Raw genomic sequence first — 57,671 nt, 5'->3', positions numbered from 1 at the left:
AACCGTAGTTCCAGACGTCCCCACACGTCCACACAGACCGTGATGCGTCCACTACACACCGCGGTTACCTGCTGAGTGTTCGGACACTGTCCGGCTCCCCACTCTCCAGGAGGCTGAACCATGAGTCACACGCATACGGGCGGCCGTCGTCGGGTCGTGCTGCCCGAACCCCCGTCAGGCCCGAGCCCGCGCCTGCTCGCTGCTGCCGCACGCGGTTGGGCGCGGTTCCCCCCAGCGGCGGACACCCGTTCGCGCAGCGCGCAGGAGGCCCGGTGAACAGTCCCGATTCGTTCGGGCACGAGCCTCACCCGTGGCTCGGCCGAGCCGTGCAGGACATCCCGTCCAAGGGGACGGGCCGGTTGATGGCCGTCGTTCACGAGAAAGTACGCAACCACGAAGGGCAGGAGCGCTGGGTGCGGCTCGCCTACATCCGGCCCGCCTCTGGAATCGAGTGGTCCACGGCCGTCTGCAACATCTCGCTCCTCCCGTAGCCGGAGCGAACGCGAAAGCCCGTGCGGCGGCGTCTGCCCAGGCGGACCGACGGACGGAGTCCGGCGCAGCGACGCGAAGCCGGAGAGGCGCCCCGGCGCCGAGCCGCGCGAGTGGCGCGTCGAGGAGCGGTCGAGGGCGAGCGGGCGGCGGTGCTGGCCCGGATCGCCGAACTGGGCCTGGCGGACCGCTTCACCGTCCCCGGCGCCCTGTCGGCCGAGGGGGTGCAGGAGGAACTGCGGCGGGCGCACGTGTACGTGCTGCCCTCGGTGGACGAGCCGTTCCCCATGTCCGTGCTGGAGGCCCTCGCGGTCGGCGTGCCGTCGGTGGTGACGCACTCCAACGGCCTGGCCGGCGACATCACCGCCGCCGGGGCCGGCCGGGCCGTCGAACCGGGGCCGACCGGAGTCGCCGCGGCCGTCCTGGAGCTCCTGGCCCCCGCGGCCAACGCGACCGCGTCCGCAGCGGCCCGCCGCCTGGCCGCGGAGTCCTTCTCGATGGACACCGTCCTCGACACCCTGCTGCCGGTGTACGAGGCGGCGCTGAGCCGCCGCTGAACCGGGCGTTGTCGGTGGGGCGCCGTAGCCTCGGTCCATGGGGATCTACGTGGTCGACGTGGCGGCCGAGGACTGGGCCGCCGGCGAGGTCCGCGGGCCGCTCGCGGCCGCGCTCGACGAGGAGTTGGCGCGGCGGGGGCTCGGCGGGTTCACGCCGCCGGCGCGAGGGGCGCGGGGTGCGGACCGGCCGCCGGTCCGGCCGCGGTGGTCGGCGCCGCGGGCGCGGCGCCGTGCCGGGGGCGGCGGGGCTGATGTTGCCCCTTCGCGCTTCGAGGAGAAGGTGAACCGGCCGTACGACGCCTTCGAGGCGCTGTGCCGGGAGCGGCCCGACGGGCAGCGGTGCCACGACGCGCTGCTCGACTGGGAGGTGTTGATACCCGTCGACTTCGACGGCGTGCTCGTCCTGCCCGTCTCCGCCGAGCTCGGCGGGGGCCCGGCCCGGGTCCGCAGCGCGCACCGCGCCGCCGAGGCGGGCCGGCGGCTGGCCGCCGCGATCGGCCTGCCGGATGCGGTGCCGCGGGACGGCGGCAGCCTGGCCCTCACGAACTGGTTCTCCGGGCCGGCCGTGCGGGAGGCCGCGGAGCGGTGGCCGGGGCCGTGGGCCGAGCAGCGGGACGCGGCGTACTTCACCGCCCTCTACCTGGGTGCTGCCGAGCACGGCCTGCGCCGCGGCTGCCCCATCGCCTACGGCTGACGCCGCGGTTGTGGTCGCGGGCGTGGTGTGGGGTGCGGCCTGCCCCGGCTCCTCCGGGACTGGCGGCGGGTCGGCCGTGCCCGCTGCGCGGAGCGTTCCCCCGCCCCGGCCCTGCCCGAAACCGGGGCCTGCGCCCCGGCCCCGCCGGTGCCCGGGCTCCGGGTGCCGTTCCGGGCGCTCCGCGCCCGGCGCGCTCAAACGCCGCGCGGACCCGCGCACCCAGCCACTCCGGCGATTGAGGCGCGGGGGCTGCGGCGGAGCCCCGGGAGAACCGGTTGGCCGCTCGGCAGAATGGGCGGCATGACCAGTGACAGCAGTGGCGACGCGGCGACGCGGCAGGCCTGGGTGGCCTTGGGCGGGGCGGCCGCAGCGGTCGAGCGGGTGGCGTACGCGGGGAGCGGGGTGCTCGGCGGGGGGCGGCTGCCCGTGCGGGAGTTGGCCCGGGCGACGGTCGGGGTGTGCTCTCTGGCCGCCGCCGAGCTGGCGGCCGTACGGGCCGGCCGGTCCGCGGAGGACCTGCCCCGGCTGGTGGTCGACGAGGGGGCCGTGTCGACGGCGTTCGTCAGCGAGCGGCACCTTCGGGTGCAGGGGCGGGCCCCGGTGAGCTTCGCGCCGCTGTCGGGGTTCTGGCGCACCCGCGACGGCTGGCTGCGTACGCATGCCAACTATCCGCATCACCGGGCCGCGCTGGAGCGGGCGCTCGGCGCGGCCGGCGGGGAGCTGACCCCTGACGTTCTGCGGGCGGAGCTCGCCGGGCGGGCCGCGGTCGAGGTGCAGGAGGCGGTGTACGCGGCGGGCGGACTGGCCGTGGCGGTGGCGGACGGGTTCGGGGCGCCGCAACCGCTGGTGGAGGCCCGGGAGACCGGCGGGCGCGGACGGGCGCTGGGCGCGGGCTCACTGCCCGCCTCGGGGGTGCGGGTGCTCGACCTGACCCGCGTCATCGCCGGCCCGGTGGCCACGCGGACGCTCGGGCTGCTCGGCGCCGACGTCCTGCGGGTGGATCCGCCCCGGCTGCCGGAGGCGGACGACGCGCACGCGGACACCGGCTTCGGGAAGCGCTCGGCGCGGCTGGACCTCGCCGCGCGGGCGGACCGGGAGGTGTTCCGGGAACTGCTGGCCGGGGCCGACGTCGTGGTCTCGGGCTACCGGCCGGGGGCGCTGGACCGGTTCGGGCTGGCCGCCGAGGAGATGGTCGCGGAGCGGCCGGGTCTGGTCGTGGCGCAGGTCTGCGCCTGGGGGTGGCACGGTCCGTGGGCGGGGCGGCGCGGCTTCGACTCGCTGGTGCAGGCCGGGTACGGGATCGCGGCCGCCGAGGCCGGGCCCGACGGTGCACCCGGGGTGCTGCCCGCGCAGGCGCTGGACCACGGCACCGGCTATCTGCTGGCCGGCGGGGTGCTGCGGGCGCTGGCGGAGGGGGGTGGGCGAGTGCTCCGGTTTTCGCTGGCGGGGACGGCCTCCTGGCTGGTTCGCGACATCCCGCCGGGGGAGGGCGGCGAGGGGGCTGCGACCGCCGGGGCTTCCGGTGCGCATGACGCCGAGCGGTGGCTGCGGGAGGCGGACTCGGGGTACGGGAGGCTGCGCCATGCCGTCCCGCCGCTGGCGGTGGGCCCGGCCACGTGGCCGACCGGGCCATCCCGCTGGGGCACGGACCCGGCCCGCTGGCTCCCGGCCTGACGGCCGGGCGTTCCGGTCCCCCACCCCGCCCCTTCTCCCCCAGCTGCCGCTGGGAGGTGCCCCCAGAAACCGGGGCTCCGCCTCCGCACCCCGTCCGCCTCAAGGGCCGGCGGGGCTGCAAGATCGAGGCTCCGCCCCGGGCCCCGCGCCTCAAACGCCGGCGAGGCTGGAGGACCCGGGGGGCTGGAGGGCCGGCGGGGCTGGATTGCCGGAAGGCCGTCGGGGGCGTTCGGGGTGGGGCTTACGCCGGGAGCCAGGCGTAGCAGCCCGTCGAGGTGAATTCCGTGGCGCCCGACGGGATCACGGCCGTGATCCGGTCTCCCGGCTTCGGGGTGGTTTCCGGGCCCGCGGCCAGGACCGCGCCGTCCTTGCCCTTGGCCTCCCACGTGCAGGCGGTGCTCTGGGTCAGGGCCCGGTAGCTGCCGGGCGCGGGGGCCGGGCGGCTGCCGTCGGGGAAGCCCTTGGCGGCCGCGTCCAGGATCGGCTTCTGCTCCGGGCACAGGTACGGGATGGCGTCCTTCGCGCCCGGGATCTCCCCGGCGATGACGGCTCCGGTCGCCGCGTCCTTGTCCCGCTTGGCCGTGCGCTCCACCCGCTGGCAGGACTCCTGCCCGGCCTGCAGGACCGCCGCCGGGTCCGTCTTCTCCGGGACGCGCCCGCTGAGGTACTGCTTCTCGTTCGGCTTGAAGCTGCCCGTCTTCGGGGTGAGCTTCGCGTCCGGGAGCACGGGCTGCGTCGGCTTGGCCCCGGGCTGTGCGGGCGCCGCGGAGGCGTCCGCCGGGTCGGGGACGGAGGAGGCGGCCGGCGGCTTCGGCTTGGCCGCGGAGTCGTCGGACGGGCCGCCGCCCGAGCTGCAGGCGGTGAGGGTCAGGGCGGCGGCCAGCAGGACGGCGGCCGCGGTGGGGCGTCGGTACATCAGTGGGGCTCCCGTACGGGCCGGTGGGGGTGACGACCTGCGGGGCCCGGCCGGGAAACGAGCGGCCGGGCCCCGCAAGCGGTCGTCGGGCGGTTACTTCGGGCCGAAGGTGAGGACGAGCTGCGGAGCCGCGTCCGCCGCCGTCGCCTCCGAGGACCAGATCCACAGCGGGTCGGTGCCCGCGGCGGTCAGGGCCATGCTGTAGCTGCCGCCGAGGACCGCGGTGAGCGCGGCGGTGTCGAGCTGGGCGCTCTGGACCGCCGAGCCGTCCGGGATGGCCGCGAACGTGCCGAGCGGCGCGGTGCCCACCGTCGGCCTGGTGTTGAAGGACGTGCCCGTGCCGCTCCAAGTGCCGGTGACCGGGACCACGGAGACGGTGTCGGCGGTGCCGGCGCCCGTCTGGGTGGTGGTCTTGACCTGGAGGGAGGCGGACTTCAGGACCTGGCCGGCCGGAGCGGCCGGCAGGTCGAAGCGCAGGTACGTCTCGTACACCGGGTTGCCGCGCACGGCGAGCGAGGTGGCGGCGCCGTTGGCGGTGCTCGGGGCGCCCTGGTTGACGTAGGTGTCCTCGGTCGGGGTGAGCTTGGAGACCGTGTCGGCGGGTGCCTTGGCCAGGTCGAAGTGGTTCTTGACCTGGGCGGCGGTCAGCGCCTTGCCGTAGACGGCGGTCTCGTCGATCTGCCCGGCGAAGAAGTTGCTGGTGGGCCTGGTCGGCCAGTTGCTGAGGTTGTCGCCGCCGACGTGCCAGTAGCCCGCGTACGAGGCGGAGTCGGTGTAGGCGGCCGTGCCCTTGCTCTGGCCGTCGACGTAGAGCGCCATGCCGGCCGGGCCCTGGGTGGCGACGACGTGGTGCCACTTGTTGTCGTTGTACGTGTCGAGCAGGCCCGTGGAGACGGTCCGGGTCGAGCCGCTGTACACGCCGAACACCAGGCGCCCGGTGTTGGTCATGTAGATCTGCTTGTCGTACGTGGTGCTGTTGCGCGAGGTGTTGTTGCCGAAGCCGACGAGCTTGCCGCCGCGCGTGGTGTTCGTCTTGAACCAGGTCTCGATGGTGTAGCTGCTGCCCACCGTCTGGCGGTGGTCGCTGTACACCTGCTGGCTGGTGCCGTTGAAGCCCATGGCCGTGCTCGCGCCGGTGACCGCGCCGGGCGTCTGGCGCAGGGCCGGGGCGTTCACCTGGACGCCGCTGGTGTTGCCGCCGTCCGAGGAGTCGGCCACGTACGGGCTGGAGGTGTCGTCGTAGCGCCAGTACAGCTGGGCGCCGTCGGCGCGGACCTGGTTCGGGTACGCCTGCGCCGAGGCCGGCACCGTCACGGAGGCGGTGGCCGACAGGGCGCTGGTGTTGCCCGCGCCGTCGGTGGCGGTCACCCGGTAGGTGTAGGTCTGGCCGGCCTTGACGGTGGTGTCGGTCCAGGAGGCCTGCGGCCGCTCGAACTCCAGGGAGTCGGCGGTCATCGTCTGGATCGGCGTGGAGGAGCCGTTGCGGTAGATGCGGTACGTCAGCTTGCTGTCGTCCGCGTCGTAGCTGGTGCGCCAGCGGACCTGGACCTCGCCGGGCTTGACGCTGGCGGCGCTGGCGACCGGGGTGGTCGGGGCGCCGACGTCGCCGGTGGAGGCGAAGCGGGTCAGGGACTGCTGCTCGGCGCCGTTGACGGTGGTGAACTCACCGCCGACCCACATGTACTTCGTGTCGCCCTTCTCCGCGACGGCCATGACGCGCGGGCCGATGCCTTCGCCGAGGCCGTCGTTGGTGTCGGGGAACCAGCCGAGCTTGCGCGGGCCCCGCACGAAGCCGTCCACCGGGGCGGGGGCGGCGCCGGTGTGGTCGGTGGGCTGGGCCAGCAGGTGGTGGCGCTTGCCGTCGGGGTACTCCAGCTCGGTGGAGCAGTCGTGCGCGTGCGAGGAGCTGTAGAGCACCCCGTCGTAGGGCAGGACGAACTGGGTGGCGCCGAGGCAGCGGTCGCGCCACTTCTCGCCGAAGTCGCTCAGGCGCAGGCCGATGCGGCCGTCGAAGACGCCGCCGCCGGAGCCCTCGTTGCCGGTGTAGAAGCCGGTGTCGTCGGTGGCGATGGACTTCACGACCGAGTTCGAGGGGATGGTGGAGTAGGTCTTGGCGACCTTGCCGGTGGCGGCGTCCACCACGGCGAGCGCGTGGGTGTTGGAGCCGTTGACGGAGAAGAAGTCGCCTCCGAGCAGGACGTTCTTGCCGTCCGGGGTGAGCGTGACCGCGCGGCCCGGCTCGTCGGCGTTGGCGGTGAAGGGCTTGACCGCCCCGGTGGCGGCGTCGACGGCGGCGAACCGCTCGCGGGTCTGGCCCTCGACGGTGCCGAAGTCGCCGGCCGCGTACAGGGTGTCGTCGGAGACGGCGAGCGCCCGCACGGTGGCGGGGAAGGCCGGGTGGAAGGAGGCCTTGGGGGTGCAGCTGTCGATGTCGATCGCCGCGACGCTGGAGACCGGGGTGCCGTTGACGGCGCCGAAGTAGCCGCCTGCGTAGAGGGTCTTCTTGTCCTTCGACACGGCGAGCGCGCGCACCGTGGCGGTGCCGTCGCCGATGGTGAAGGCCAGTCGGCAGGAGGCCGGGTTGCCCGTCGCGGCGTCGAGCGCGACGAAGTTGACCGCTTCCTGCTCGGTGCCGGAGCCGCCGGCCGGCGGGCGGACCGCGGAGAAGGTGCCGCCCGCGAAGACGGTCCCGTTCGCCTGGGCCATCGCCCAGACGGTCCCGTTGGGCTGCCACGTGGGCAGGCTGTCGGCGGTGAACGCCACGGGCGGGGTGATGGCGGAGGCCTCGGGCATCAGCACCAGGCCGAGCCCGGTGCCCGCACCGGCCAGTGACAGGACGAGGGCAGCTGTCAGCCCTCTGGATCTACGCATGAACCCCCCAGGGCTGTCGCCCGGTTCTGATGGCTGGAACTGTCCGAACAGCCATATGTACTGGCGCGACCAGGGCTCACGCGAAGCCCGGTCACCTCCCCCGTCCCCGGCAGGGAGGGCGCACTGCGGACATACGGCAGGTTTGCCCCGGTCACACACGTGGAGACCTGTGACGATGACCGGGGCAGGCAAATCGTAGGCGAAATATAAGGCCTCAGCGGTCGATACGGACGGTTGCACCGGCCAGTTGGTCCTCGACCTGGCGGATGTCGGCGTCGACCATGATCCGGGCCAGCTCGGCCACCAGGACCGTCGGCTTCCAGCCAAGCAGCTCCTGCGCCTTGGAGGCGTCGCCGATGAGGGCGTCGACCTCGCTGGGGCGCTCGTACTTGGCGTCGTAGCGCACGTGCTCGGTCCAGTCCAGGCCGGCGTGGGCGAAGGAGGACTCGACGAACTCGCGCACGGTGGCGGCGACTCCGGTGGCGACGACGTAGTCGGTCGGCTCGTCCTGCTGGAGCATCCGCCACATGGCGTCCACGTACTCGGGCGCGTAGCCCCAGTCGCGGACGGCGTCGAGGTTGCCGAGGTAGAGGTGCTCCTGGAGTCCGGCCTTGATCCGGGCGACCGCACGGGTGATCTTGCGGGTCACGAAGGTCTCGCCGCGGCGCGGGGACTCGTGGTTGAACAGGATCCCGTTGACGGCGAACATGTCGTACGCCTCGCGGTAGTTCACCGTGGTCCAGTACGCGAAGACCTTCGCGGCGCCGTACGGGCTGCGCGGGTGGAACGGGGTGTTCTCGTTCTGCGGGGGCGGGGTGGAGCCGAACATCTCCGAGGACGAGGCCTGGTAGATGCGGGTGTCCACGCCGCTCGCACGGATGGCCTCCAGCAGCCGCAGCGCGCCGAGTCCGGTCACGTCGCCCGTGTAGAGGGGGGCGTCGAAGGAGACGCGGACGTGCGACTGGGCACCGAGGTTGTACACCTCGTCGGGCTGGATCTCGCGCAGGAGGTTCACGAGGGCGACGCCGTCGGACAGGTCGGCGTGGTGCAGGACGAAGGACCGGTTGGCCGTCTGCGGGTCCTGGTAGATGTGGTCGATGCGCTCGGTGTTGAAGCTGGAGGACCGCCGCACGAGCCCGTGCACCGTGTAGCCCTTGGACAGCAGGAGCTCGGAGAGGTAGGAGCCGTCCTGCCCGGTGACGCCGGTGATCAGTGCGGTCTTGCCCATGTGGGTCCCCCCTTGGGATCGTTGCGATGTGTGGTTCTGAGGCTGCGGCGCCTCGGGGCCGGCGGGTTCCGGTCCGGCAGGCCGCCCCCGGGCGGCGGGACCGCCGTACCGCCTGGTCTCGCGGTCGGGCACAAGGCCGTTGGCCCGGCCCCGTGGGCTGGATGCGTACCGTACACGTCCCCGCGCCACGGCCTTCGGCCGGTGCCGCTGCGCGGGGCCGCCTCCCCTCCCCGCCCCTTCTCCCCAGCTACCGCTGGGAGGTGCCCCCAGAAACCGCGGGGCTCCGTCCCCGGTCCCCCCGTTCCGGGCGCTTCGAGCCCGGTGCGCTCCAACGCCGCGCGGGCTTGAACCAGCCGCGGCGGCGGGCTGGCATCATCGGCGGTATGACAAGTTCGCTGCCGCTGCTGCCCCCGAACGCCCGCGTCTTCGTCGCGGGCCACCGCGGCCTCGTGGGGTCCGCGGTCGCCCGCCGCCTGACCGCCGACGGGCACGAGGTGCTCACCCGGGGCCGTGCCGACCTCGACCTGCGCGACGCCGCCGCGACAGGGGCGTACCTGCGCGACGTCCGCCCCGACGCCGTGGTGCTGGCCGCCGCCAAGGTCGGCGGGATCATGGCCAACAGCACCTACCCCGTGCAGTTCCTGGAGGACAACCTCAAAATCCAGCTGAGCGTCATCGGCGGCGCGCACGCCGCCGGGGTGCGCCGGCTGCTGTTCCTCGGCTCGTCCTGCATCTACCCCAAGCTCGCCCCGCAGCCCATCGGCGAGGACGCCCTGCTGACCGGCCCGCTGGAGCCGACCAACGAGGCGTACGCCCTGGCGAAGATCGCCGGCATCGTCCAGGTGCAGTCGTACCGCAAGCAGTACGGGGCCTCGTACATCTCGGCCATGCCCACGAACCTCTACGGCCCGGGCGACAACTTCGACCTCGAGTCCTCGCACGTGCTGCCCGCGCTGATCCGGCGCTTCCACGAGGCGGCGGCCGAGGGGCGCGAGGAGGTCACCCTGTGGGGCAGCGGCACCCCGCGCCGCGAGTTCCTGCACGTGGACGACCTCGCGGACGCCTGCGCGGTGCTGCTGAACACCTACGACGGCGACGAGCCGGTCAACGTCGGCTGCGGTGAGGACCTGACGATCCGGGAGCTGGCCGAGACCGTCGCCGAGGTGACCGGCTTCGCGGGGCGCCTGGCCTGGGACACCTCCAAGCCCGACGGCACCCCGCGCAAGCTCCTGGACGTCGGCCGCCTGACCGCGCTGGGCTGGAAGCCGCGGATCGCACTGCGGGACGGCATCGCCGCCACCTACCGGTGGTGGCGCGAGCAGGGCTGAGCGCGGGGCGTGCCGACGCACCGGGCGGCGGCCCTCAGTACGCTCCGCGGCCGTCGACGACGGCGCGGAGCGTACGGCCCATGACGTCCATGTCGCTGGTGAAGGACCAGTTGTCGACGTACTGCAGGTCGAGCTGGATCGTCTCGTCCCAGGACAGGTCGGAGCGGCCGCTGATCTGCCAGAGCCCGGTCATGCCCGGCCGGACGGTGAGTCGGCGCAGCTCGACCTCGTCGTACCGCTCCACCTCCTCCGGCAGGGGCGGACGCGGCCCCACCAGCGACATGTGCCCCGTCAGCACGTTGAGCAGCTGGGGCAGTTCGTCCAGGGAGGTGCGGCGCAGGAGCCGGCCGACCCGGGTCACCCGGGGATCGCGCCGGATCTTGAACATCAGCCCGTCGTTCTCGTTGGCCCCGGTGAGCTCGTCCTTGAGCCGGTCCGCGTCGACGACCATGGTGCGGAACTTCCACATGGTGAAGGGGATGCCGTCGCGGCCGATGCGCTGCTGGCGGTAGAACGCCGGGCCGCGGGAGCCGAAGCGGATCGCGAGCACGATCGCGAGGAAGAGCGGGGAGAGCAGCAGCAGTCCGAGTGCGGCTCCCGCGCGGTCCAGGGCGGACTTGAGCACGGTCTGGATGCCGCGGCTGACCGGCGGTGCCACGCGCAGGACGGCGAGCCCGCCCGCGGAGAGGGTCTCCAGGCGCTTGACGGAGACCTCCACGAGGCCGGGGAAGACGGCGAGGTCCAGCCCCGCGTCGTGCAGCGCCCACGCCACCCGGCGCAGCCGCTCCCCCGCGATCCGTGCGCCGGGGGCCACGAGGACGAGGTCGGCGTGGTGGCTGCGGACGGCGCCGAGCACGGCGTCGGCGTCGGCGGCGGGGGCTTCGGGCGCCTCGGCGTCGAGCCGGGCCGCGACGGGCACGCCGCTGTCGAGGGGTCCGGGGCCGACCGGGACGACGCCGACGACGACGTACGGGTGGTCGGTGCGGGCGGCGAGGTGGGAGATGACGGATCCTGCGGCGGCGGGCTCGCCTATCACCAGCACCCGGCTGACGGCCTGGGCCTCGCGGCGGGCGGCGGACAGGTGGCGGTAGGTCAGTTTGCGGCAGGCCACGGTGAGCAGGAGGGCGGGCACGAGGGCGCCGAGGGCGGCCAGCCGCGGCGTGCTCTCACCGGTGAGCACGCGGGCGACGGCCAGGACACCGATCAGAATCAGCCAGTCGTGGAGGACCGGCAGCACTCCGCGGGACTCGCCGAGCGCCCGGTTCGCGTAGCGGCGGCGCAGGGCCTGCACGCCGGTCCACGCCAGGGCGGCGCCGAGGGCGCAGTACAGCGGCCGGACCTGCTGCGCCGCCTGGAAGACGAGCCCCACGGGCACGGCGGCGCCGAGGACGTCGGCGGCTACGGCGGCGGGCAGGTACCAGCGGGCTTTGTCGCCGATTCGCCGCACCGGGGCAGCAGCATGCTCAGCCGCTGCTCCGGCCACTCTTTGCGCAGGAAAATGGACATGCCTCATGGGCCCCCCTGGCACGTGGTCATGTGACGGTGGCGCATGCCCGCGGCTTCCCCTGGCCCGGGCGGATGGCGCACCGGCAAACAGTACGACAAACAGACTTACGCCATGTACCGATTGCCCGAACGGGTACCCCTGGTGCTCGAGCGTCGGCAATCGGTATGAGCTGCTCCGGATCGGGCGGCGGAGCCTCCCACGCGAAGGTGAATGGTTCGGATACCGGATACGTCTGCACGGTCAACGAACCCTTTCCGGCCAATCTTTTGACGCGCCCCTGACATTGCAACCGGCAGCTGGCACTCTTCGATCCGTTCTTCGCACCAGCCCTGCTCTGCCCGGAGGCCCACCCAGCCGTCCGGACCCCCCTTGCAGAAGGAGTCTGCGTTGAGTCCCACCCCCCACAGGCGTGCCCAGGCTGCCGGAGCGCTCGTCGCCGCGGCCGCACTGCTCGCCGTCGGCATCCAGGCCGGCACCGCCTCCGCCGACGCCACCGCGTCGCAGGGCCTGACCTCCGCCAAGTCCAACCCGGGCGCGGCACCGTACCAGCTGAGCCCCTCGGAGCGTGCGACGCTCATCAGCGAGGCCAACTCGACGACCGCCGCGGCGGCCAAGGCGCTCGGCCTCGGCGGCCAGGAGAAGCTCGTCGTGCGCGACGTGGTCAAGGACGCGGACGGCACCACCCACACCACGTACGAGCGGACCTACGCCGGCCTGCCCGTACTCGGCGGCGACCTGACGGTCCACGCCAAGGGCGGCGTGACCAAGAGCGTCACCAAGGCCACCCAGCACGAGATCAAGGTCCCGGACACCGACGCCTCCGTCACCGCGTCCGCGGCCGAGGGCCAGGCGGTCTCCGCGGCGAACTCCGCCGGCTCCAAGCAGTCCAAGCCCGCCAAGGGCGCCCGCAAGGTGATCTGGGCGGCCGAGGGCGCGCCCGTCCTCGCCTACGAGACCGTCGTCAGCGGCCTCCAGGACGACGGCACCCCGAGCGAGCTGCACGTGGTCACCGACGCCAAGACCGGCGCGAAGATCACCCAGTGGCAGGCCATCGAGACCGGCACCGGCAACACCATGTACAGCGGCCAGGTCCAGATGGGCACCTCCGGCTCGGGCAGCAGCTTCACGCTGACCGACGCCGGCCGCGGCGGCCACAAGACCTACAACCTCAACGGCGGCTCCTCCGGCACCGGCACGCTGTTCACCAACAGCACCGACGTCTGGGGCAACGGCAGCGCCTCCAACAAGGAGACCGCCGGCGCGGACGCCCACTACGGCGCCCAGCTGACGTGGGACTACTACAAGAACGTCCACGGCCGCAACGGCCTGCGCAACGACGGCGTGGCCCCCTACAGCCGGGTCCACTACGGCAACGCCTACGTCAACGCGTTCTGGGACGACTCCTGCTTCTGCATGACGTACGGCGACGGCACGAGCAACACGCACCCGCTGACGTCCATCGACGTGGCCGCGCACGAGATGACCCACGGCCTGACCTCGGTCACCGGCAACATGACCTACAGCGGTGAGCCCGGCGGCCTGAACGAGGCGACCTCCGACATCATGGCGGCGGCCGTCGAGTTCTACGCCAACAACCCGCAGGACGTCGGCGACTACCTCGTCGGCGAGAAGATCGACATCAACGGCGACGGCACCCCGCTGCGCTACATGGACAAGCCGAGCAAGGACGGCGGGTCGAAGGACTCGTGGTACTCCGGCATCGGCAGCATCGACGTCCACTACTCCTCGGGCCCGGCCAACCACTGGTTCTACCTGGCCTCCGAGGGCTCCGGCGCCAAGGTCATCAACGGCGTGAGCTACAACTCGCCGACCTCCGACGGCCTGCCCGTCACCGGCATAGGCCGCGACGCCGCCGCCAAGATCTGGTTCCGCGCGCTGACGGTGGGCTACTTCAAGTCCAACACGAACTACGCGGCCGCCCGCACGGCGACCCTCCAGGCCGCCGCCGACCTGTACGGCGCCGGCTCGGCCACGTACAACAACGCGGCGAACGCGTGGGCGGCCATCGCCGTCGGCCCGCGCATCAACGACGGCGTCACGGTCACCCAGATCGCCAACCAGACCACCAAGGTCAACACCGCGGTGAGCCTGCAGGTCCAGGCGACCAGCACCAACCCGGGCGCCCTGAGCTACGCGGCGAGCGGACTGCCGGCCGGCCTGTCCATCAACTCCTCGACGGGCCTGATCTCGGGCACGCCGACCACCACGGGCACGTCCAACGTGACGGTGACGGTGACCGACTCCGCCGGCAAGTCCGGTACGTCGTCCTTCACCTGGACGGTCAGCACCAACGAGCAGAACGTGTTCGAGAACACGAACGACTACACGATCAACGACAACTCCACCGTGGAGTCGCCGATCACCGTGTCGCGTTCGGGCAACGCCCCGAGCACCCTCAAGGTGGACGTGAACATCGTCCACACCTACGTCGGTGACCTCCGGGTCGACCTCGTCGCCCCCGACGGCACCGTCTACAACCTGCGCAACCGCACCGGCGGCAGCGCGGACAACATCGTCCAGAGCTTCACCGTGGACGCCTCCTCCGAGGTCGCGAGCGGCGTCTGGAAGCTGCGGGTGGCGGACCTCGCCAGCCTCGACACCGGCTACATCAACAGCTGGAAGCTCACCTTCTGACCCTTCGGGGCAGGTGCGCCTGACGGCTGACACGACACGGGGCCGTCCGGGAGAGACCCTCCCGGACGGCCCTGTTCCATGCGTGCGGCGACCGTCAGGGGATCGCCTTGAAGATCGCGTCGTACATGTCGGGCTCGTGCTGCTCCTCCGGGCCCTGCTGCTCCGGGCCCTGCTGCTCCGGGCCCTGCTGCTCGTCCCGGCCCATCTGCTCGTCCTCGGGGGCCTGCTCGTCCGCGGGAGCCTGCTGCTGGTCCTCACCCTGCTGCTGGTCGGGGCCCTGCTGCTGGTCCTCGCCCTGCTGCTGGTCGAGGCCCTGCTGCTGGTCCTGGTTCTGCTGCTCCTCCGGGGCCATCTGCTCGTCCCGGCCCTGCTGCTCCTCCGGGGCCATCTGCTCGTCCCGGCCCTGCTGCTCCTCGGAGGCCTGCTGCTCGTCCCGCGGCTGGTCCTGGAGCTGCTCCTGGCCCTGCGGCTCGTCGCGCGGCTGGTCGTCGTCGTCCGCGGCGATGACCTTGGTCGCCTGGCCCGCGGGGCGGTGGTCGCCGTTCGCCCCGTCGCGGCGGCTGCGGTAGTCGTCGTAGTAGTAGTCGTCGTAGCGGTCTTCGTCGACGTGCCTGGGCTTGAAGTACACCGAGCGCACCGACACGTTGTGGACCTCGTCACCCGGCTCCAGCGTCCGCGTCGCGCGCTCGTTGCAGCCGCGGTCCCGGAAGAGCACCGCGATCGAGTTCGTCTCGTTGCGCACGGCCGAGGCGGTTTCGTTGCGGGAGGTACCGGTCAGCTCGTAGCAGGTGTCGTTGTCCGCCGGACGGATCTCCCGGTACTCCCGGAGCCCGTCTTCGACGATGTACTGCAGTCTTCCCCGGATCCGGCCGTCGTCGCCGCCGTGTTCGGCGGCCAGCGAGCTGCCGGCCGTGGGAAGGGCGAGGCTGAGTGCTCCGAGGAACGCAAGGGCAGTGGGGCGAAGGCGCATGGGGGGGCGATCCGTTCTGTGGGTACGGGATGCCGGTCCGGTGGCATCCAGCGGGCAGCGTAGGAGCGCGGCCCACCGGTGAATCGGTTCGGCATGCGCAGGCGTTCGCAGGTTCACCCGCCCGGCAGGTCCCATGGGCCATACGGCAGCCCGGGGTGGCGCCGTACGGCCCTACCGCCCCTCAGACGGGGGTGCGTTCGCCCGCCGGGGCCGCTCCCCGTGCCCCGGCCGCGGCGTCCCCGCCCCCCTGTGGCGCCCCGGCACCGGCCGCGGGCCGCGGGCGCACGAGCAGGACCACGGCCACCGCGCCGAGCAGCCCCATCACGCCCGAGGCCGCGAAGGTCTCGCGCAGCCCGGACGCGAACGCCTCCTCGACCCAGGCCCGGGCGGCGGGCGCGGCCGCCAGCAGCCGGGCCGCCCCGCCGGACGCCAGCACCTCGGCGGTGCCCTCGGGCCGGCCGGAGCCGGCGAGCCCGTCGGCCAGCCCGGCGCGGAACAGCGTGCCGAGGACCGCGACGCCGAAGGCCATGCCGAGCTGGCGCGCGGCGTTCAGCGCACCGCCGGCCATGCCCGCCCGGTCCGGGGCCACGGCGCCCATCACCGTGGCGGCCAGCGGCGGGAGCGCCGCCCCGACTCCCGCACCGGTCACCAGCAGCCCCGGGACCAGGGCCGGCCAGCCGTCGCCCGCGTCCAGCATCCAGGCCTGGAGCAGCGCGCCCGCGACGATGAGGAGCAGCCCGCCGCCGATCGTCAGCCGGGCCGGGACCCCCTGCAGCAGCCGCCCGGCCGCGGCGGAGACGAGGAAGGCGGCCAGGCTCAGCGGCACCAGCACCAGCCCGGCGCCGACGGGGCCCATGCCCTCGACGGTCTGCAGCCACAGGGACACGTACATGAGGTACGAGAACGCGGCGCCGGACAGCAGCAGGGCCGCGGCCATGACGCCGGTGAAGGTCCGGTCGCGGAACAGCGACAGGTCCAGCATCGGGTGGGCGCTGCGCAGTTCGGCGACGGCGAAGACGGCGAAGGCGGCGGCGCCCAGCCCGAACAGGACGAGCGGGGCGGTCGCGCCCCAGCCGTCCTCCCCGGCCCGGATCAGTGCGTAGGTGACCAGGCCCGCGCCCGCGGTGAAGGCGGCCATGCCGGGCAGGTCCAGGCCCCGGGTGTGCGGGGCGCGGGACTCGGCCACCGCCCTGAGGGTGACGTACACGGCGAGCGCGCAGACGGGGAGGTTGACGAAGAAGATCCAGCGCCAGCCGAAGTGCTCGGTGATCAGACCGCCGAGGATCGGCCCGGCCGCGGCGGCCGCGCCGCTGACCGCACCCCAGACGCCGAAGGCGACGCCCCGGTCGCGGCCCTGGTAGGCCTGGCTGAGCAGGGCCATGGTGGTGGCGAACATCGCGGCGGCGCCGACGCCCTGCACGGCGCGGAAGGCGATCAGCGCGCCGGGCCCGTCGGCCAGCCCGCAGGCGAGCGAGGAGGCGGCGAAGAGGGCGAGTCCGCCGAGGTAGACGGCGCGCCGGCCGATCCGGTCGGCGAGGGAGCCCGCGCCGAGCAGGAGGGCGGCGAGGGCCAGGGCGTATCCGTCCATGACCCATTGCAGGGCGGCGAAGCCGGTGTCCATGTCGGAGGCCATGTCGGGCAGGGCGACGGTGACGATGGTGACGTCGACCAGGAGCATGAACGCTCCGAGGCACACCGCCGCCAGGGGCAGCCATTTGCGCATGCGGAATCTCCTCGGTAGGGCGGGAAGGACTCCAGCCTCGGGGCGCCGCCCCGCACGGCCCACCCGCAGGCCGCCCGGTGCCGGATTTCGCCCGGGAATCGCCCTGCGATGATGGAAACCATGATTCCCGTGCCGTACGACGCCCTCGACCAGGCCCTGATCCAGGCGCTGATGGTCGACGGCCGGGCCTCCTTCCGCCGGATCGCACAGGTGCTGGAGGTCTCCGACCAGACGGTGGTGCGCCGGTACCGCCGGCTGCGGACCTCCGGCCTGATCCGGGTGGTGGGGCTCCCGGTGGGCCCCCGCGTCGGGCTGTTCGAGTCCTGGCTGCGGGTGCAGTGCGCGCCCGACGCCGCGGTCGCCGTCGCCGAGGCGCTGGCCCGGCGGCCCGACAGCGCCTGGGTGAAGCTCACCTCCGGGGGCACCGAGATCCACTGCCTCACCAAGGCGCGGACCAGCCAGGACCGCGACCTGCTGCTGCTGGAGAAGCTGCCGCGCACCCGGCGGGTGACCGCGGTCAGCGCCCAGACCATCCTGCGGGTGTTCCGCGGCGGCCCGTCGCGCTGGAAGGGCCTGGACGTGCTGCGGCCCGACCAGGTCGCGGCGCTGGAGCCGCCCGCTGCGCAGCCCTCGCCCGAGCGGTACGCCCTGGATGCGCAGGAGCTGGCGCTGCTGGCGGTCCTGGGCCGGGACGGCCGGTCGAGCAGCGCCGAACTGGCCCGTGCCACCGGCCTGTCGGAGTCCACCGCGCGGCGCCGGGTGGAGCGGCTGCGGGAGGAGGGGGCGCTGTACCTGGACGTGGAGCTGGTCCCGGCGCTGTTCGGGTACGAGACGGAGGCCTCGCTGATGATGACCGCGGCCCCGGGCCGGCTGGCGCAGGTGGGCGAGGCCCTGGCCGGGCATCCCGAGGTGGCGTTCGCCGCCGCCGTGACGGGGGCGACGAACCTGAAGGTGTCGCTGGTGTGCCGGGACACCGACGCGCTGTACACGTACCTGACCGAGCGGATCGGCTCGGTGCCCGGCATCCAGCAGGTGGAGGCGATACCGACCCTGCGGACGGTCAAGCGGGCCGGGATGCTGGTGGAGGGCGGGCGGCTGGTGGACCCGCCGCCCGCCCCCTGACACCGCGCGCCGCGGCTGCAAAGCTGCGACCGCAGCCGCAGCCGCAGCCGGCTAGCGCAGCAGCACGCCGTCCTGCGCGCCCGCGTCACCGGCCGCGCCGGCGTCCGCCGGGGCGGCGACCAGCCCCAGTTCGGCCGGGGAGGCCAGCAGCGGGTGCGCCGGCAGGATCCGGACGGTGTAGCCGAAGGGCCCGGTGCGGTCGAGGGCGAGCGGGCCCTCGTACGTCCAGCGGCCCTCCAGGTCCGGTCCGGCGGCCGGCTTCAGCGGGAACGTCCGCCCGCCCTGGATCACGTCCTGCGCATCGACCCGGCCGGCGACGGCCTGCACCTCCACGTCCTCGGGCGCCAGCGCGTCGAGCGCCACGCGCACCCGCAGCGTGAGGGTGGCGCCGAGTTCGGCGGTGCCGTTCACCGGAGCCGCGGCCAGCGCCTCCACGTGCTCGACGGCGACCTGCGGCCAGGCCGCCCGGACCCGCCCCTTCCACCAGGCCAGGTCCCGGGCCGCCGCCGGTTTCAGCGCCCGGTGGGCGCGCGCGGCCGGCGCGTACAGCCGCTCCACGTACTCGCGCACCATCCGCCCGGCGAGCACCTTGGGTCCCAGGGAGACCAGGGTGCGCCGGACCATCTCGATCCAGCGCACGGGCAGCCCGCTGCGGCCGGTGCGGTCGTAGAACCGGGGTGCGACCCGGTCCTCGATCAGCTCGTAGAGGGCGGCCGCCTCCAGGTCGTCGCGCCGGTCCTCGTCCCGGCCGAGCCCGTCGGCGGTGGGGATGGCCCAGCCGAAGTCGGGCTCGAACCACTCGTCCCACCAGCCGTCGAGGACCGACAGGTTGAGACAGCCGTTGAGGGCGGCCTTCATCCCGCTGGTGCCGCAGGCCTCCAGCGGGCGCAGGGGGTTGTTGAGCCAGACGTCGCAGCCCGGGTAGAGCTTCTGCGCCATGGCCATGCCGTAGTCGGGCAGGAAGACGATGCGGTGGCGCACCCGCGGGTCGTCGGCGAAGCGGACCAGCTCCTGCACCAGCCGCTTGCCGCCGTCGTCGGCCGGGTGGGCCTTGCCCGCGACGACGATCTGCACGGGCCGGTCGGGGTGCAGCAGCAGGCCGCGCAGCCGCTCGGGGTCGCGCAGCATCAGCGTGAGCCGCTTGTAGGAGGGCACGCGGCGGGCGAAGCCGATGGTGAGGACGTCGGGGTCGAGGACGTCGTCCACCCAGCCGAGTTCCGCCTCGGCGGCCCCGCGCTGGCGCCAGGAGGCCCGCAGCCGCTCCCGTACCTCCAGCACCAGCTGTTCGCGCAGGCCGCGGCGCAGGTCCCAGATGTCCTGGTCGGCGATGTCCGCGACCGCGTCCCAGCGCTGGGAGCCGCCCACCGAGAGGGCGTCCTCGGTCCGGCCGGCGCCGATCTGGCGCGCCCCGAGCCGGACGACCTCGGGGGCCACCCAGGTCGGCGCGTGCACGCCGTTGGTGATGGAGGTGATGGGGACGTCGGCGGGGTCGAATCCCGGCCACAGCCCCGCGAACATGCCGCGGCTGACGGCGCCGTGCAGGGTGGAGACGCCGTTGGCGCGCTGGGCCAGGCGCAGCCCCATCACGGCCATGTTGAACACGCCCGGGTCGCCTCCGGGGTAGGTCTCGGCGCCCAGTTCGAGGATCCGGTCGACGGGTACGCCGGCCAGCTCGGCGCCGGTGCCGAAGTGGCGGGCGACCAGGGCGCGGTCGAAGCGGTCGATGCCGGCGGGGACGGGGGTGTGGGTGGTGAAGACGGTGCCGGCCCGGACCGCCTCGACGGCCGCGTCGAAGCCGAGGCCGTGCTCCCCGTCGAGTTCCCTTATGCGCTCCAGCCCGAGGAAGCCCGCGTGTCCCTCGTTGGTGTGGAACACCTCGGGGGCGGGGTGCCCCGTGAGGGTGCAGTACGTGCGCACCGCGCGCACGCCGCCGATGCCGAGCAGCATCTCCTGGAGCAGGCGGTGGTCGCTGCCGCCGCCGTAGAGCCGGTCGGTCACCTCGCGGGCGGCGGCGTCGTTGTCCTCGACGTCCGAGTCGAGCAGGAGCAGCGGGACCCGGCCGACGCGGGCCTGCCAGACGTGGGCGTGCAGGGCCCGGCCGCCGGGCAGGCTCAGCGAGACCCGGGCCGGGGTGCCCTCGGCGTCCCGCAGCAGGGACAGGGGGAGCTCGTTGGGGTCGAGGACGGGGTAGTGCTCCTGCTGCCAGCCGTCGCGGGAGAGGGACTGGCGGAAGTACCCGTGCCGGTACAGCAGTCCGACGCCGATGAGCGGGGCGCCGAGGTCGCTGGCGGCCTTGAGGTGGTCCCCGGCCAGGATGCCGAGGCCGCCGGAGTACTGGGGCAGGGCGGCGGTGATGCCGAATTCCGGCGAGAAGTAGGCGATGGCGGCGGGCAGGTCGGCGGCGTCCCGGTGGGTCTGGTACCAGCGGGCGCCGTGCACGTAGTCGTCGAGGTCGGCGGCGGCGACGGCGAGGCGGCGCAGGAACCGCCGGTCGCCGGCCAGCTCGTCGAGCCGCGCGGCGGATGCGGAGCCGAGCAGCCGGACGGGATCGCCGCCCGCCGCGTGCCAGCCCTCGGGGTCGACGGATTGGAAGAGTTCGCGGGTCTCCGTGTGCCACGACCAGCGCAGGTTGCGTGCGAGGTCGGCCAGCGGCAGCAGGGGGTCGGGGAGTACGGGGCGTACGGTGAATCGACGGATAGCCTTCACGCGTTCCACCTTCGCAGGCAAGGGCGGACAGGAGCGGCCGCACCACGCTGTGCGCCCGCGCAACAACACCCCCGGAAGGCTAGCCGCGGCGCCGCCCGCGCTGCCACGGCGCCTCGGTCGGCCCTCCACCGCCTTGCGAGACTCGCTCCTTCGTGTGGTTCCGGTGACCCCTGGGACGGGGGGTTTCCGGCCCCGCGCGGGCGGGTCCGGCGCTCGTACCTCCGGTAGTCCCGACGGACTTGACGGAGCATGGCCGGAAGTCGGCCAAGGGCTTGGTGGAGGCCGCAGGACTACGTACGAGTAGTTAACCAAGTGCGCGGATTGGGCGCGTCAGGAGTGGGAAGGGCTCCCCGCGTACCTGCACGGCACACCTCGCCCAACCCTCTCCCGCCACCCGAGTGAACGCGGACAGGAGCGGCCATGCCCGCAGCCGAGCCGTCTTCCGAGCGGCTAGAAACAGAGCGAACAGAGCGTGCACTACCGGTCGGCATCGTCCCGGCCGGCCTGTTGACACCGAGCCCTGCGAACTGCCCCCAGGTGATCCCATCATGATCGGTCGCATTCCCGTGCTGGACGTCCGCCCCGCCGTCGACTGCGGTGCCAGACCCGCCAAGGCGGTGGTGGACGAGGTCTTCGAGATCTCCGCCACCGTGTTCCGCGAGGGCCACGACGCCGTCGCCGCCCACGTCGTGCTGCGGGACCCGAGCGGCAAGCTGCGGCCGCCCGTGCCGATGCGCGAGCTCGCCCCCGGCACCGACCGGTGGGGGGCCCGGGTGTCCGCCGACACCGAGGGGAGGTGGACGTACACCGTCGAGGCCTGGAGCGATCCGCTGGCCACCTGGCGGGCGCACGCCGCGGTGAAGATCCCGGCCGGGATCGACCCGGGGCTGACGCTGCTGGAGGGGGCCGAACTCTACGAGCAGGCCGCCGCGAAGATCCCCAAGCGGGACGGGCGGGCGCACGTCCTGGCCGCCGCCGAGGCGATGCGCGACGAGGACAGGCCGGTCGCCGAGCGGTACGCGGCGGCCCTGGAGCCCGAGGCGGAGGCCGCGCTCGCCCGGCGCCCTTACCGGGAGCTGGTGTCGGCGGCCAAGGGCCTGCCGCTGCTGGTGGAGCGCAAGCGGGCGCTGTTCGGCTCCTGGTACGAGATGTTCCCCCGGTCCGAGGGGGCCGTGGTCGAGCCCGGCGCCGCACCGGTCAGCGGCACCTTCCGCACCGCCGCCGAGCGCCTTCCGGCCATCGCCGCGATGGGCTTCGACGTGGTGTACCTGCCGCCGATCCACCCCATCGGGAGCACCTTCCGCAAGGGGCCCAACAACACGTTGTCGGCCGGGAGTTGGGACCCCGGTGTGCCGTGGGCCATCGGCTCCACCGAGGGCGGCCACGACGCCGTCCACCCGGAGCTGGGCACCCTGGAGGACTTCGACGCCTTCGTCGCCCGGGCCCGCGAGCTCCAGCTGGAGGTCGCGCTGGACTTCGCACTGCAGTGCTCGCCCGACCACCCGTGGGTGGAGAAGCACCCCGAGTGGTTCCGCCACCGCGCCGACGGCACGATCGCGTACGCCGAGAACCCGCCGAAGAAGTACCAGGACATCTACCCGATCCACTTCGACACCGACATGGCCGGCATCGTCGAGGAGACCGTCCGCATCCTGCGGCACTGGATGGACCACGGCGTCCGCATCTTCCGGGTGGACAATCCGCACACCAAGCCGGTCGTCTTCTGGCAGAAGGTGATCGCGGACATCAACAGGACCGACCCGGACGTGATCTTCCTGGCCGAGGCCTTCACCCGGCCGGCCATGATGCGGGCGCTCGCCGCGATCGGCTTCCAGCAGTCCTACACGTACTTCACCTGGCGCAACACGAAGGCGGAGCTGACCGAGTACCTGACCGAGCTCTCGGACGACCGTTCGGCCTCGGTGATGCGGCCGAACTTCTTCGTCAACACCCCGGACATCCTCCACGCCTACCTGCAGCGCGGCGGCCGCCCCGCCTTCGAGGTCCGCGCCGTCCTGGCCGCCACCCTCTCCCCCACCTGGGGCATCTACGCCGGCTACGAGCTGTGCGAGAACACCCCGGTCCGCGAGGGCAGCGAGGAGTACCTGCACTCCGAGAAGTACGAGCTGCGGCCGCGCGACTGGGCGGCCGCCGAGCGCGACGGAACGACCATCGCCCCGCTGATCACCACGCTGAACCGGGTGCGCCGGCGCAACCCCGCCCTGCAGCAGCTGCGCGACATCCATTTCCACACGACCGACAACGACCAGGTGATCGCCTATTCGAAGCGCGCGGGCGCCAATTCCGTACTGGTGGTCGTCAACCTCGATCCGCACCACACCCAGGAGGCGACCGTCTCGTTGGACATGCCGGTACTCGGCCTCGACTGGCACGGGTCCCTCGCGGTGCGCGACGAGCTCACCGGCGAGACCTATCACTGGGGCAGGGCGAACTACGTGCGCCTCGAGCCGGGCCGCACACCCGCGCACGTACTGACCGCTCTGCGACCGTCCCCGCCCACCGGAGGGTCACCCACCACATGATGATCAACGATCCCGTCCACGACACCTTCGAGGACACCCCCGCCAAGGACCGCGACCCCGACTGGTTCAAGCGGGCCGTCTTCTACGAGGTCCTGGTCCGTTCCTTCCACGACAGCAACGGCGACGGCGTGGGGGACCTCAAGGGGCTCACGCAGAAGCTGGACTACCTCCAGTGGCTGGGCGTCGACTGCCTCTGGCTGCCGCCGTTCTTCGCCTCACCGCTGCGGGACGGGGGCTACGACGTCTCCGACTACACCTCGGTGCTGCCCGAGTTCGGCGACCTCGCCGACTTCGTGGAGTTCGTCGACGCCGCGCACCAGCGGGGCATGCGCGTGATCATCGACTTCGTCATGAACCACACGAGCGACCAGCACGAGTGGTTCCAGCAGTCCCGCAAGGACCCGGACGGGCCCTACGGCGACTACTACGTGTGGGCGGACAACGACAAGCAGTACCAGGACGCCCGGATCATCTTCATCGACACCGAGACGTCGAACTGGACCTACGACCCGGTCCGCAAGCAGTACTACTGGCACCGGTTCTTCTCGCACCAGCCCGACCTCAACTACGAGAACCCGGCCGTGCAGGAGGAGATCATCTCCGCCCTGCGCTTCTGGCTGGACCTCGGCATCGACGGCTTCCGGCTCGACGCCGTGCCGTACCTCTTCGCCGAGGAGGGCACCAACTGCGAGAACCTGCCCCGCACCCACTCGTTCCTGAAGAGGGTGCGCGCCGAGATCGACGCGCACTACCCCGACACCGTCCTGCTCGCCGAGGCCAACCAGTGGCCGGAGGACGTCGTCGACTACTTCGGGAACTACGCCGCCGGGGGGGACGAGTGCCACATGGCGTTCCACTTCCCCGTCATGCCGCGCATCTTCATGGCGGTGCGAAGAGAGTCCCGCTACCCGGTCTCCGAGATCCTGGCCAAGACCCCGCAGATCCCGGACCGCTGCCAGTGGGGCATCTTCCTGCGCAACCACGACGAGCTCACCCTCGAAATGGTCACGGACGAAGAGCGCGACTACATGTACGCCGAGTACGCCAAGGACCCGCGCATGCGGGCCAACATCGGCATCCGGCGCCGGCTCGCCCCGCTCCTCGACAACGACCGGCACCAGATCGAGCTGTTCACCGCCCTGCTGCTGTCCCTGCCCGGCTCGCCGATCCTCTACTACGGCGACGAGATCGGCATGGGCGACAACATCTGGCTCGGCGACCGCGACGGGGTACGCACCCCGATGCAGTGGACCCCCGACCGCAACGCCGGTTTCTCCTCCTGCGATCCGGGCAGGCTGAACCTGCCCGTCATCATGGACCCGGTCTACGGGTACCAGGTCACCAACGTCGAGGCGGCGATGTCCTCGCCGTCCTCGCTGCTGCACTGGACCCGCAGGCTCATCGAGGTCCGCAAGGCGAACCCGGCCTTCGGCCTCGGCTCGTACACCGAACTGCCGTCGTCCAACCCGGCGGTGCTGGCGTTCCTGCGCGAGTACGGCGACGACCTCGTGCTGTGCGTGCACAACTTCTCCCGCTTCGCCCAGCCCACCGAGCTGGACCTGCAGTCGTTCAACGGGCGGGTCCCGGTGGAGCTCACCGGCGACGTGCGCTTCCCGCCGATCGGCGAGTGGCCGTACCTGCTCACCCTCGCGGGGCACGGCTTCTACTGGTTCCGCCTGCGCACCGAGTAGGCGGGGCCGGCGGGCCGGCACGTGCATGCCGGCCCGGCAGGCGGGCAACCGCAGGAGGCGCACCGCCGCAGGCACGAACCGGCTCCGCACGCCACAGGGGGCGGGCCACACGAACGGGTCAACGGCCCGCCCCTGTACGGATCATCCTGACCCGACACACATCCACCACCGGACAGCAACCCTCGCCATCCGGGACACTCTGCGCATTCTGTGACGGCCCGGGGAAAGGACGCGACGCCATGTCGGAGGCTGCATCCGCCCGGAGCCGCCAGGGCAGTCTGGCCGCCGTCCCGCTCAAACCGCTGGAGGCGATGCTGCGGGCCTGGCTGCCAGGGCAGCGCTGGTTCGCCGGCAAGGGACGCGCGATCACCCGGCTGCGCCTGGTCAGCGCCGTCGAGCTGCTGCCGCCCGGGACCACCCCCGGGCTGCTGCACCTGCTCGTCGGCGTGGACTGCGCCGACGGGGCCGCGGACTGCTACCAGCTGCTGCTCGGGGTGCGCCCCGCGCCGCTCCCGCCGCCCCTCGCACCCGCCCTCATCGGCCACGCCGCGCAGGGCCCGTACGCCGGCCACGCCGTCTACGAGGCCCTGGGCGACCCGCGGCTCGCCGCGCTGCTGCTGGAACGGTTGCGCACCCCCGGCAGCCACGGCCCGCTCCGCTTCGACCGCGACCCGGCCGCACTGATCCCCGACGGGGCCGCCCCGCGGCCGCTGTCGGGGGAGCAGACCAACTCCTCGCTGATCTACGGGGATTCGTACATCCTGAAGGTCTTCCGCCGGGTCGGGCCCGGGGTCAACCCGGACCTGGAGCTGCCCAGAGCGCTCGCCGCCGCCGGCTGCACCCGCGTGCCCGCGCCGGTCGCCTGGTACGAGGCCGAGCTGGCCGGCGCCGAGCCGCTGACCCTGGGGGTGCTCCAGCCCTACCTGCGCGGTTCCGACGACGGCTGGCAGCTCGCGCTGCGCCGGCTCGGAGCGGGCGCCGACTTCACCGCCGAGGCGCACGCCCTGGGGCGGGCCACCGCCGAGGTGCACAGCGCGCTCGCCACCGCCCTGCCCACCCTCGCGCTGGGCCCGGAGCAGACCGCCCGGCTCGCCGCCGGGATGACGGCGCGGCTCGCGGCCACCGTCCGCGAGGTGCCGGCGCTCCAGCCCTACGAGGACGGGCTGCGCGGCGCCTTCGACGCCCTGGCCGCCTCCCGCGGGAGCGGGGTGCCCGCCCAGCGCATCCACGGCGACCTGCACCTGGGGCAGACCCTGCGCACCGCCGACGGCAGCTGGGCCCTGATCGACTTCGAGGGAGAGCCGGCCCGGCCGCTCGCCGACCGCCGCCGGCCCGAACCCGCGGTGCGCGACATCGCCGGGATACTGCGCTCGTTCGACTACGCGGCGCGCTCCCACCGCCCCTTCGCCCCGGCCTGGGCGGACGCCTGCCGGGCCGCCTTCTGCGAGGGCTACGCCCGCACCACCGGCCGCGATCCGCGCGAGGACCCGGTCCTGCTGCGCGCGTACGAGACCGACAAGGCGGTGTACGAGGCCCGCTACGAGTCCCGGCACCGCCCCGACTGGCTGCACGTCCCGATGGCGGCCATCCGCCGCCTCGCCGAACGCGAGCGCCCGGCCCACCGCGTGCCGCCGCCCCCGCCGCCCGGCAGTCCCGCCCCCCACCCCCATCCGAAGCCCCCGAGGAGGCCGCTCGCGTGAGCGCCGCACGACAGCCGTCACCGACCGTCCGCGAAGAGGCCGCATCCGCAGCCGCGCCACCGGCCGCGGCCCCGCCCGCCGCCGCGGCGCCCGCACCCGCCCGCGCGTCCGCGCGCGCCCGTACGCCGAGGGCCCGCCGGGCCGCCCCTGCACCCGGGGTGCGGCCGGCTCCCGCGCTCGGCGCCGGGGACCGGGCCCGGCTGCTGGAGGGCCGCCACCACGATCCGCACGCCGTGCTCGGGGCCCATGTGCAGCAGGACGGGGTGTCCTTCCGGGTGCTGCGCCCGTACGCCAAGGCGGTCACGGTCGTCGCCGAGGGGCTGCGGGCCGAGCTCCACGACGACGGCGACGGGCTGTTCTCCGCGCTGCTGCCGCTGACCGGCGTGCCGGACTACCGGCTGCTCGTGTCGTACGACGGCGGCGAGATCGAGATGCACGATCCCTACCGCTTCCTGCCCGCGCTCGGCGAGCTGGACCTGCACCTGATCGGCGAGGGCCGGCACGAGGAACTGTGGACGGCGCTCGGCGCCCGGCCGATGGAGCACCAAGGGGTGTCCGGCACCCGGTTCACGGTGTGGGCGCCGAACGCGCAGGGCGTCCGGGTCACCGGGGACTTCTCGTACTGGGACGCGGTGGGCCACCCGATGCGCTCGCTGGGCTCCTCCGGGGTGTGGGAGCTGTTCCTGCCGGGCGTGGGCGAGGGCACGCTGTACAAGTACGACATCACGCGCCCGGACGGCAGCCACACCCTGCGGGCCGACCCGATGGCGCAGTACGCGGAGGTCCCGCCGGCCACCGCCTCGATCGTCACGGCCTCGCACCACCGCTGGCAGGACGCCGAGTGGATGGCGGCCCGCGGCGCCCGCCCGCACCACCAGGCCCCCTTCTCGGTGTACGAGGTGCACCTGGCGTCGTGGCGGCCGGGGCTGTCGTACCGGCAGCTGGCCGAGCAGCTGCCGCCGTACGTCAAGGACCTCGGCTTCACGCACGTGGAGCTGATGCCGATCGCCGAGCACCCCTTCGGTGGCTCGTGGGGCTACCAGGTCACCGGCTACTACGCGCCGACCTCGCGGATGGGCGGCCCGGACGACTTCCGGGCGCTGGTGGACGCGCTGCACCAGGCGGGGATCGGGGTGATCGTCGACTGGGTGCCGGCGCACTTCCCGCGCGACGACTGGGCGCTGGCCGAGTTCGACGGCCGGCCGCTGTACGAGCACCAGGACCCGCGGCGGGCTTCGCACCCGGACTGGGGGACGCTGGAGTTCGACTACGGCCGCAAGGAGGTCCGCAACTTCCTCGTCGCCAACGCCGTGTACTGGTGCCAGGAGTTCCACGTGGACGGGCTGCGCGTGGACGCGGTGGCGTCCATGCTCTACCTGGACTACTCGCGCGGCGAGGGCGAGTGGTCGCCCAACGAGCACGGCGGGCGCGAGAACCTGGACGCGGTGGCGCTGCTGAAGGAGATGAACGCGGTCGTCTACCGGCGCTGCCCGGGGGTGGTGACGATCGCGGAGGAGTCCACGGCCTGGGAGGGCGTGACCCGGCCCACGGACGCGGGCGGGCTCGGCTTCGGGCTGAAGTGGAACATGGGCTGGATGCACGACACGCTGCGGTACGCCTCGAAGGACCCGGTGCACCGCAAGTACCACCACCACGACATGACCTTCGGGATGGTGTACGCGTACAGCGAGAACTACGTGCTGCCGATCTCGCACGACGAGGTGGTGCACGGCAAGGGCTCGCTGGTGTCGAAGATGCCCGGCGACTGGTGGCAGCAGCGGGCCGCGCACCGGGCGTACCTGGGCTTCATGTGGGCCCATCCGGGCAAGCAACTGCTGTTCATGGGGCAGGAGTTCGCCCAGGGCAGCGAGTGGTCGGAGAGCCACGGGCCGGACTGGTGGCTGCTGGACTCCGCCTATCCGGCGGCCGGCGACCACGAGGGCGTGCGGACGCTGGTGCGCGACCTGAACCGGACGTACGCGGCGGTGCCCGCCCTGTGGGAGCGGGACACCGTGCCGGAAGGCTTCGCGTGGGTGGAGGCGGACGCCGCCGACGACAACGTCTTCGCCTTCCTGCGGTACGCGCACGACGGTTCGCAGCTGCTGTGCGTGTCGAACTTCTCGCCGGTGGTGCGGCACGGGTACCGGCTCGGCGTCCCGGAGCAGGTGCCGCTGTGGCGGGAGGTCCTCAACACGGACCTGGAGCCCTACGGCGGCAGCGGCGTGCGCCTGCTTCAGCCGCTGCGGCCCGAGCCGGTACCCGCCCAGGGCCGCCCGGCGAGCGTGCGCCTGACGCTGCCGCCGCTGGCCACGGTCTGGCTCAGGCCGTAGCCGCCACCGCCGGGCCCGGCGCCGTCACCGCTTCGAGCTCCTGGAGCAGGCGGCGCTTGGGCCGGGCCCCGACCATCTGCTGCACGGGCTCGCCGTCGCGGAAGACGATCAGGGTCGGCATGGACAGCACCCCGTAGCGGGAGACGGTCTCGGGGTTGGTGTCCGCGTCGATCTGGACGACCTTGAGCCGGTCGGCGTGCTCGGCGGCCACGGCGGAGAGCACGGGCGCGAGCTGCCGGCACGGCCCGCACCAGTCCGCGGTGAACTCGACGAGGACGGGCCGACCGCGCTCGCCGAGCACCTCCGCCTCGAAGTCGGCATCGGTCACTTCCGCAACACCTGCAGCGTGGATCATCTCTTCCCTCTTCCTTCTTCTCTGGTGCCCCGAACGGATCAGGCGGTCATCTCACAGCGCGGTACGGCGGCCTCCCCGGCGGCCTGCTCGGCCTCGGAGAGCTGGCGCGCCACCTGCTCGCGCACGTCGGCCAGCCGGCCGATCAGCGCGTCGAGCTCGGCGAGCTTGCGCCGGTAGACGGCCAGGGACGCCGGGCAGGAGTCCCCGGCGGGGTGGCCGGCGCGCAGGCAGTCGACGAACGGACGGGTCTCCTCCAGGTCGAAGCCGAAGTCCTGGAGGATGCGGATCTGGCGCAGCAGGCGCAGGTCCTCCTCGTCGTACGTGCGATAGCCGTTCGCGGCCCGCCGCGCGGTCAGCAGCCCGCGCGACTCGTAGTACCGCAGGGTCCGGGTGCTGGTCCCGGCCCGCTCTGCCAGTTCGCCGATGCGCATGCAGCGACCGTAATCCTTGACGCGGACGTCAAGGCAAGGACGCCGGGGAGGAAGGCGGGGCACGCGGAAGGGGGACGGGGGAAGGCGGGGAAGGGGGGTACCGGGGGCCCTCGCCACCCCCGTATGCGAGGGCCCCGGTATGGATCACGTACAGGACGGGCCACGGGTTCACCAGGAGTGTGCGAGGGATCGGTGAAGATCGCGCGCAGGGGTATCGCGGCGACTGGCCGGAACCGTACGCTCTCAAGTGGATCTAGAAGGGGCTCCGATTACCGGACAGTCGCCGGGAAACCGGACGAAACGCCGGAACTCCATAGGACTTTCCTACGAGTTCTGGGCTTGTTTGAACGGTCTGTAGTCGTCACCCCTTGGCCACTCCTACGGTGTGCCCTGTGCAATCCAGCCCACCCTTCAATGCCCCCGCCGCCCGCCGACTGCGCGCGGCCCTGGGCATGGCACCCGGCCACGTCGCCTACGGCCTGCGCGCCCAGTACGGCCTGGCCGTCGATCCCGAAACCGTGATGGCCTGGGAGCGCGGCGAGGTGTCGCCGAGTTCCGCCGAGCTGACCGCGCTCGCCGGCGTGCTGTGGTGCGCGCCCGGCGAACTGCTCGCCGAGCCGGTGACCCTGCGGGAGCACCGGATGGCCCGGGGGCTCGCCCCGGACGAACTGGCCCGGCGCATCGGGCTGGACACGGGCTCCTACCAGAAGATGGAGGACAGCGGCCGCTGGAAGGGCAACGAGCGCCAGTCCGTCGCCCTGGCCCAGGTCCTCGGCCTGACGTTGGCCCAGTTCGTGGCGGCCACGGGCAAGCAGGAGGAGCTCGCCGAGATCCTGCGCAGCGCGGCCACCACGCGCTGGCAGGCGTACGCCAAGCCGCTCGCCAAGCTGCTGCCGGTGCCCAGGCAGCACCTGGAACCGGTGCTGGAGCGGCTGCACGCCGAGTACCAGTCCACGATGGTGGCCACCCTGAGCTGGGGCGGCGCCGCCGGCGAGGCCGCAACGGGCGACGCCGGCCGCGAGTTCCTCGCGGACATCGTGAACCGCTTCTGGTCCTTCGCCTCGGGCCCGCAGTAGCCCCCGGCCCCGCCCGCACCCGGTGGGTCAGAAGACCGATTCGGCCTCGTACATCCGGTTCTCCGGGACGCGCTTCAGCTCGGTGACGGCCGAGGCGAGCGGAGCCATGACGATGTCGGTGCCGCGCAGGGCCGTCATGTTGCCGAAGTCGCCGCGGTGGACGGCCTCGACGGCGTGCCAGCCGAAGCGGGTGGCCAGGACGCGGTCGTACGCGGTGGGGACGCCGCCGCGCTGGACGTGGCCGAGGATGACCGGCCGGGCCTCCTTGCCGAGGCGGTGCTCCAGCTCGACGGCGAGCCGGTTGCCGATGCCGGCGAAGCGCTCGTGGCCGTACGCGTCGATCTCCCCCTTCTCGTACGGCATGGAGCCCTCGGCCGGGTGCGCGCCCTCGGCGACGCAGACGACGGCGAACTTCTTACCCCGGGCGAACCGTTCCTCCACCATCTTCACCAGCGCGTCCACCTCGAAGGGGCGCTCGGGCAGGCAGATCCCGTGGGCGCCGCCGGCCATGCCGGACTCCAGGGCGATCCAGCCCGCGTGTCGGCCCATGACCTCGACGACCATCACGCGCTGGTGCGACTCGGCCGTGGTCTTCAGGCGGTCTATGGCCTCGGTGGCCACGGTGACGGCGGTGTCGAAGCCGAAGGTGCGGTCGGTGGCGGAGATGTCGTTGTCGATGGTCTTGGGGACGCCGACGACCGGCATCCCGGCGTCGGACAGCATCCGGGAGGCGGTCAGGGTGCCCTCGCCGCCGATCGGGATGAGCGCGTCGAGGCCGTACCGGGTCGCCAATTCCTGCGCGTTCTCCGCGGCTTCGTGCAGGCGGGCGCGCTCCATGCGGGCCGAGCCGAGGATGGTGCCGCCACGGGCCAGGATCCCGCTGACGGCGTTGATGTCCAGGGGGCGGTAGTGGCCGTCCAGGAGGCCCTTGAAACCGTCCTCGAAGCCGATGACCTCGTCGCCGTGCCCGACCAGGGCGCGGTGCACGACCGACCGGATGACAGCGTTCAGGCCGGGGCAGTCGCCGCCTGCTGTGAGAACTCCGATACGCATCGTCCTGTGTCTCCTGCTCCTGGTTGGTGACGCTTGTCCGATTGTTTCACTTATTCCGCTTGTTTCCCTGCCGTCTCCCGCGCCGCGGAGGGCGCCGTGGGCCGTTCACCCCGCCCCCGGAGGCCCTTTCCCGGGGGGCGCCCTATCCATCCGCGGAGGTATTGTCAAGAGGGAAAGACCACCCTATCGGGGAAAATCGGCAGAGACGACGGACGGAGAGCCCGCGTGACGCGCAGCGTGTACGTGACCGGTATCGAGCGGGGGGACGGCCGACAGGTCGTCGAACTGGGGATCATGGAGCTGCTGACCCGCCGGACGGCGCGCGTCGGCGTCTACCGGCCGCTGCTGCACGATGCGCCCGACCGGCTCTTCGAGCTGCTGCGGGCCCGCTACCGGCTCGACCAGGACGCCTCGACGGCCTACGGCATGGAGTACCGGGAGGCCTCGGCCATCCTGGCCGAGAAGGGCACGGACGAGCTGGTCTCCCGGCTGGTCGACCGCTACCACCGCGCGGCCCGGAACTACGAGGTCGTGCTCGTCCTCGGCACGGACTACGCCGACACCAACCTCCCCGACGAGCTGGCGCTCAACGCACGCCTCGCCAACGAGCTGGGGGCGGTCGTCGTGCCCGTCGTGGGCGGCGCCAAGGCCCCGGCCGAGGCGGTGGGCGCCGAGGCGCGCAGCGCCTACCGGGCCTTCGAGAGCCTGGGCTGCCACGTCGTGGCGATGACGGTCAACCGGGTGGCCGCCGAGGACCGGGACGCCATAGCCGAGCGGCTTGCCGCCCGGCTGCCCGTGCCCTGCTACGTGCTGCCGGAGGACAAGTCGCTCTCCGCCCCGACCGTCGCCCAGATCACCCGGGCGCTCGGCGGCGAGGTGCTCCTCGGCGACGACGCCGGACTGTCGCGCGACGCCCTCGACTTCGTCTTCGGCGGCGCGATGCTGCCGAACTTCCTGAACGCCCTGACCCCCGGGTGCCTGGTCGTCACCCCCGGCGACCGCTCCGACCTGGTCGTGGGCGCGCTGGCCGCGCACGCCTCGGGCACGCCGCCGATCGCGGGCGTCCTGCTGACCTTGAACGAGCGGCCGAGCCACGACGTCCTGGCGCTGGCCTCGAAGCTGGCGCCGGGCACGCCCGTGGTGTCGGTCGCCGGCAACAGCTTCCCGACCGCCGCCGAGCTCTTCTCCCTGCAGAGCCGGCTGAACGCCGCGACCCCGCGCAAGCTGGAGACCGCGCTCGGCCTGTTCGAGCGGCACGTGGACACCGCCGAGCTGGGCCGGCTGCTGTCGGTCACCCGCTCCGAGCGGGTGACCCCGATGATGTTCGAGCACGAGCTGCTGGAACGGGCCCGCTCCGAGCGGCGGCGCGTCGTACTGCCCGAGGGCACCGAGGAGCGCGTGCTGCGCGCCGCGGACGTGGTGCTGCGCCGCGGGGTGTGCGAGCTGACCCTGCTGGGCGAGGAGCAGGCGATCCTGAAGAAGGCCGCCGACCTGGGCGTCGACGTCTCGGCGGCGCAGCTGATCGACCCGGCGACCTCGCCCCTGCGGGAGCGGTTCGCCGAGTTCTACGCCCGGGCCCGCGCCCACAAGGGGATGACGGTGGACCTGGCGGCCGACGTGGTCACCGACGCCAACTACTTCGGCACCCTGATGGTCCAGGAGGGCCTGGCCGACGGCATGGTCTCCGGCTCGGTGCACTCCACCGCCGCCACCATCCGCCCCGCCTTCGAGATCATCAAGACGAAGCCGGAGGCCTCGATCGTCTCCTCCGTCTTCTTCATGTGCCTGGCCGACCGGGTGCTGGTGTACGGCGACTGCGCGGTCAACCCGGACCCGAACGCCGAGCAACTCGCCGACATCGCCGTGCAGTCCGCGGCGACCGCAGCCGCCTTCGGCGTCGAGCCGCGGATCGCGATGCTGTCGTACTCGACCGGCACCTCGGGCAGCGGCGCGGACGTGGACAAGGTCCGCAAGGCCACCGAGATCGTCCGCGCGCAGCGGCCCGACCTGCTGATCGAGGGCCCGATCCAGTACGACGCGGCCGTCGAGCCGTCGGTCGCCGCGACCAAGCTGCCCGGATCGGAGGTGGCCGGCCGGGCCACGGTGCTGATCTTCCCGGACCTCAACACGGGCAACAACACCTACAAGGCCGTGCAGCGCTCCGCGGGCGCCGTCGCGGTCGGCCCGGTGCTCCAGGGGCTGCGCAAGCCGGTCAACGACCTCTCGCGCGGTGCGCTGGTGCAGGACATCGTCACCACCGTGGCCATCACCGCGATCCAGGCCCAGGGCGGGGGCGCGGGCACACCGGCCCCGGCCCCCACCGCCTGACCGGGCGCCGGACCCGCCCGACCGTCCCGTACGCCCCGGACCTCCCCCTCCCCCACCCTCCACCCTCCACCCGAAGGAAAGACCTCCCACCGTGACCACCGCATCGCGCGTCCTCGTCCTCAACTCCGGTTCCTCGTCGGTGAAGTACCAGCTGCTCGACATGGCGGACTCCTCCCGTCTGGCCGTCGGCCTGGTGGAGCGGATCGGCGAGGCGGCCTCGCGGCTGGTGCACGAGCCGCTGGCCGGCCCCGGCGCCGCGGGCGGCAGGCGCGAGCGGGTGGGCGCCATCGCCGACCACGAGGCCGCGCTGCAGGCGGTCGCGCAGGAGCTCGCCGCCGACGGGATGGGCCTGGACTCCCCCGAGCTGGCCGCCGTCGGCCACCGGGTGGTGCACGGCGGGACCCGGTTCACCGCCCCGACGGTCATCGACGACGAGGTGCTGGCGGAGATCCGCAGCCTGATCCCGCTGGCCCCTCTGCACAACCCGGCGAACGTGACCGGCATCGAGGTGGCCCGCTCGCTGCGCCCGGACGTCCCGCAGGTGGCGGTCTTCGACACGGCCTTCCACGCGACGATGCCGGAGCACGTGGCGCGGTACGCGATCGACGCCTCGACGGCGGAGAAGTACGCGATCCGGCGCTACGGCTTCCACGGCACCTCGCACGCCTACGTCTCGCGGGCCACGGCCGCGCTGCTGGGCAGGCCGGTCGAGGAGGTGAACGTGATCGTGCTGCACCTGGGCAACGGCGCCTCGGCCTCGGCCGTACGGGGCGGGGTGTGCGTGGAGACGTCGATGGGCCTGACGCCGCTGGAGGGCCTGGTCATGGGCACCCGTTCGGGCGACCTGGATCCGGCGGTCATCTTCCACCTGGCGCGGGTGGGGGGCCTCTCGGTGGACGAGATCGATTCGCTCCTGAACAAGAAGAGCGGTCTGCTGGGGCTGTGCGGCGACAACGACATGCGCGAGGTGCTGCGGCGCGCGGGCGAGGGCGACGAGGCGGCGCGGCTCGCCTTCGCGGCCTACGTCCACCGGCTGAAGAAGTACATCGGCGCGTACGCGGCGGTGCTCGGCCGGGTGGACGCGGTGGCGTTCACGGCCGGGGTCGGCGAGAACGCCCACCCGGTGCGCGAGGCTGCCATCGACGGTCTGGAGGAGCTGGGCCTCGTCCTGGACCCCGAGGCCAACGCCGTGCGCTCGCCGCAGGCGCGGCTGGTCTCCGCGGAGCACTCGCGGGTGGCCGTGGCCGTGGTCCCGACGGATGAGGAGCTGGAGATCGCCGCGCAGGCGTACGCGCTCGTTACTGAGTAGTCACTTGTGCTTTCCACCAGACGGAATATTCCGCTTCGAAACAAACCCGATAGGATCCGCTTCATGCGCCGTTCCAAAATCGTCTGCACGCTGGGCCCCGCCGTCGACTCGTATGAGCAGCTGAAAGCACTCATCGAGGCAGGCATGAACGTGGCCCGTTTCAACTTCAGCCACGGATCCCAGGCAGAACACCAGGAGCGGTACGACCGCGTCCGGAAGGTCTCCGCGGACACCGGGCGCGCGGTCGGCGTCCTGGCCGACCTCCAGGGCCCGAAGATCCGTCTGGAGACCTTCGCCGAGGGCCCGGTCGAGCTGGTGCGCGGTGACGAGTTCACCATCACCACCGAGGACGTCCCCGGCGACAAGTCCATCTGCGGCACCACCTACAAGGGGCTGCCGGGCGACGTCGCCAAGGGCGACCAGGTCCTGATCAACGACGGCAACGTCGAGCTGCGGGTGACCGAGGTCGAGGGCCCGCGGGTGAAGACCATCGTCATCGAGGGCGGTGTGATCTCGGACCACAAGGGCATCAACCTGCCCGGCGCCGCGGTGAACGTCCCCGCCCTGTCGGAGAAGGACGTCGACGACCTCCGCTTCGCCCTGCGGATGGGCTGCGACATGGTCGCGCTGTCCTTCGTCCGCGACGCCAACGACGTCAAGGACGTCCACCGCGTCATGGACGAGGAGGGCCGCCGGGTCCCCGTCATCGCCAAGGTCGAGAAGCCCCAGGCCGTCGAGAACATGGAGGCCGTGGTCGCCGCCTTCGACGCGGTCATGGTGGCCCGCGGCGACCTGGCCGTCGAGTACCCGCTCGAGAAGGTCCCGATGGTGCAGAAGCGGCTCATCGAGATGTGCCGCCGCAACGCCAAGCCGGTCATCGTCGCCACCCAGATGATGGAGTCGATGATCACCAACTCCCGCCCGACCCGCGCGGAGGCCTCCGACGTCGCCAACGCCATCCTCGACGGCGCGGACGCGGTCATGCTCTCGGCCGAGTCCTCGGTCGGCGCCTACCCGATCGAGGCCGTCAAGACGATGTCGAAGATCGTCGCCGCGGCCGAGGAGGAGCTGCTCTCCAAGGGCCTCCAGCCGCTGGTGCCGGGCAAGAAGCCCCGTACCCAGGGCGGCTCCGTCGCCCGCGCCGCCTGCGAGATCGCCGACTTCCTCGACGGCAAGGCGCTGGTCGCCTTCACCCAGTCCGGGGACACCGCCCGCCGGCTCTCGCGCTACCGCGCGGCGCAGCCGATCGTGGCGTACACCACCGATGTCAACACCCGCAACCAGCTCACGCTGAGCTGGGGCGTCGAGTCGTACGTCGTCCCGCACGTGGACACCACCGACGCGATGGTCGAGCTGGTGGACTCCGAGATGGTCAAGCTGAGCGCCTACGACGCCGGCGACACCCTGGTCATCACGGCCGGCTCGCCCCCCGGCGTCCCCGGCACGACCAACATGGTCCGGGTCCACCACCTGGGCGGAACCGAGCGTTCCTGACCCGCCCCTGCCGCACAGAGACCGAGGGCGGCACCCGGATCCCGAAGGGGATCCGGGTGCCGCCCTCGGTGGTTTCCGGCTGCTCAGCCGAGATCGGGCCGCACGTTGAAATCGCCGTCCTCGACAAGCGCCCTCTCCAGCCCCAGCGGCTCCGCGAGCGCCTGGTACCCGGCGACGCGCGTGGGGCCGATCGGTACGAAGTAGGACTTGAGTACGCGCAGCAGCAGCCGGAAACCGAGATCCGGATCGGCCTCGGCGACGACCCGCCGCAGCGCCGGAACCACGCCGGGCACCGCGGCGTAGGAGTGCCCGGCCGTGGCCGACTCCAGATCCTGGGCCACTGAGGCGATCTCGCCCAGCACCGCTTCCGCCAGCCCGCGAGCGGGCGGCGGATCCAGCGGGACGGGTGCCTCACCGATGTTCCAGGTGATGCGGTACTCGGCGATCTCCTCGATCCAGGTGAGCCACTGGCGTCCCTCGATTCCGCAGGCTTCGAGATCGAAGTCCCGGAACGTCCCCGCCTGCCACAGCGCGGACAGCTCCGGGCCGGACAGGTCCGAAGCCAGCAGCCGCTTGGTGTCATCCAGCAGCTGATGGGCGAACGCGCCGTCCTCGCGCTCCGCGAACCACCCCACGTGGGCCAGAGCGATGGACATCCTGTGCGTCCGTGGGTAGTGGAACGTTTTCATCAAGCCGCTGAGCCCGATGTCCGAACCGAGTCGGCGAGGAACCTGCGTCACCAGTGCGTCCTTTACTTGGGGTAGGTCGTGTACACGACGTACCCGTCCTGATGTTTGCCGTCGACCTTCTTCTTCACCTGTTTGATCTGGATGATCACCGTGTTCCCTACCGGCGTCGAACCGATGGTGGGATTGCCTTGGGCATCCGGCGGGCCGGACCGCCACACCTTGCCGAGGGAGCCTTGGCCACGCAACTCCCATTGGATCTGGAAGAGGTCGGTGCGCGGATCGAAGCTCGTCTTCTTCTGCTGCACCTTCAGCCACGCGAGCAGTTTGTCCTGGTTGCCAGGGACCTGGCTCCACTCATCGAAGGCCTGTCGCACGGAGGAAACCGCGGTGGCCTCATCGGTCCACTCAGTGACGTCCGAGCTCTTCTTCAGCTTCTCCAGAATCTTCGCCCGGTCCAGACCGACATGGTCCGACATGGTGTGGGCACCCGAAACACCCTCGTCACCGACGATGTCCAAGCAGTTGTGGACGAGCACGTCCACCGGCGCTGCGCCGCCGGCCTGAACGAAGAAGGTGTGCAGGCCGTCGACGGTGAGGTCGAACACGTCCACCGGAGTGATGTTCCCGCGATCACCCAGAGTTGCGATCACCTGCTCCCGGCTCGCCGGATCCCGCAGCCGGTCATTCACCGCCAGGTCCGAGGCATAGGTCCAGCCGCGGCCCACGACGAAAAGCCGATGGCCCGCCGTGGTGCTCAGGCGGCTGCCGTCAGCCAGGGTGATGTCGATCAGTCGGCTCGTGTCGTGCCGGAAGGCGGCGGTCACCTGTTCCGGCCTGGCCGTGCCCGAAGCGGTATCGCCTGCCATCACCACGTCGCCGACCCGCACCGACCCGATCGGCTTGTGCGAACCGTCCGCCATGAGTACGGGTACCGACGCGGGGAAGCTGTTCCGCTTGCAGGAGCCGAACAGCCGCTGGGACAGATCGACCTCGCGTTCGAGAGCGGCGACCGTGCTGGGGTCCATCTCGGCCTTCTTGGCCAGCGCCCTGGCCTCCTCCAGGCTCGCGCCGGTCTTCATCACGACGCGGTACGCCTGCATTGCCTCCATGAGGAGTTCCATCCGCTTGCTTGCGGTGCCCATGGCCAGGTCGATGCCCGCCGACACGCACGCCTTGAGATCACCCTTGGCGCAGTTGAAGAAGTCGTCCGTGAGCATCTGCCAAAGGGTCTTCAGGAACACCTTGTCGAAGATCAGGGCGATCTCCAGCCGGCTGAAGTACACATCCTTGAAGTACGTCTGCACACCCATGTTCTGGGCATCGATCCAGGTCACGTACTCGGCCGGGCAGTTCGCCTCGGTCACGTGCTCCGAGGCTGCCGGGTCCGTGCACTGGTAGAAGTCGATGGTGAGGTTGTAGGTCAGTTTGAACTTCACCGTGCAACCGTCGAACCCGATGTCCAGGACGCACTTGTTCTGGTCGACCGGGTCTCCGATCGGTTCGATCTTGGGGCGGATGAACACACCCTTGAAACCGGTCACACCACCCGTGGTGATGGCATCGCGGCTCTTCTGGTTCTCCGCGCGGGTCGCCGCGTCCTGTGCCTCCTTCGCTGCTTCCTGGGCCCGGGTCGCCGCCGCCTCCGCCGTGGTGGCGTCGTTCTCGGCCTTGGTCGCGACCGTGTTCGCGGTCGCCGCGTCGGCCTCCGCCGCCGTGGCCGCCTTGCGGGCGGCAGCGGCGTCGCGTTCCGCGTCCGTGGCTGCGGCGTCCGCGGCGGAGGCATAGGTACCTGCCGTGGTGGCCGCGGCCTGGGCCGCACCGGCGTCGGCCGTGGCCTGCCGGTTGTACTCGACGGTCCTGGTCTCGGCCGCCTTTGCTGCCTTCGCCGCCGTCGCCGCCTCGTTGGCCGAGGCCTGCGTGGCCTGTGCCGACTTGGCTGCCTTGGCGGCCCAGTCGGCCGCCTGCAGCGCAGCCTCCGCCGCCGCCTTGGCGTCGGAGTCCGCCTGCTCGGCGAGCTTCTTCGCTTCGGCCGCAGCCTTGCCGGCCTGGTCCGCCTTGGCCTGGGCCAGGGCCGCCTGCTGCTCCGCCGCCGTCTTCGCGGCCTGGCCGGTCAGCACGGCCAGACCTGCCGAGGAATCGGTCTCCTTGTACGGAGAGCCCAGCTCGATGGCGTCGTTGGCCGGCTTGACCACCTGCATCGCCGACTCACTGGCGGCCACGGCCGCCTGCGCCGTGGCGAAGGCGAATCCGGCCGTACGGATGGATTCGGCTCCTGCCGCCACCGCTTCGCTGCGGGCCGCCGTGGCGTCCGTCTTGGCCTTCTCCGCCTTCTGATGCGCCGTCTCTGCCTGCGACTTCGCGGTGATCGCGTTCCACTTGGCCGCGTCCGACGCATCGATGGCGTCGGCCGCCGCCGCATGCGCCTTCTGGACGGCGGCCTCGGTCACCGCGACGTCCCGCTTGGCCGCGTCGGCCGCTGCCTGGGCGCGCTTGGCCGCCCCCTGGGCACGGGTGGCCGCCGCTCTCGCGTTGGTCGCGGCCTCGGTCGCGGTGTTCGCCTCGGCCCGTGCTGCCGTCGCTGCCGTGGCCGCGTTGTCGGCAGCGGTACGCGCGGCGGTGGCCGCCGTACGGGACGCTTCGGCCGCGTCCGTGCCCTCGTCCGCGGCGGCCTTCGACTCCTTGGCGTAAGCCTTGGCCTCCAGGGCGTCACGCTGCTGTTCCGCGTCGACCGCCTTGTTCCGGGCCGCTACGGCCTTCTTCTCGGCGTCGACCGCTTCCTTCATCTTGTTCTCGGCCGTGGTTCCCGCGGTCTGCGCCGCGGCCAGTTTGTTCCCCGCCTCGGTCCGCTGGGTCTGGGCCCTAGCCTCCGCCGTCGCGGCTTTCGCCCGCTCCGATTCGGCGAGCTCCTTCTGCGACTTGGCGTAGTCCCGCTCCGCCTCGGCCTTCTCCCGTTTGGCCTTCGCGTCCGCCGCCGCCGTCTTGGCCTCCTTTTCGGCGTTCTCCGCCTTGACCTGCGCTGCCTTCGCCTTCGCAGCGTTCTCCGCGGCCTTCACCGCCTGCGCCGCGGCGCCCTCCGCCGAGGCCTTCGCCTGGGCTGCAGCCTCCTCGGCGGCCTTACGGCGGAACTCCGCCTTCGAGGCATGCGCCTGCGTCATCGCCAGCGCGTTCAGGGTCTTGCTGTCGGCAGCCGAGGCCCGCGTCGCGTTCAGCGCGGTCTCGGTGGCCTTGGCCGCCGCCTGGGCGGCAGCCGCCGACGCCTTGGTGACCTGCGCCGCCTGCTGGCCGTAGAGGAGACCGCGGCCGCGTGGCAGGCCTGCCTTGTCGGCTATCGCGTACGCCGCGTTCTGCGCGGTGGTCACCTTGGCAGCCTGTGTTTCGGCATCCTGGGCCGCGCGGGAGGCCACGTACAGCCGCCCGGTCGCGCGGGCCTGAGCCTGCTCGATCCCGGTCCGGGCCTTGGTGAACTCGCTCGCCGGCGGCCGTCCGCTGCCTGCCGGAACCTTGAGGAAGTGTGCCTCCCAGTCGGTCAGCCGGCTCACGATCATGGACTGGCCGAGTGCCTCGGCCATGGCCTGGGCGGCGATCTGGAGGTCCTTCGAAGCGGCCTGCTCGGCCCCGAGGATCGAGTCCCGCTGGGTGCGCTGCCCGGCTACTTCGGACTGCCACTCCTGGGACGCGACCGCCAATTCGTTGTTCAGGACCTGGTGCGGGTCTGGCGGGTTACTGGTCGCGCAGGACGCGAAGCGCGCTTTGAGCTGCTCCACATCAATGCGGAATTCCATCGTGTCCGGGGCGGGAGCGCTGGTGGGGAAGCCGCCGTTCTGCAGGAAGATACGGGCATCGTCGGCATACATGGGGGTAGATCCCACCATGTGCCATTCCCACTCCTTGCGGTCCTCGTAGTTTTCGGCTGTCGCCGGGTAGTACCGTGATTGCGCGATCTTCTTGGCCGCGTCGACGGACTCCTTGCTCGCTAACGGGTGCGGATCTGTATAGAAGTCGCTTTCACCCTGCCAGTACCGTCCGGCAATCCATTCGGCATAGCCAGTGGCCATGAAGACGGTGGGATCCTTTGGCGGCCATTGGAATTCGACATTCGAGTAGCCGGGCGGAATGTCGTTCATGTACAGGGGGGCTCGCCAAGCCTTGCTCCTGGCGTCCAGCTCGTCGAACTTGGCGTTTGCAGCGGCATGGTCTGCTTTGTACGCAGTCGAGAGAGGCGTGGTCTCCCAGTAGTTGCGCGCCGCGGCGGCGAGCAGTTCGGAATCCGTGCCGTTCAACCCTGCACGGGCGACGGCCTTCATCCCGGTTCCGCCCTTGCTCAGTACGTTGCCGAGCAGGCATTGCGCCTCCCGGGCTTTCTGTGCCGCAGCAGGGTCGAAGGGCGTGGCCTCGTCGGCCAGAGCCGCGGCGTGCATCGCACCTGCCGATGGCTGGAGGCCACTTCCAGTGAAGGTGACAGCCGCGGCCGTGGCTATGGCGGTGGTGGTCAACAGGCGTGTCCAGGAGCCGAGACGACGACTTCTGGGCGGCTGAGCGTTCTTACGCATACGCGTATCAGCCTTTCTACTCAGAAGAGGAGGTCGAAGTCGGCCCAGCCCGAAGTGCCGATCTGCATCCGCGGAGCGAAGGGAGCGGCAGGATTTCCTGTTCCCTTGAAGAGCCAGAGGGCGCCGCTCGGATCGCTGGCGATCAGATCGGCCTTGCCGTCTCCGTCGTTGTCACCAGTAGACACAAGCGCCTTGTAGCCGCCCCAGCCCGTGCCCACTGTGATCCGGGTGCCTACCACGCTGTCCACGGTGGCGTTGCCTGTGCCGACGTATATGAGGAGCGTGCCGTCGGGGGTGCGTGCCAGGAGATCCGCTTTGCCGTCGCCCGTGTAGTCACCGCGTCCTGCGAGCGCGTTCAGACCATTCCAGCCCGTGCCGACCCTGATGCGGTCACTGAGGGTGCCATCAGGCTCGCCTCGATAGAGCCACAGGTCACCGGCGGCGTCCCGGGCGATCAGGTCCACATCTGCAGAACCGCCCAGGTTCCCCACCGAGACGAGCAGGTTGTAAATGTCCCAACCGTCGCCGATTACCTTGGTGTCGTTGCCGTGCTCCGCCGTGTAGTAGAGCACCCCATTCATCCGGTGGTAGATGTCGTTACCTTTACCGGCCTCCGAGACGTTGGCCTGAACGATCGCAGTCGCATCACCGAAGCCTCCGCCCAATTCATAGGCGGCCTTGAATCCTCCGGTTCCCTTCGGCTCATTGGAGCGGAGTTTGCCGCTCGGATGACGCGCATACAAGGGGAACATGGTCCGCGGCGCCGACGGGGTCGCCGCGGCCGTCGCACTGGCGGTCCGGCCCGTAGAAATGCGAGCCGCCACACCGGACACCCCCAGGGCTATCGCAACAAAAGCCAAGCCGACGCAGCAGATCACCGCCCGCCGCAGCGTACGCTTCAATAAGGTCGACATCGAGAAAAAGCCCCCACAGGAAGTCACGAGCGCAGGCATGCCAAGGACATGCCGAAGACGACTCGGAATTCCCCCCATGAGACAGCCGGCGCACCGGGCACAGGGCCGCGGTCCTATTACCCTAGCGACAAGTACACCCGCACCAAAAGATCAAATCAGCCAAGCATGTTGCCGGAAAACACTGTGGCCCGCTCCCCGGAGGGAACGGGCCACAACGGATGACTGTTATTCCGGCGGGCCGATGTAGTTCTTGAGGCCCGGGACGGTGAGCGTGCCGCCGAACTGGCCGGCCTGGACGACCTTGACGTGCGTGAAGAACGCGAACGGGACGTTCAGGGGCGGCGGGCTGTTCGGGGAGAACTCGATCGGGATGATCCCGAACAGGTTGCCCTTGAGGCTCTCGGTGTACATCGTCACCTCGCCGCCGCGGATCTTCGAGGTGGAGCCGGGGCGGGACTTGAGGTGGGCGACGTTCTTGTCCTTGCCGACCGTCTGGTAGAGGTCCTTGATGTCCAGGGAGTCCGCCGTGAACTTCAGGACCTTCTTGGTCTTCCCGCTCGCGGTCTTCACCTCGACGATGCCCTTGTAGTCCAGGCCGTAGAGGGTCAGCAGCGAGCTGTCGAGGTACCAGGGCTCGTCCGGCAGGAGCGGGATGCCGGGCTCCAGCTCGGCATCGGCCAGCGCCTTGGCGTCGTACGTCGGGCACGGGAAGGGCTGCTTGCCGCTGGGGTCCTTCGACTCCTCGGGCTTCGCGCCGTCCTCGGCGGCCTTGTCGTCGCCGGGCTTCTTGCCGGTCTCGTCCTTGGGTGTGACGGCCGTGTCCTTGACGTCCTGGGGCAGCTCGGCGACGTCGACGCCGGCCTTCTTCGCGGCCTCGCGGATCGCGTCGGCCGACGGGTTCGGGGCAGGAGCCGACGGGGCCGGGGTCTTGGCCGTGGCCGAGGGCGTCGGGGTGGCCGTCGGGGTCGGCTGGAGCGGCCTGCCGAGCGCGTCGACGAGCCCCTTGAGCTTGTCGCCGACGCCCAGCGGGTCCAGCGGGTTCGGGGTCTTGGACGCCGACGGGGCGGGCGCGGAGGCGTTCGGCGTCTTGGCGGCGGCCGAGGCGCTCGCCGACGGCTTCGGGGCCGCCGGGGTGGCCCCGGGCTTGGGCGCCGCGGAGGCGCCGGGCGAGGGGCTCGCGCCGGGCGAGGCGCCGGGCGAGGGCGACGCGGAGGCCGAGGCCGAGGGGCTCGGGGAGGCCGACTCCGCGGGGGCGTCGGACCGCGTCACGCACGGGCCGGGCGCGAAGGGGATCTCCTGGTCGTCGGCCATGGCCAGCTTGGGCGCCATGCCCATCCCGACGAACACCGCGGTCGGCATGGCCGCCAGCGCCATCGTCTTGCCGACGGGTATCTGGATCTTGTTCAGCAGCGACTTCCGGGGCGCGGCGTGCCGCGGGCCCCTTCTTTCACGGGACTCTGCGCTCGGGGCCGCGGCCCGCTGCGTCTCGTCACCCCGCACTGTTCCTCCCGCCGTCGGCGTGGGCAGTCTTCTCGCTCGCGTAGGCCGTCTCCGTGTCACGGGGGGCCGGGACCCCGCCCGCCATGGCCTCGGTCCTGCCCGTGCCGTCGGCCGTCTCGTCCGCCGGGACGCCGGGAGCCCACGCCAGTGCGAGGGCGCCGCCGACCATGGAGAGGATGAAGCCCAGGAAGAAGCCGCCGAGGTTGGACACCGGCAGGGACACCAGGGCCAGCAGGATCGCGGCGACGCCCGCGAAGGTGCGGATGGCCTGCTGGAACCACAGGGCCAGGCCCAGCGTGATGAGCAGGATGCCGATGATCAGCGAGCCGGATCCGGCCGTCGTGGCCATGGCGAGGGTGAGGTTGCCGAGGCGCAGGTCCGCGTACGGGAAGTACGCGATCGGGACACCACCGAGGAGCGTGAACAGCCCGGCCCAGAACGGACGGCGACCGCTCCAGGCGTGGAAGCGGTAGTACAGCACGGTGAGCCAAGCGTCGTCTGCGGCGCGTTCGTAAACCGGGGCCTGGGGGGTCATGGACAACAGCTCCCTGGAAACGGTGGTACGGAGAACTCTGTGGAGCCCGGACGGGCGGACGACCGCGGCTGCTGCCGCCGCCGGCCGCCCTGCCGGTCACACTCCGGGACGGATTACTTCTCGTCCTGGTAGCACGGCTGGTCGCCGCCCATGAGGCGCAGCTTCAGGTCGGGCAGCTTGAAGGTGCCCGCCGTCGTCGCCCACGCCTTCTGGCGCACGTTCGTCAGCACGGCCTTGTCGGCGCGCTGCGAGAACGCGTACGGGCTCGCGACCGTGCCGGCCTGCGGCTTGGTCTTGTGGCTCGCGTCGCCCACGGCGACACCGATGTCGAGGTTCTTGAACTCGGCGTCGGTGTCGAGCTCCGCGACATCCAGGTAGATGTTGTCGGCGACGGCCGGCTTGCCCTTGTGGCCCGTCTGCAGCTTCAGCGTGATGTTGCCGAGCGGGGTCGGGGTGACCAGCGACTGGCACATGTTCGTGATCTCGGCGTGGCTGAACCCGGAGATGGTGACCGGGTGGTGCGCCGCGTTGCCCTTGAGGTCGTGACCCTCGGCGATGCCGCCGTACTGGATGAGGTTGTCACCGTCGAGCTTGTCGGCCGTGACCTTGAAGTCCTGACCCGAGACGCTGAAGGACGCCGCGAGGGCACCCTGCGCCAGACCCACACCGACCGCGGCGGTGGCCGCGATGCTCGGCACCATGACGAGCGCGAAGCGCTTCCATCTGGTCCCGCCACGAACCTGAGAACTCATTTCGTTCCTCCTTCTCGGACGTACATCTCCGGTCCGGGCCGAGCCCGTCCTGGGATGGGAGAAGTGCTACGTCCTCGGGAAGGAGAGCGCAGGCGGCCGTGCCGCGGCCGGGCCGCGTCCGATACACCGGCGTTCACCCCCGAGCGACAACCACTGGGTCACGCGTTCGCGCAACCAGGAGGACAGGCTCCGCCGGTGAAGGCGAAGACCCCCCTGTCCTGCGGCCGGCGCCACGGGCTCCGGCCGGCCCGGTGGGGACCCTCCACCGCGGCTCCGGACGAGCGGCTCTGCGGGAAGGACCGAGCGTCGCCGATCGTGGTCCATTACCGGCCGGGGCACAAGGGGGTTCGTTACTGGCGGGTAACGGCAAGATAACCACAGCTCGACCCGCCGACGTCCGGCAGCAACACAGGGTGTCGCCCAAGGCCACGACACAGCGGGGTAAATGCATACACCCCGGACAGATCACGGGGTTCCACTTACTGCGAGTAACAGCGGCCGCGATTGCCAAGTTTTGGCAAAGTGCGGCCGCTGTTTATCTCCGTGTCAACAAATCGCCGCTACCCGGCGGGGCGCCGGTGCGGGGCCCTGCGGCCGCTAGAACAGCACCCGGGCGAGGGCCGTGCGCGCCGCCGCCACCCGCGGGTCGTCCGGGCCGATGACCTCGAACAGCTCCAGCAGCCGCAGCCGTACGGTGTCCCGCTCGGCGCCCGCGGTCACCCGGACGGTGTCCACCAGGCGGCCGAAGGCGTCCTCCACGTGGCCGCCCACCAGGTCGAGGTCCGCGGCGGCGATCTGGGCCTGCGGGTCCTTCGGGTTCTCGGCCGCGACGGTGCGCACCGCCTGCGGGTCCATGCCCTGGACCCGGGCGAGGAGCTCGGCCTGGGCGAGGCCCAGCTTCGCCTCCGTGTTCGCCGGGTCGTCGGCGAGGACGTTCTTGTACGCCTGCACCGCGCCGCCCAGGTCCCCGGCGTCGAGCGCGGAGACGGCCGCCTCCAGCAGCGCGTCGTGCGGGCCGGCCGGGGGCGCGGCGGCGGCCGCACCGGCGCCGGGGCCCTCGGCGTTCGGGTCGACCTGGATGCCGATGATGCCGAAGCGCTCCTCGGCCACCTGGACCAGCTGGGCCAGGGTGGCGCGGATCTCCTGCTCGGGGGCCACGCCCTGGAACAGCGGGAGGACCTGGCCGGCGACGACGGCGAAGACGGCCGGGATGCCCTGGATGCCGAACTGCTGCATCAGCATCTGGTTGGCGTCGACGTCGACCTTGGCCATCACGAGGCGGCCGTTCGCCTCCGTGACCAGCCGCTCCAGCAGCGGGCTCAGCTGCTTGCAGGGCTGGCACCACTCGGCCCAGAAGTCCAGGACGACCGGGACCTCGGAGGAGAGCTGGAGGACGTCGCGCTCGAAGCCGGCCTCGTCGACGTCGATGACGAGCGCCGACGGCGGCACCGCACCTGCGGGCGCGGGTGCGCCGCCGCCCCGGGCGGCCTGCCGGGCCGCCTCGGCACGCGCCTGCTCGGCCTTCGCCTTGGCCTCGGCGGCCGCCTTCACCGCGGCGAGGTCGACGACGCCGCTCATGGACATGTTTCTGGGCTGCATGCGTACATCCTCCCCCGTGTGCGCGTGCCGACGAAAAAGATCGGCCGAATTGCGTTCTTGCCGCAGGCCGGCCGGTCCATGGTGCTGTGCGGTTGGTGCGTCGTGCTGCTGTGCGTGTGATGCCTGTGATGCGTGTGGTGCCTGTGGTGCTGGGTGGCGCCGGGTCCCCACCTGGCGCCGGTAGCCGTTCGCGTGGTTGCCGCTCTTACGCTACGAGCCGTAGCGTAACTCCCCGCGGCGCCCGGCGCCCCCTCGCACACCGTGATCTGAAGCACACGCCCAGGGCCCCCGACGGTTCCCCTACTGGCGGGTATGGTCTGCGCCATGCACAACCCCAGCCCCCCGGCCGGCCGCACGGGCCGCCCCCGCAATGCCGCCGCCGACGCCGCGATCCTCGCCGCGACGCGGGACGCGCTGGTCGAGCTGGGCTGGTCGAAGCTGACGATGGGCGACGTCTCGGCCCGGGCCGGCGTCGCGAAGACCACCCTCTACCGCCGTTGGGCGGGCAAGAACGAGCTGGTCGTGGACGCGGTCGCGGAGCTCTTCGACTGCCTCGAACTGCCCGACCGGGGCTCCCTCGAAGCCGACATCGAGGACGTGGTGCTCCAGTTCGCGGCGCTGCTGCGGCGGCCGGAGGCCCGTACCGCCCTGATGGCGGTCGTCGCCGAGTCCACCCGGGACGAGGCCCTGCGCGACCGGATCAGGTCGGCGATCGTGGACCGGCAGAAACGTCTCGTCGTCCTGGGGCGCGAGCGGGCCCAGGCCCGCGGGGAGCTCCCGTACGAGGAGGACGAGTGCCTCGCGAGCCGCACCACCGACCTGATCTTCGACGTGATCGCGGGCACGGTGGTGCACCGGGCGCTGGTCAGCTCGGAGCCGGTGGACGAGCTGTGGGTGGCCACGTTCACCGCCCTGCTGATGCACGGCCTGCGCGGCCCCGAAGAGGCCTGAGCCGGGCCCGTACGGGACGGGGCCGGCCGCATCCGCCGTGAGGTGGCGACTGCGACCGGCCCGCGGGGAACCGCTGCTGCGGACGTCCGGGGCTCAGAAGCCCGGCGGCTCGGTGTACGTGCCCCACTCGTCGCGCAGGGCGTTGCAGATCTCGCCGAGCGTGGCCTCGGCCCGCACCGCGTCCAGCATCGCCGGGATCATGTTCGACCCGTCGCGGGCTGCGTCCAGCATGGCCTTCAGCGAGGCCGACACCTTCGCGTCGTCCCGGCGCGCCTTGCGGTCGGCGAGCACCCGCACCTGCTCGCGCTCCACCTCGTGGCTGACGCGGAGGATCTCCAGGTCGCCGGTGACCGAGCCGTGGTGGACGTTGACGCCGACGACCCGCTTGTCGCCCTTCTCCAGCGAACGCTGGTAGGCGAAGGCCGACTCGGCGATCTCGCCGGTGAACCAGCCGTCCTCGATGCCGCGCAGGATGCCCGAGGTGATCGGCCCGATCGGGTGCTGCCCGTCCGGGTGGGCGCGCAGGCCGCGCTCCTTGATCTGGTCGAAGATCTTCTCGGCGTCGGCCTCGATGCGGTCGGTGAGCTGCTCCACGTACCAGGAACCGCCCAGCGGGTCGGCCACGTTGGCCACGCCCGTCTCCTCCATCAGCACCTGCTGCGTGCGCAGGGCGATCTCGGCCGCCTGCTCGCTCGGCAGGGCGAGGGTCTCGTCGAGGGCGTTGGTGTGCAGGGAGTTGGTGCCGCCGAGGACGGCCGCGAGGGCCTCGACGGCGGTGCGCACGACGTTGTTGTACGGCTGCTGCGCCGTCAGCGAGACGCCGGCGGTCTGGGTGTGGAAGCGCAGCCACATCGACTTCTCGTTCTTCGCGCCGTACACCTCCTTCATCCAGCGGGCCCAGATCCGGCGGGCGGCGCGGAACTTGGCGATCTCCTCGAAGAAGTCGAGGTGGGCGTCGAAGAAGAAGGACAGGCCGGGCGCGAAGGTGTCGACGTCCATGCCGCGGGAGAGGCCGAGCTCCACGTAGCCGAAGCCGTCGGCGAGGGTGTACGCGAGCTCCTGCGCGGCCGTCGCCCCGGCCTCGCGGATGTGGTAGCCGGAGACGGACAGCGGCTTGTAGGCGGGGATGCCCGTGGCGCAGTACTCCATGAGGTCGCCGATGAGGCGCAGGTGCGGCTCAGGTTCGAAGAGCCACTCCTTCTGGGCGATGTACTCCTTGAAGATGTCCGTCTGGAGGGTGCCGTTGAGGACGCCCGGGTCGACGCCCTGGCGCTCCGCGGCGACCAGGTACATGCAGAAGGCGGGCACGGCCGGGCCGGAGATCGTCATCGACGTCGTCACGTCGCCGAGCGGGATGTCCTTGAAGAGGACCTCCATGTCGGCGGCGGAGTCTATGGCGACGCCGCAGTGGCCGACCTCGCCGAGGGAGCGGGGGTCGTCGGAGTCGCGGCCCATGAGGGTCGGCATGTCGAAGGCGACCGAGAGCCCGCCGCCGCCGGCGGCCAGGATCATCTTGTAGCGCTCGTTGGTCTGCTCGGCGTTGCCGAAGCCGGCGAACTGGCGGATGGTCCAGGTCCGCCCGCGGTAGCCGGTGGCGTGCAGGCCGCGCGTGTACGGGTACTCGCCCGGCCAGCCGATGCGCTCGAAGCCCTCGTACGAGTCGCCGGGCCGCGGGCCGTAGACCGGATCGACGGCATCGCCGGAGAGCGTGGTGAAGTCGGCCTCGCGCTTGCGGGCCTTGTCGTAACGGGCCTGCCAGCGGCGGCGGCCCTCCTCGATGGCGTCAGCGTCCATGCCGTCGAATTTACTAGGACGTCCTAGTAAATGTCGATGGGAAACCCCGGGGAGATCCCCGGGGCTCCACCCGCGTGCGAGCGGCGGCGGGCCTGCAGGCGGCCGAAAGGCTCAGGCCCGGGCGGTGGCCAGACCGTCCACGACCAGCGGCTCGACCTCGGCGCGGACCCGGCGCTCGACGAAGAAGGCGGCCAGCGGGATGGTGCCGGAGAGCATCACCCACAGCATCCGGCCGAAGGACCACTTGGCCTTGGAGCTCAGGTCGAAGGCGAAGACCAGGTAGACCATGAAGAGCACGCCGTGGACCTGGGAGACCACCAGGGTCAGGTCGGCGCCGGTGTCGAACCCGTACTTGGCCACCATGCAGGTGCACAGGACCAGCAGCATCACGGCAGTCGCAAAGGCCATCACCCGGTAGCGGGTCAGCACGCTTTTCTTCATGGCCTCGAGCCTAGCCGTCCGTTTTGCTCGATCTTGACGGGGGCCGGTGGTCACGGGTGTGAGCCCGGCTACCTCCGGGCCCCTCGGCCGGCCTACTCCTCGAAGTCGGCGGCGGCCACCCGCAGCGGGCGCAGCAGAGCGAAGATCTCCTGGCACTCCTCGGCGTCGTACGCGCCCAGGCCGAAGTCCATCGCCATCAGGTCCTTCGTCGCCGCCTCGACGACCTCGCGGCCCTTGTCGGTGATGGAGGCGAGCGTGCCGCGGCCGTCGTTCGGGTTGGGGCGCTTGGCCACGAGCCCCGATTTCACCAGGCGGTCCACCGTGTTCGTCACCGACGTGGGGTGGACCATCAGGCGCTCCCCGATCTTCGACATCGGCAGCTCGCCGGCCTTGGAGAAGGTCAGCAGCACCAGCGCCTCGTACCGGGCGAAGGTGAGCCCGTACGGCTTGACCACGGCGTCGACCTCGCCGAGCAGGATCTGGTGCGCCCGCATGATCGAGGTGATGGCGGCCATCGAGGGCACCGGCCCCCAGCGCCGCTGCCAGAGCTCGTCGGCGCGGGCGATGGGGTCGAAGGGAAGGCTGAGCGGCTTGGACACGTCTCCGACCCTACCGGGCGGTCATTTGCGGATGTGCCCCGTCTCACTCCTCGGTCCCCGGGGCCCGGGCCGGCACGGAGCGGAGGCGGACGAGGAGGAGCACGGTGACCGCCGTGCCCAGGGCGGCCGCGGCCGCGACGACCCGGTGGGGCGGAAGGAATTCGGCGGCGAGGCCCGCCAGCGCCATGCCGACGCCCTGGGCGGTCATCAGCCCGGTGCCCAGCAGCGTCATCGCCCGCCCGCGCAGCGCCTGCGGGACCGCGTCCACGTACCACTGGTCCAGGCCGAGGGTGTACGCGTGCGCCAGCCCGGCGGCCAGCAGCGCGCCGAGCACGACCGGCACGCCCGGCCGGAGCCCGAAGACCAGCAGCGGCAGCAGCCCCCCGGCGCACAGCGGCACGACCAGCCGCGCACGGGTGCCGGGCCCGAGCCGCGAGCCGGCCCACAGCTCCCCCGCGATCGTGCCGACGGGCAGCGCGCACATCATCACCCCGAGGGCGGCGGTGCCGGCGCCGATCCCGTCGGCGTACGGCGCGAGCAGCGCCTCGGGGGCGATCGCGAACACCGGCGGCAGCCAGAACAGCAGGAGCAGGGCCCGCAGCCGGCGGTCGCCGAGCACGGCGCGCAGCCCGGCGAGCGGGGAGGAGGCGCCGGCGCCCCCGCCCCGGGCCGGCCGCAGCCGCGTCCCGAAGCGCAGCAGCAGGGCGGAGCCCAGGAAGGCGGCGGCGGTCAGCGCGATCGCGGCGCGCGGCGCGAGCACGGTCAGCAGCAGCCCGCCGAGGCCGAAGCCGATGAACTGGGCGCTCTGGGCCACCATCCGCATCAGGGAGCGGCCCAGGACGAAGGCGTCGCCGGTCCCGAGGACGTCGCCGAGGGAGGCGTTGCGGGTGCCCTGGAACAGGGGCGCGGCGAAGGCCATGGCGCTGCGCAGGACGAGGAGCCCGGCGACGGGCGTGCCCGGCCAGACCATGGCGGCCGCGCACCCGGCGCAGAGCAGGTCGCAGGCGACGAGCACCCGGCGGGCCGGGTGGCGGTCGGCCAGCGGGGCGAGCAGCGTGCCGCCGAGGGCGTACGGGAGGAAGCCGAGGGCGAAGGTGAGCGCGCTCAGCAGGGGCGAGCCGGTGGTGCGGAAGACGAGGACGGTGAGGGAGATCTCGGCGACGACGATGCCGAGGACGGACATCAGGTGGGCGGCGAAGACGAACCGGAACTCCCGGACCCGGAAGACCGGGCGGTAGCCGGCCGCAGCCTGCTCGACGGTGGACATGCGGACACCCTCCGAAACGGCGGCGGGGGCCGACAGTGATTCGCCGTGGAACGAATCACCGCGCCGCCACGTACCACGTACGGTGGGGCGCGCGGCGCGCGGCCGGGAGGGGCAAGCATGGCGTTTCATTTCCGGTTCGGGGCCGGGGACCTGTTGCGGTGCCGGTTCTCCCTCTCGCCCCGCTGGGAGACCCAGGAAGCCGTCCGCACGCTGATGCGGCCGCACCGGCAGGCGTACCACCTGCCGTGGCTGCGGCAGATCCGGACGGCCGCCGAGGGGCTGGACCTGCGGCCGCTGTGGCTGCTGATGCCGCGCCGCGGCCACAACCCGGACTTCCTCAGCCCGCCGCCGCTCGGCCCGTCGGTCACCTTCGACGAGGAACTGGCCCGGGTCCGGGCCTCGGCCGACGCCGATCCGCAGGCGCTGCACGAGGACCTGCGGCGGTCCCTGGTGTGCACGCCGGGGGCGGCCGAGGGCGAGCTCGGCCGGCGGATGCTCGCGGACCCGGCGCGCGCGGTGCGGGAGCTGGCCGACCTGTACGAGCAGGCCTGGGAGGCGCTGGTCGCCCCGCACTGGCCGCGGCTGCGGGCCCTGCTGGAGGCCGACATCCTGTTCCACTCCCGGCGCCTGGCGGCGGGCGGGCTCCAGGCGCTCTTCGACGGGCTCCACCCCGACCTCGTGTGGGCCGGGGACACCCTGTCCATCCGGCGTCCGAGCCACCACGACCGCCGCCTGGACGGGCAGGGGCTGCTGCTGATGCCGAGCGCGTTCGTCTGGCCCGAGGTGGTCGGCGGCTACGACCCGCCCTGGCAGCCGACGCTGGTGTACCCGGCCCGCGGCATCGGCGCCCTGTGGACGGCCCCCGCGGGCCCCGCGCCGCAGGCGCTGGCCCGGCTGCTGGGCCGGGGGCGGGCGGAGGTGCTGTGCGCGCTGCACGAGCCGGCCTCCACCACGGAGCTGGCGGGCCGGCTCGGCCTGGCCCCCGCGACCGTCTCCGCGCACCTGAAGGCACTGCACGGGGCGGGCCTGCTGCTCTCCGCCCGGCACGGCCACCGAGTCCTGTACGAGCGCACCCCGCTGGCGATCGCCCTGACCCAACGCTGACCCCCCGTCACCGCGAGACCCGGGCGTGATGTCACCCCCGTCACCCGCGCGGCCGGGCCCGGCCCCGACGCTCGGCGGCCCCCACCCCGCGTCGCCTCAATCGCCGGCGGGGCTGGGTTGGGCTTCGCCTGCGGGGATGCGCGCGTGGGCTGGGTGCTGGCTTCCCCTGGGGGCGTGGGGGGCCGGTGGGCTGGGCGGGTGGGGTGTGGACACTGCGGTGGTGAGTGGAGGATGAGCGGTCACCGCCGGGGGCGTACCGGATGCGGCCAGGATCCGCGAGCCGAGACGAACCTCCGGAGTGGCCGCGCCCCACCACCGAACCGACCCCGCCCCAGGGCACCACCCCAGCCCCGCCGGCGCTTGAGGCGCCCCGAAGCCGCGGCCGGCTGAACGGACCCCGGCCGCCGGCGATTGCGGCGCCGCGAGCCGCGGCCGGCTGGACGGGCCCCCGGCCGGGGGGGCCACCGTCAGCCCCGCCGGCGCTTGAGGCGGGGCGGGGCCGGTCAGGACAGGTGGCGTTCGACGGTTTCGACCTTCGACGTGATGCCGTCCGTCACCCCGGGACGGATGTCCGCCTTCAGGACCAGCGAGACCCTCGGCGCCCGCGCCTCCACCGCGGCGACGGCCCGCCGGACGACGTCCATCACCTCGTCCCACTCCCCCTCCACGGACGTGAACATCGCGTCGGTGCGGTTCGGCAGCCCCGACTCCCGCACCACCCGCACCGCATCGGCGACGTACTCGCCGACTTCCTCACCGACCCCGAGCGGCGTCACCGAGAACGCGACGATCATGCCCCGGCCGCCTCACGGGCCTCACGGGCCTCACGGGCCTCACGCGCCGCCCGCGCCGCGACCACGCTGTCGGCCTCCTCGCGCTTGAGCAGCCGGTCGCCGTACAGCCCGCCGAAGGGGACCAGCGCGAGCCCGAAGAACAGCGCGACCTTCTTGAGCGGCCACTTCGCCTTGTTCCACACGTCCAGCAGGAACACCACGTAGATGAGGAACAGGATCCCGTGCAGACCGCCCAGCGGAGCCATCAGGTAGTCGACGTCCGAGATCCGGCTCAGCAGCGAGCCGAAGATCAGCAGGGCCGGGAACGACAGCGCCTCGGGTACGGAGACGAGGCGCAGCCGGTGCAGGGCGGAGGCGGTCTTGATGTCCATCAGCAACCTTCAGCAACCGTCGGGAGGAGGCCCGCCAGGGCCCCGGAGTGGATCCGTCCCAGTGTCTCAGCCGCTTTGCCGGATCTTGACCGGGGGTCGGACCGCACACCCCCGGAGCGGAACAAGCACACCCCCGCAGCGGAACAACCGGTGCAAGCCCGCCCCACCCCGCCGAGCGGCACATATCGGCCAAGGGCCCCTGTTCGCCTTCGCGCGCTGCCGATAACGTCTCCCCGTGGCTCAGTTCCGACTCCAAGGCAGCAAGGTGCTCGCCGTCGACCTGACCGGGGATGCCGTCAAAGCGAAGAACGGCTCCATGGTTGCGTACGACGGCCAGATGGCCTTCAAGAAGATGACCGGCGGCGGCGAAGGCCTGCGCGGCATGGTGACGCGCCGTCTGACCGGCGAACAGATGACCGTGATGGAGGTGCAGGGGCACGGCACCTGCTTCTTCGCCGACCGCGCGAGCGAGATCAACCTCGTCAGCCTGCGCGGCGAGAAGCTGTACGTCGAGTCCAGCAACCTCCTGTGCACCGACGCCGGCCTGCGCACCGGCACCACCTTCACGGGCCTGCGCGGCGGGGCGACGGGCAACGGCCTGTTCACCACGACCGTGGAGGGCACCGGGCAGGCGGCGATCATGTCGGACGGCCCGGCCGTGGTCCTGCGCGTCAGCGCGCAGTACCCGCTCTCCGTCGACCCCGGGGCGTACCTCGCGCACACCGGCGACCTGCGCCAGTCCTTCCAGTCGGGGATCACCTTCCGCACCCTGATCGGCGAGGGCTCCGGCGAGGCGTTCCAGATCCGTTTCGAGGGCGAGGGCCTGGTGTACGTGCAGCCCAGCGAGCGCAACACCATCGGGGGCGACATCTGATGCCGTTCCGCGAGATCAACTCCAAAATGGTCGAGGCCCAGGTCGTCCCGGGGCAGACCCTGTACAGCCAGCGCGGCGCGATGCTCGCCTACCGCGGCCAGGTGTCGTTCACGCCGAGTCTGACCGGCGGCCAGGGCGGGGTCCTGGGCATGATCGGGCGCCGGGTGGCGAACGAGCAGACCCCGCTGATGACGGTCGAGGGCAGCGGCACCGTGATGTTCGGCCACGGCGGCCACCACGTGCAGGTGATCAACCTGACGGGCGAGACGCTGTACGTGGAGGCGGACCGGCTGCTGGCCTTCGACGGCACCCTCCAGCAGGGCACGATGTTCATGGGCTCGCAGGGAGGTGTCATGGGCATGGTGCGCGGCCAGGTGACGGGCCAGGGCCTGTTCACCACCACCCTCAAGGGGCACGGTTCGGTGGCCGTGATGGCCCACGGCGGGGTCATCGAGCTCCCCATCACCCCGAACCGCCCGGTCCACGTCGACCCGCAGGCGTACGTGGCCCACCACGGGGATGTCAGGAACAAGCTCTCCACCGCGCTCGGCTGGCGCGACATGGTGGGGCGCGGCTCGGGCGAGGCGTTCCAGCTGGAGCTGTCGGGCCAGGGTGCCGTGTACGTGCAGGCCTCGGAGGAGAAGCTGTGAACTTTGGTCCCGTGACGGGCGGACCGGGCGGCCCGACCGTCTTCGACCCGTACTCCCTGCCCTCCGACGACAACGTGAACGCGTACACCTTCTGCGTGGAGCTCAAGGGGAGCCAGTGGTTCCTGCAGAAGGGCAAGATGATCGCCTACTACGGGCGGATCGAGTTCAACGGCATCGGCAACGGCCGCTTCGACCGGCTGCTGCGCACGAGCTTCCACTCGCCGCTGCACGCGAGCGACTGGGTGGTGGCGGAGGGCCAGGGCAAGATGCTGCTGGCCGACCGCGCCTTCGACGTGAACTCCTTCGACCTGGACGACGGCAACCTGACCATCCGGTCGGGCAACCTGCTGGCGTACCAGCCCTCCCTCGCGCTCAAGCAGTCGATCGTCCCCGGTTTCCTGACGCTGATCGGAACCGGGAAGTTCGTCGCGGCGTCCAATGGTCCGGTGGTCTTCATGGAACCGCCGCTGCGCGTGGACCCGCAGGCGCTCGTCGGCTGGGCGGACTGCCCCTCGCCCTGCCACCATTACGACCATGGGTACATGTCCGGCGTGATCGGCGGGCTGCGCTCGCTGACCGGCATCGGCGGCACCTCGGGCGAGGAGCACCAGTTCGAGTTCGTCGGGGCCGGGACGGTGCTGATGCAGTCCTCGGAGGCGCTGATGGCCGAGCAGTCGGTCGGGGTGGTCGGCGCGGAGCCGGGCGTCCCGGGGGCGGGGATGCCCGGGCACGGCGGCGGTCACGGGCAGAACGGACCGCTGGGGCAGCTGGGCGTGCGCATGCCGGGGCAGTTGGGCGACATCCAGCGGCGCCTCGGACTGTGATCTTCAGCTTTCCCTACTTTGTACGTCATTCAACTTCTTAGGTAGAGTTCATTCATGGAGACCATGGAGACCGAGACGGCCGTACGCTGGCTCACCGATGCCGAGCAGTGCACCTGGCGGATCCACCTGGACGTCAGCAGACTCCTGATGCACCAGCTGGAAAAGGATCTCCAGCCCTTCGGACTCACCAACAACGACTACGAGATCCTCGTGAACCTCTCGGAGTCGCCGGACCACCGCATGCGGATGAGCGACCTCGCGACGTCGACGCTTCAGTCCAAGAGCCGGTTGTCCCACCAGATCACCCGGATGGAGACGGCCGGCCTGGTCGTCCGCGTGAACTGCGAGTCCGACCGGCGGGGGCTGTACGCCGTCCTGACGGACGAGGGCATGGAGCTCATGCGGAAGGTCGCCCCGCACCACGTGGCATCCGTCCGCAGGCACTTCATCGACCTGCTGCCGCCGGAGGCCCTGGCGGCGCTGCGCAGCTCGCTGGAGCCGGTGGCGGAGCACCTGCGCGGCCAGCGGGGCAAGGGCTGACACAGCGGGACCGCCGACCGGTTCCGCACGGGTCGCAAGGGCCGTTTCCGGCCCTCGTGCATCGCGCGTAGACCCGCGAACGCGACGGAGCCCCGCCCCCCGGCCGGGGGGCGGGCGCCGGTTCGGGTCGAGCTTGATCCCGGCCCGCTCCAGCACCGGGGGCAGGGCGACGG

General features: G+C 72.1%; 44 protein-coding genes. 21 read left to right on the top strand and 23 right to left on the bottom strand.

Annotated features, from left to right (window positions below; genetic code table 11):
- The first annotated feature begins 272 nt into the window (after positions 1 to 272).
- The 4 genes from AB0953_RS24155 to AB0953_RS24140 all read left to right on the top strand — a co-directional run bounded on the left by AB0953_RS24155 (position 273) and on the right by AB0953_RS24140 (position 3,414).
- Complete coding sequence (locus AB0953_RS24155; protein ID WP_366861634.1) at positions 273 to 491, top strand: hypothetical protein; 219 nt, start codon at positions 273 to 275, stop codon at positions 489 to 491.
- Between the two features lie 21 nt (positions 492 to 512).
- Complete coding sequence (locus AB0953_RS24150; RefSeq protein ID WP_366861633.1) at positions 513 to 1,046, top strand: glycosyltransferase; 534 nt, start codon at positions 513 to 515, stop codon at positions 1,044 to 1,046.
- Positions 1,047 to 1,083: 37 nt separating this feature from the next.
- Complete coding sequence (locus AB0953_RS24145) at positions 1,084 to 1,740, top strand: hypothetical protein (protein ID WP_366861632.1); 657 nt, start codon at positions 1,084 to 1,086, stop codon at positions 1,738 to 1,740.
- Positions 1,741 to 2,040: 300 nt separating this feature from the next.
- The gene (locus AB0953_RS24140; RefSeq protein WP_366861630.1) at positions 2,041 to 3,414 is read left to right on the top strand and encodes a CoA transferase; all 1,374 of its coding nucleotides are present in this window, start codon (positions 2,041 to 2,043) and stop codon (positions 3,412 to 3,414) included.
- 241 nt (positions 3,415 to 3,655) lie between these two features.
- Here AB0953_RS24140 and AB0953_RS24135 read toward each other — a convergent pair whose 3' ends face one another.
- From AB0953_RS24135 to gmd, 3 genes are all read right to left on the bottom strand, one after another.
- The gene (locus AB0953_RS24135; RefSeq protein ID WP_366861629.1) at positions 3,656 to 4,330 is read right to left on the bottom strand and encodes a hypothetical protein; all 675 of its coding nucleotides are present in this window, start codon (positions 4,328 to 4,330) and stop codon (positions 3,656 to 3,658) included.
- A 93-nt stretch (positions 4,331 to 4,423) separates the two neighbouring features.
- Positions 4,424 to 7,201: a LamG-like jellyroll fold domain-containing protein gene (locus AB0953_RS24130; protein ID WP_366861628.1), complete on the bottom strand. Its 2,778-nt coding sequence runs from the start codon at positions 7,199 to 7,201 to the stop codon at positions 4,424 to 4,426.
- Between the two features lie 214 nt (positions 7,202 to 7,415).
- Positions 7,416 to 8,429 (bottom strand): GDP-mannose 4,6-dehydratase, encoded by a 1,014-nt coding sequence (gmd, locus tag AB0953_RS24125; RefSeq protein ID WP_366861627.1) that lies wholly within the window; start codon positions 8,427 to 8,429, stop codon positions 7,416 to 7,418.
- Between the two features lie 383 nt (positions 8,430 to 8,812).
- Here gmd and AB0953_RS24120 point away from each other — a divergent pair, with 383 nt between their 5' ends.
- Positions 8,813 to 9,757: a GDP-L-fucose synthase gene (locus AB0953_RS24120; RefSeq protein WP_366861626.1), complete on the top strand. Its 945-nt coding sequence runs from the start codon at positions 8,813 to 8,815 to the stop codon at positions 9,755 to 9,757.
- Between the two features lie 34 nt (positions 9,758 to 9,791).
- Here AB0953_RS24120 and AB0953_RS24115 read toward each other — a convergent pair whose 3' ends face one another.
- Entirely contained in the window at positions 9,792 to 11,270 is a 1,479-nt protein-coding gene (locus AB0953_RS24115; protein WP_366861625.1) for a sugar transferase, read from the bottom strand.
- Between the two features lie 381 nt (positions 11,271 to 11,651).
- On the opposite strand from AB0953_RS24115, the gene AB0953_RS24110 reads away from it, so the two are divergent.
- A complete protein-coding gene (locus tag AB0953_RS24110; protein WP_366861624.1) occupies positions 11,652 to 13,919 on the top strand; it encodes a M4 family metallopeptidase in 2,268 nt (755 codons plus the stop codon).
- A 94-nt stretch (positions 13,920 to 14,013) separates the two neighbouring features.
- Here AB0953_RS24110 and AB0953_RS24105 read toward each other — a convergent pair whose 3' ends face one another.
- Positions 14,014 to 14,889 (bottom strand): hypothetical protein, encoded by an 876-nt coding sequence (locus tag AB0953_RS24105; protein WP_366861623.1) that lies wholly within the window; start codon positions 14,887 to 14,889, stop codon positions 14,014 to 14,016.
- 181 nt (positions 14,890 to 15,070) lie between these two features.
- Positions 15,071 to 16,612: an MFS transporter gene (locus AB0953_RS24100; protein WP_366861622.1), complete on the bottom strand. Its 1,542-nt coding sequence runs from the start codon at positions 16,610 to 16,612 to the stop codon at positions 15,071 to 15,073.
- 120 nt (positions 16,613 to 16,732) lie between these two features.
- Between AB0953_RS24100 and AB0953_RS24095 the strand changes: the two genes are divergently transcribed.
- Complete coding sequence (locus AB0953_RS24095) at positions 16,733 to 17,734, top strand: AsnC family transcriptional regulator (RefSeq protein ID WP_366861621.1); 1,002 nt, start codon at positions 16,733 to 16,735, stop codon at positions 17,732 to 17,734.
- A gap of 51 nt (positions 17,735 to 17,785) precedes the next feature.
- Here AB0953_RS24095 and glgP read toward each other — a convergent pair whose 3' ends face one another.
- The gene (gene glgP, locus AB0953_RS24090) at positions 17,786 to 20,440 is read right to left on the bottom strand and encodes an alpha-glucan family phosphorylase (protein WP_366861620.1); all 2,655 of its coding nucleotides are present in this window, start codon (positions 20,438 to 20,440) and stop codon (positions 17,786 to 17,788) included.
- A gap of 548 nt (positions 20,441 to 20,988) precedes the next feature.
- Between glgP and AB0953_RS24085 the strand changes: the two genes are divergently transcribed.
- From AB0953_RS24085 to glgB, 4 genes are all read left to right on the top strand, one after another.
- On the top strand, positions 20,989 to 22,983 hold the full coding sequence (locus tag AB0953_RS24085) for an alpha-1,4-glucan--maltose-1-phosphate maltosyltransferase (protein WP_366861618.1): 1,995 nt from the start codon (positions 20,989 to 20,991) through the stop codon (positions 22,981 to 22,983).
- On the top strand, positions 22,980 to 24,674 hold the full coding sequence (gene treS / locus AB0953_RS24080) for a maltose alpha-D-glucosyltransferase (protein ID WP_366861617.1): 1,695 nt from the start codon (positions 22,980 to 22,982) through the stop codon (positions 24,672 to 24,674). Before AB0953_RS24085 ends, treS begins: the two co-directional genes overlap by 4 nt.
- 239 nt (positions 24,675 to 24,913) lie before the next feature.
- The gene (locus AB0953_RS24075; RefSeq protein ID WP_366861616.1) at positions 24,914 to 26,374 is read left to right on the top strand and encodes a maltokinase; all 1,461 of its coding nucleotides are present in this window, start codon (positions 24,914 to 24,916) and stop codon (positions 26,372 to 26,374) included.
- Positions 26,371 to 28,704 (top strand): 1,4-alpha-glucan branching enzyme, encoded by a 2,334-nt coding sequence (gene glgB, locus AB0953_RS24070; protein WP_366861615.1) that lies wholly within the window; start codon positions 26,371 to 26,373, stop codon positions 28,702 to 28,704. Before AB0953_RS24075 ends, glgB begins: the two co-directional genes overlap by 4 nt.
- Here the strand turns inward: glgB and trxA are convergent.
- Complete coding sequence (gene trxA / locus AB0953_RS24065; RefSeq protein ID WP_366861723.1) at positions 28,694 to 29,098, bottom strand: thioredoxin; 405 nt, start codon at positions 29,096 to 29,098, stop codon at positions 28,694 to 28,696. The genes glgB and trxA overlap by 11 nt on opposite strands.
- Positions 29,098 to 29,490: a MerR family transcriptional regulator gene (locus AB0953_RS24060; RefSeq protein WP_366861614.1), complete on the bottom strand. Its 393-nt coding sequence runs from the start codon at positions 29,488 to 29,490 to the stop codon at positions 29,098 to 29,100. The genes trxA and AB0953_RS24060 overlap by 1 nt, the downstream gene beginning before the upstream one ends.
- Before the next feature lie 383 nt (positions 29,491 to 29,873).
- On the opposite strand from AB0953_RS24060, the gene AB0953_RS24055 reads away from it, so the two are divergent.
- The gene (locus AB0953_RS24055; protein ID WP_366861613.1) at positions 29,874 to 30,566 is read left to right on the top strand and encodes a helix-turn-helix transcriptional regulator; all 693 of its coding nucleotides are present in this window, start codon (positions 29,874 to 29,876) and stop codon (positions 30,564 to 30,566) included.
- Between the two features lie 27 nt (positions 30,567 to 30,593).
- Here the strand turns inward: AB0953_RS24055 and AB0953_RS24050 are convergent, their stop codons facing one another.
- A complete protein-coding gene (locus AB0953_RS24050) occupies positions 30,594 to 31,619 on the bottom strand; it encodes an ATP-dependent 6-phosphofructokinase (protein WP_366861612.1) in 1,026 nt (341 codons plus the stop codon).
- Positions 31,620 to 31,844: 225 nt separating this feature from the next.
- On the opposite strand from AB0953_RS24050, the gene pta reads away from it, so the two are divergent.
- From pta to pyk, 3 genes are all read left to right on the top strand, one after another.
- On the top strand, positions 31,845 to 33,947 hold the full coding sequence (gene pta / locus AB0953_RS24045; protein ID WP_366861611.1) for a phosphate acetyltransferase: 2,103 nt from the start codon (positions 31,845 to 31,847) through the stop codon (positions 33,945 to 33,947).
- 91 nt (positions 33,948 to 34,038) lie between these two features.
- Entirely contained in the window at positions 34,039 to 35,256 is a 1,218-nt protein-coding gene (locus AB0953_RS24040; RefSeq protein ID WP_366861610.1) for an acetate kinase, read from the top strand.
- A gap of 63 nt (positions 35,257 to 35,319) precedes the next feature.
- The gene (pyk, locus tag AB0953_RS24035; RefSeq protein ID WP_366861609.1) at positions 35,320 to 36,750 is read left to right on the top strand and encodes a pyruvate kinase; all 1,431 of its coding nucleotides are present in this window, start codon (positions 35,320 to 35,322) and stop codon (positions 36,748 to 36,750) included.
- Between the two features lie 83 nt (positions 36,751 to 36,833).
- Here pyk and AB0953_RS24030 read toward each other — a convergent pair whose 3' ends face one another.
- The 7 genes from AB0953_RS24030 to AB0953_RS24000 form a co-directional block, all read right to left on the bottom strand.
- Positions 36,834 to 37,406: a hypothetical protein gene (locus AB0953_RS24030; protein ID WP_366861608.1), complete on the bottom strand. Its 573-nt coding sequence runs from the start codon at positions 37,404 to 37,406 to the stop codon at positions 36,834 to 36,836.
- Positions 37,407 to 37,501: 95 nt separating this feature from the next.
- Positions 37,502 to 41,932 carry a polymorphic toxin-type HINT domain-containing protein gene (locus AB0953_RS24025; RefSeq protein WP_366861607.1) on the bottom strand — a complete coding sequence of 1,477 codons (4,431 nt, stop codon included), beginning with the start codon at positions 41,930 to 41,932 and terminating at the stop codon, positions 37,502 to 37,504.
- A 77-nt stretch (positions 41,933 to 42,009) separates the two neighbouring features.
- Entirely contained in the window at positions 42,010 to 42,942 is a 933-nt protein-coding gene (locus AB0953_RS24020; RefSeq protein ID WP_366861606.1) for an FG-GAP-like repeat-containing protein, read from the bottom strand.
- Positions 42,943 to 43,128: 186 nt separating this feature from the next.
- The gene (locus AB0953_RS24015; protein WP_366861605.1) at positions 43,129 to 44,403 is read right to left on the bottom strand and encodes a hypothetical protein; all 1,275 of its coding nucleotides are present in this window, start codon (positions 44,401 to 44,403) and stop codon (positions 43,129 to 43,131) included.
- On the bottom strand, positions 44,393 to 44,938 hold the full coding sequence (locus AB0953_RS24010) for a DUF6114 domain-containing protein (RefSeq protein WP_366861604.1): 546 nt from the start codon (positions 44,936 to 44,938) through the stop codon (positions 44,393 to 44,395). Before AB0953_RS24010 ends, AB0953_RS24015 begins: the two co-directional genes overlap by 11 nt.
- A 113-nt stretch (positions 44,939 to 45,051) precedes the next feature.
- Positions 45,052 to 45,690, bottom strand: a complete 639-nt coding sequence (locus AB0953_RS24005; RefSeq protein WP_366861603.1) for a DUF6230 family protein — start codon at positions 45,688 to 45,690, stop codon at positions 45,052 to 45,054.
- Positions 45,691 to 46,287: 597 nt separating this feature from the next.
- Positions 46,288 to 47,289 (bottom strand): tetratricopeptide repeat protein, encoded by a 1,002-nt coding sequence (locus tag AB0953_RS24000; protein WP_366861602.1) that lies wholly within the window; start codon positions 47,287 to 47,289, stop codon positions 46,288 to 46,290.
- A gap of 324 nt (positions 47,290 to 47,613) precedes the next feature.
- Between AB0953_RS24000 and AB0953_RS23995 the strand changes: the two genes are divergently transcribed.
- Positions 47,614 to 48,240 (top strand): TetR/AcrR family transcriptional regulator, encoded by a 627-nt coding sequence (locus tag AB0953_RS23995; RefSeq protein WP_366861601.1) that lies wholly within the window; start codon positions 47,614 to 47,616, stop codon positions 48,238 to 48,240.
- Positions 48,241 to 48,333: 93 nt separating this feature from the next.
- Here the strand turns inward: AB0953_RS23995 and AB0953_RS23990 are convergent, their stop codons facing one another.
- From AB0953_RS23990 to AB0953_RS23975, 4 genes are all read right to left on the bottom strand, one after another.
- The gene (locus tag AB0953_RS23990) at positions 48,334 to 50,034 is read right to left on the bottom strand and encodes a methylmalonyl-CoA mutase family protein (protein WP_366861600.1); all 1,701 of its coding nucleotides are present in this window, start codon (positions 50,032 to 50,034) and stop codon (positions 48,334 to 48,336) included.
- A 111-nt stretch (positions 50,035 to 50,145) separates the two neighbouring features.
- Complete coding sequence (locus AB0953_RS23985) at positions 50,146 to 50,475, bottom strand: DUF3817 domain-containing protein (protein ID WP_366861599.1); 330 nt, start codon at positions 50,473 to 50,475, stop codon at positions 50,146 to 50,148.
- A 92-nt stretch (positions 50,476 to 50,567) separates the two neighbouring features.
- Positions 50,568 to 51,074, bottom strand: a complete 507-nt coding sequence (locus tag AB0953_RS23980) for a MarR family transcriptional regulator (RefSeq protein ID WP_361919921.1) — start codon at positions 51,072 to 51,074, stop codon at positions 50,568 to 50,570.
- Positions 51,075 to 51,117: 43 nt separating this feature from the next.
- A complete protein-coding gene (locus tag AB0953_RS23975) occupies positions 51,118 to 52,341 on the bottom strand; it encodes an MFS transporter (protein WP_366861598.1) in 1,224 nt (407 codons plus the stop codon).
- A gap of 117 nt (positions 52,342 to 52,458) precedes the next feature.
- Between AB0953_RS23975 and AB0953_RS23970 the strand changes: the two genes are divergently transcribed.
- Positions 52,459 to 53,445 carry a DUF5937 family protein gene (locus AB0953_RS23970; protein ID WP_366861597.1) on the top strand — a complete coding sequence of 329 codons (987 nt, stop codon included), beginning with the start codon at positions 52,459 to 52,461 and terminating at the stop codon, positions 53,443 to 53,445.
- 503 nt (positions 53,446 to 53,948) lie between these two features.
- Here AB0953_RS23970 and AB0953_RS23965 read toward each other — a convergent pair.
- Positions 53,949 to 54,239 (bottom strand): MTH1187 family thiamine-binding protein, encoded by a 291-nt coding sequence (locus AB0953_RS23965; protein WP_366861596.1) that lies wholly within the window; start codon positions 54,237 to 54,239, stop codon positions 53,949 to 53,951.
- Positions 54,236 to 54,610, bottom strand: a complete 375-nt coding sequence (locus AB0953_RS23960; protein ID WP_366861595.1) for a DUF3817 domain-containing protein — start codon at positions 54,608 to 54,610, stop codon at positions 54,236 to 54,238. The genes AB0953_RS23965 and AB0953_RS23960 overlap by 4 nt, the downstream gene beginning before the upstream one ends.
- A gap of 235 nt (positions 54,611 to 54,845) precedes the next feature.
- On the opposite strand from AB0953_RS23960, the gene AB0953_RS23955 reads away from it, so the two are divergent.
- The 4 genes from AB0953_RS23955 (at position 54,846) to AB0953_RS23940 (ending at position 57,498) form a co-directional block, all read left to right on the top strand.
- Positions 54,846 to 55,484: an AIM24 family protein gene (locus AB0953_RS23955; RefSeq protein ID WP_366861594.1), complete on the top strand. Its 639-nt coding sequence runs from the start codon at positions 54,846 to 54,848 to the stop codon at positions 55,482 to 55,484.
- Complete coding sequence (locus tag AB0953_RS23950; protein WP_366861593.1) at positions 55,484 to 56,134, top strand: AIM24 family protein; 651 nt, start codon at positions 55,484 to 55,486, stop codon at positions 56,132 to 56,134. Before AB0953_RS23955 ends, AB0953_RS23950 begins: the two co-directional genes overlap by 1 nt.
- Complete coding sequence (locus tag AB0953_RS23945) at positions 56,131 to 56,958, top strand: AIM24 family protein (protein WP_366861592.1); 828 nt, start codon at positions 56,131 to 56,133, stop codon at positions 56,956 to 56,958. The genes AB0953_RS23950 and AB0953_RS23945 overlap by 4 nt, the downstream gene beginning before the upstream one ends.
- A 63-nt stretch (positions 56,959 to 57,021) precedes the next feature.
- Positions 57,022 to 57,498, top strand: coding sequence for a MarR family transcriptional regulator (locus AB0953_RS23940; protein WP_366861722.1), 477 nt, complete (start codon positions 57,022 to 57,024; stop codon positions 57,496 to 57,498).
- Positions 57,499 to 57,671: the final 173 nt, after the last annotated feature.

Source organism: Streptomyces sp. NPDC046866 (assembly GCF_040704625.1).
GTDB lineage: Bacteria > Actinomycetota > Actinomycetes > Streptomycetales > Streptomycetaceae > Streptomyces.
The sequence above is the reverse complement of the archived record's forward strand: the minus strand, read 5'-3'. Positions and strand labels throughout refer to the sequence as shown.

Excerpts from the sequence above, each read along its gene's own strand:
- AB0953_RS24145 (WP_366861632.1), top strand. The coding sequence starts at position 1,084 with ATGGGGATCTACGTGGTCGACGTGGCGGCCGAGGACTGGGCCGCCGGC.
- AB0953_RS24140 (WP_366861630.1), top strand. The coding sequence starts at position 2,041 with ATGACCAGTGACAGCAGTGGCGACGCGGCGACGCGGCAGGCCTGGGTG.
- AB0953_RS24135 (WP_366861629.1), bottom strand. The coding sequence starts at position 4,330 with ATGTACCGACGCCCCACCGCGGCCGCCGTCCTGCTGGCCGCCGCCCTG.
- AB0953_RS24130 (WP_366861628.1), bottom strand. The coding sequence starts at position 7,201 with ATGCGTAGATCCAGAGGGCTGACAGCTGCCCTCGTCCTGTCACTGGCC.
- gmd (WP_366861627.1), bottom strand. The coding sequence starts at position 8,429 with ATGGGCAAGACCGCACTGATCACCGGCGTCACCGGGCAGGACGGCTCC.
- AB0953_RS24120 (WP_366861626.1), top strand. The coding sequence starts at position 8,813 with ATGACAAGTTCGCTGCCGCTGCTGCCCCCGAACGCCCGCGTCTTCGTC.
- AB0953_RS24115 (WP_366861625.1), bottom strand. The coding sequence starts at position 11,270 with ATGAGGCATGTCCATTTTCCTGCGCAAAGAGTGGCCGGAGCAGCGGCT.
- AB0953_RS24105 (WP_366861623.1), bottom strand. The coding sequence starts at position 14,889 with ATGCGCCTTCGCCCCACTGCCCTTGCGTTCCTCGGAGCACTCAGCCTC.
- AB0953_RS24100 (WP_366861622.1), bottom strand. The coding sequence starts at position 16,612 with ATGCGCAAATGGCTGCCCCTGGCGGCGGTGTGCCTCGGAGCGTTCATG.
- AB0953_RS24095 (WP_366861621.1), top strand. The coding sequence starts at position 16,733 with ATGATTCCCGTGCCGTACGACGCCCTCGACCAGGCCCTGATCCAGGCG.
- AB0953_RS24085 (WP_366861618.1), top strand. The coding sequence starts at position 20,989 with ATGATCGGTCGCATTCCCGTGCTGGACGTCCGCCCCGCCGTCGACTGC.
- treS (WP_366861617.1), top strand. The coding sequence starts at position 22,980 with ATGATGATCAACGATCCCGTCCACGACACCTTCGAGGACACCCCCGCC.
- AB0953_RS24075 (WP_366861616.1), top strand. The coding sequence starts at position 24,914 with ATGTCGGAGGCTGCATCCGCCCGGAGCCGCCAGGGCAGTCTGGCCGCC.
- AB0953_RS24060 (WP_366861614.1), bottom strand. The coding sequence starts at position 29,490 with ATGCGCATCGGCGAACTGGCAGAGCGGGCCGGGACCAGCACCCGGACC.
- AB0953_RS24050 (WP_366861612.1), bottom strand. The coding sequence starts at position 31,619 with ATGCGTATCGGAGTTCTCACAGCAGGCGGCGACTGCCCCGGCCTGAAC.
- pyk (WP_366861609.1), top strand. The coding sequence starts at position 35,320 with ATGCGCCGTTCCAAAATCGTCTGCACGCTGGGCCCCGCCGTCGACTCG.
- AB0953_RS24030 (WP_366861608.1), bottom strand. The coding sequence starts at position 37,406 with ATGTCCATCGCTCTGGCCCACGTGGGGTGGTTCGCGGAGCGCGAGGAC.
- AB0953_RS24020 (WP_366861606.1), bottom strand. The coding sequence starts at position 42,942 with ATGCCTGCGCTCGTGACTTCCTGTGGGGGCTTTTTCTCGATGTCGACC.
- AB0953_RS24010 (WP_366861604.1), bottom strand. The coding sequence starts at position 44,938 with ATGACCCCCCAGGCCCCGGTTTACGAACGCGCCGCAGACGACGCTTGG.
- AB0953_RS24005 (WP_366861603.1), bottom strand. The coding sequence starts at position 45,690 with ATGAGTTCTCAGGTTCGTGGCGGGACCAGATGGAAGCGCTTCGCGCTC.
- AB0953_RS24000 (WP_366861602.1), bottom strand. The coding sequence starts at position 47,289 with ATGCAGCCCAGAAACATGTCCATGAGCGGCGTCGTCGACCTCGCCGCG.
- AB0953_RS23995 (WP_366861601.1), top strand. The coding sequence starts at position 47,614 with ATGCACAACCCCAGCCCCCCGGCCGGCCGCACGGGCCGCCCCCGCAAT.
- AB0953_RS23990 (WP_366861600.1), bottom strand. The coding sequence starts at position 50,034 with ATGGACGCTGACGCCATCGAGGAGGGCCGCCGCCGCTGGCAGGCCCGT.
- AB0953_RS23985 (WP_366861599.1), bottom strand. The coding sequence starts at position 50,475 with ATGAAGAAAAGCGTGCTGACCCGCTACCGGGTGATGGCCTTTGCGACT.
- AB0953_RS23975 (WP_366861598.1), bottom strand. The coding sequence starts at position 52,341 with ATGTCCACCGTCGAGCAGGCTGCGGCCGGCTACCGCCCGGTCTTCCGG.
- AB0953_RS23970 (WP_366861597.1), top strand. The coding sequence starts at position 52,459 with ATGGCGTTTCATTTCCGGTTCGGGGCCGGGGACCTGTTGCGGTGCCGG.
- AB0953_RS23965 (WP_366861596.1), bottom strand. The coding sequence starts at position 54,239 with ATGATCGTCGCGTTCTCGGTGACGCCGCTCGGGGTCGGTGAGGAAGTC.
- AB0953_RS23960 (WP_366861595.1), bottom strand. The coding sequence starts at position 54,610 with ATGGACATCAAGACCGCCTCCGCCCTGCACCGGCTGCGCCTCGTCTCC.
- AB0953_RS23950 (WP_366861593.1), top strand. The coding sequence starts at position 55,484 with ATGCCGTTCCGCGAGATCAACTCCAAAATGGTCGAGGCCCAGGTCGTC.
- AB0953_RS23940 (WP_366861722.1), top strand. The coding sequence starts at position 57,022 with ATGGAGACCGAGACGGCCGTACGCTGGCTCACCGATGCCGAGCAGTGC.